Origin of the sequence: Nocardioides sp. NPDC127503, from assembly GCF_040302165.1 — a bacterium.
Taxonomy (GTDB): Bacteria; Actinomycetota; Actinomycetes; order Propionibacteriales; family Nocardioidaceae; genus Nocardioides.
On the sequence record NZ_JBEORH010000015.1, the window covers coordinates 56938 to 113793 of the forward strand.

Here is a 56856-nt window from a genome sequence, read left to right on the forward strand (position 1 = left end):
TGGTCTGCGGCAAGCCGTTCTCCGACGCCGGGGTCGCCGACGCGCTCGAGGACTGCGCGGCGCACTACCCCGACGGCTCGGGCGCGCTGCTGGAGAACCTCACCGGCGCGGAGCCGGACGGCAAGCACGACCCGGTGGGCTGGCCGACCTTCAAGGACTGGCCGTCGTACCGCACGATGTCCCACCAGCAGAACTACTACGCCTGGCTGGAGCGGTCCTGGCGAGCCGGGCAGCGCGTCCTGGTCACCGACCTGACCAGCAACGGCGTGATCTGCTCGATCAACCCGAACCGCGATCGCGGCTGCGACGAGATGGAGTCGATCCGGCTGCAGGCGGAGAAGACCTACGACCTGCAGGACTTCGTCGACAGGATGTACGGCGGCGAGGGCAAGGGCTGGTTCCGGATCGTCACCGATCCCGCACAGGCCAAGCAGGTCATCGAGGACGGCAAGCTCGCCGTGATCCTCGGCGTCGAGACCTCCGAGCCGTTCGGCTGCAAGCAGGTCCTCGACGTCCCGCAGTGCAGCAAGGCCGGCATCGACCAGGGCCTCGACGAGCTGAAAGCCCTCGGCGTACGCAGCATGTTCCTGTGCCACAAGTTCGACAACGCGCTCTGCGGGGTGCGCTTCGACTCGGGCACGACCGGGACGATCATCAACGTCGGCCAGTTCCTGTCGACGGGCACCTTCTGGCAGACCGAGAAGTGCCGCGGCCCGCAGCACGACAACCCGATCGGCGACGCACCGGTGCCCGAGATCGAGGAGAAGCTGCCCGCGGGCACCGAGGTGCCGACGTACGCCGACGACGCGCAGTGCAACACCCGCGGCCTCACCCGGCTCGGCGAGTACGCCATGCGCGGGATGATGCAGCGCGGCATGCTCGTCGAGCTCGACCACATGAGCGTGAAGGCCACCGGCCGCGCGCTCGATATCCTCGAGTCGGCCGACTACCCCGGCGTCATCTCCAGCCACAGCTGGGCCGACCTCGGCTGGGCCGAACGCGTCTACGGGCTCGGCGGCTTCATCGGTGAGTACATGTTCGGGCCCGAGGAGTTCATCGGCGCCGCCGGGCGGACCGAGGCGCTGCGCACCGAGTACGACAAGGGCCTCGGTATCGGCACCGACTTCAACGGCCTCGGCTCCCACCCCGCTCCCCTGGGCGCCGACGGACCCAGCCCCGTGACGTACCCGTTCCGGAGCGCCGACGGCGGGTCGGTGATCGACCGGCAGGTCACCGGCGAACGGGTCTGGGACGTCAACACCGACGGCGGAGCCCACGTCGGCCTGGTCCCGGACTGGATCGAGCAGATCCGCCGCCTCGGCGGCACGGAGGCCGTGCAGGACCTGATGGGCGGAGCCCAGTCCTACCTCGACACGTGGGGCGCCGCATCCGACTACACGCCGCCGAGCAACCTCGCGGCCGGGTCGCGCGCCACGGCGAGCTCGTCGGAGTGGAGCGCCTTCACCAGCTTCGCACCGGGCCGCGCCATCGACGGCGACACCAGCACCCGCTGGGCCAGCGACTGGAGCGACGACCAGTGGCTCGCCCTCGACCTGCGCAGCGAGCGGACCGTGGGCCGCGTGGTCGCCGACTGGGAAGGCGCCCATGCGGCGGCGTGGAAGGTCGAGGTCTCCTCGGACGGTGCGACGTGGCGCACGGTGTGGTCGACCGACGCAGGGAAGGGCGGAGTCGAGACCGCGACCTTCGAGCCGACCACCGCTCGCTACGTACGCATCCACGGCGTCAGCCGCGCCACCCGCTACGGCTACTCCCTGTGGGAGCTCGGCGTCTACGACCGCTGACCTGCCGGGCTGATCGCCGCCCGCTGGTCACCGGCGGGCGGCGATGAGCTCCTGGAACCAGCGGAACGAGTCCTTGGGAGTACGCCGCAGCGTGTCGTAGTCGACGTGCACGAGCCCGAAGCGCTCGGCGTACCCCTCCGCCCACTCGAAGTTGTCGAGCAGCGACCACGCGAAGTAGCCGCGTACGTCCACCCCGGCGGCGATCGCGTCGGCCACCGCCCGCAGGTGCGCGTCGTGGTAGTCGATCCGGCCTTGGTCGTGGACTCCCCCGTCGGCGGCGACGGTGTCGTGGAACGAGCAGCCGCTCTCGGTGACGTAGACCGGCGGCAGCGCGTCGGCGTACCGCTCGTGGAACTGGGTCAGGATCTCGGTGAGCCCGTCGGGGACGATCGCCCACCCGAAGTCGGTGGTGGGTACGCCGACGAGCTGGCGTGGCTCGAACGGAAGCCCCTCCGGCATGATCGCGCCCTCGAGCGCCGGGTTCTGGCTGCCGCCGGATCCGGGGGCGCCGACCAGCACCGGCTGGTAGTAGTTGACGCCGTACCAGTCGAGCGGGGCCGAGATCACCTTCAGGTCCTCGGCGACCGGCCCGGGCATCATCGAGGTGATCAGCCCGTCGGGATACTCCCCGCGCAGGATCGGGTCGGAGAACAGCCAGTTGGTCAGCGTGGCGAACATCTCGGCCGCCTCGCGATCCTCGGCCGAGTCCGACGCAGGTCGCGCCGGCTGGTGGTTGGAGGCGATGCCGATGTTGCTCGCTCCGGCCGCGCGCAGCGCCTCGACCGACAGGCCGTGGCCGAGCAGCAGGTGGTGGGCCACCGGCAGCGCGTCGAAGCCGAGCGCCTGGCCGGGGGCGTGGGTGCCGAGCGCATGCCCGAACATGGTGACCACGACCGGCTCGTTCAGCGGCATCCACATCGAGACCCGGTCACCGAGGTGCTCGCCGACGATCGCGGCGTACTCGGCGAGGCGGAGCGAGGTGTCGCGGTTGAGCCAGCCGCCGGCGTCCTGCAGCGCCTGCGGCAGGTCCCAGTGGTAGAGCGTCGCGGCCGGCTTGATGCCCGCCTCCAGCAGCCCGTCGACGAGCCGGTCGTAGAAGGCCAGCCCCTCGGCGTTCGCCGGCCCGGAGCCGGTCGGCTGGATCCGCGGCCAGGCGATCGAGAACCGGTAGGCGTCCACGCCGAGCTCCTTCATCAGCGCGATGTCCTCGGGATACCGGTGGTAGTGGTCGCACGCGACCGCCCCGGTGTCGCCGTTCTTGATCCGGCCCGGCTCTGCGCAGAAGGTGTCCCAGATCGACGGCCCACGGCCGCCCTCCTCGACGGCACCTTCGATCTGGTACGACGCGGTGGAAACGCCGTACACGAAGTCGGTGGGGAGCTGCAGGCTGGGCAGATCAGGGTGGGTGGTCACGAGTTGTCTCCTATCGAACGGACTTGATCCGGTAGACCAGGACGGCGCCGGTCAGCGTCACACCGGCGGCGACGGCGTACAGGGTGGAGTAGCCGCCGAGCACGCTCACGATCGGCGCGGCGACGACGGGGGCGAGGACCTGCGGCAGCGAGTTGGCGATGTTGACGACGCCGAGGTCCTTGCCGCGGTCGATCGCCTCGGGGAGTACGTCGATCATCAGCGCGAGGTCGACCGAGGTGAACACGCCCATGCCGAGGCCGAGGACGGCCACACCGATGATCGCGGCCGTCCAGGAGTGGAAGCCGGCCAGCGAGAGGGTGCCGGCAGCCATCACGACGCCGGCGACGGTCACGAAGATCCGGCGGCGGTCGAACCGGTCCGACAGCCATCCGCCGGCCACGACCGTGACCAGCAGGGCAAGGGAGTTGACCGCCGAGAGCAGGAAGACGCCGGCTTCGGGGTTCTCGTGGTGAACCGCGTCGTCGAGGTAGAAGAGCAGGTAGACCAGCCCGATCGAGAACCCGAGGTTCATCAGGAAGCGGGTGAGCCACGCCCAGGCGAAGTCGGGGTGCAGACGAGGGCTGATCCAGAAGCCACGGAGGAACGTGCCCCACGAGAACGATGGCCGGTCAGCGGGGTCGAGGACCAGGTCGCGGCGCATCGCCACGTACGGCACGCTCGCGATCACCAGGAAGACCGCGCACGCGAGGTAGCCACCGACGATCCCGCCCGCAGCCGCCGCGAGCCCCGCGCCGACGACGGCGCCGACGGTCTGGGCGAGGCCGAGGAAGCCGCCGATGGTGCCGCGCTGCTGATGCGGCGCATGGTCGGGCACGGCGGCGGTGATGGCCGCGAAGTTCGCGTTGAGGGCGATCTGGGCCAGGCACCAGCCGACGGTCACCACGACGAGGTTCGGCGCGAAGGCCAGCAGCACCAGGCTGGCCACGCCTCCACAGATGCCGAGGACCGTCCACGGCAGGCGGCGGCCGTAGCGCGACGTGGTCCGGTCCGAGAGCGCGCCGAAGACCGGGTTGGCCACCGTCGAGCAGAGCGCGCCGATGCCGACGACCCAGGCGAGCGCCGCCTCCTTGTCGTCGCCGGCGAACCGCTCCGCCTGCATCCCGAGCAGGGTCAGGATCGGGCCGAACCATGCGGTGAACAGACCGACGTTGGCCAGCGAGATCGCGGCCACCCATGACTTGGGGGCGGGCGTGGCCGGCTCGTCCAGCGCCGACCGAATGAGCTCAGAGCTGGTCACGTTGGGCACCGATCAGCTGCTGGTACCAGGAGTAGGAGTCCTTCGGCGTGCGCACCAGGGTGTCGTAGTCGACGTGCACGAGGCCGAACCGCTGGGTGAAGCCGTGGGTCCACTCGAAGTTGTCGGTCGGCGACCAGACCCAGTAGCCACGGACGTCCGCGCCCTCCTCGATCGCCTGGTGTACGGCGCGCACGTGCGCGTCGAGGTAGTCGATCCGGCCGTCGTCGTGGATCCTGCCGTCCGGACCGGGTTCCTCGGTGCCGGGCTGCTGCGAGGTGCCGTTCTCGGTGACGATCAGTGGCGGCAGGCTCTCGCCGTACCGCTCGGTCAGCGTCAGCAGGACCTCGCGCAGGCCGTCGGGGCTGATCTCGCCGCCGAGCCCGGTCTTGGGCCCGTCGACCTCGACCGCCCGGAACGGCATCTCAGCCGGGATCTCGTGCTCCTGGATCAACGACGGCTCACCGGTCGGGGCGGCAACGCGCTGCGGGCTGTAGTAGTTGACGCCGTAGAAGTCGAGCGGCGTCGAGATGACCTCGAGGTCATCGGCGACCGGACCGGGCATCCCCTCGGCATACCCCGCAGGGTAGCGGCCGAGGAGGATCGGGTCGCCCCAGATCCAGTCGGTGAGGTCGGCGCTGAACGCAGCGGCGGCGAGGTCCTCCGGGCGGTCGGAGGCAGGCCAGGTCGGCGCGTGCGGGTTGGCGGTCCCGACGCTGCGGCCGCCGGCTGCACGGATCGCCTGGACGCTGAGCCCATGGGCGAGCAGCTGGTGGTGGACGGTCGGCAGCGACTCGAAGAGCAGCCCCTGCCCGGGGGCGTAGCCGCCGATCGCGTAGCCGAGCAACGAGAGCACCACCGGCTCGTTGAGCGGGATCCAGTACGCCGCGCGGTCGGCCAGCCGCTCGGCCACGACGGCGGCGTACTCACCGAAGCGGAGCGCGGTGTCTCGGTTCATCCAGCCGCCGGCCTCCTCGATCGGCAGCGGGGTGTCCCAGTGGTAGAGCGTCGGCGCCGGCTTCAGACCGGCCGCCAGCATCTCGTCGACGACCCGGTCGTAGAAGTCCAGGCCCTTCGCGTTGACCTCGCCCGACCCGGTCGGCAGGATCCGCGGCCACGCGATCGAGAACCGGTAGACGTCGGCACCGAGGTCGCGTACCAGCGCGATGTCCTCGGGATAGCGGTCGTAGAAGCCGGCGCTGGTCGCCGGCGTCGATCCGTCGGCGATCCTCCCGGGCTGCTCGCAGAACACGTCCCAGGTGGACCGTCCCCGCCCGTCAGCCGCGAGCGCGCCTTCGGTCTGGTACGCCGAGGCGCCGACGCCCCACTCGAAGCCAGCGGGGAAACTGGGCAGCGGCCGGGTCATGGCAAGGACTCTAACTCGAATCCCGAATGGTCGCTAGGTTTTCGTTCGGGCCACCTAGACTGCGAGCATGTCCAGCCGAGCCCGTGGTCCGTACGCAAAGTCCGCCGAGCAGCGGCGCCGGATCCTCGACGTGGCTCAGGACGTGTTCGGGCGCCGAGGCAGCCACGGCGCCTCGCTGCGGGAGATCGCGGACCTGGCCGGCATGAGCCAGGCCGGGGTGCTGCATCACTTCGGCTCCAAGACGGGCCTGCTGATGGCCGTGCTGGAGGAGCGTGACCAGGCCTCGCGCCAGGAGGCGGACACCGGCGCGACCTGGGACGAGCAGGCTCAGGTGGCGCGGAGCATGTTCGAGCGGGCCATCGCCGACCGCGGGCTGACCCAGCTGTTCACCACGGTCACCGCCGAGTCGATCGTCCCCGGCCACCCGGCCCATGACTTCACCGTCGCGCGCTACCGGCGTACCGCCGCCGAGTTCACCGCATCGCTGACCGAGGCCGCACCGGACGAGCTCGAGCCGGACGCGGCACCAGCTGCAGACCTGGCGGGCGTCGCGCGCCTGGTGATGGCGGCCATGGACGGCCTGCAGATGCAGGCCCTGCTCGACCCGGACGCGGACGTGCTCGGAGCCTTCGACATTCTGCTCGAAGCGCTACCTCTCCTCGCCTCGCGCTCACCTGCCTCGACGGACTGACCGACGTCCATCGGAGAGCTCAGCCCTACGTGTTGCGGGGGTGGCCGTAGAGCGTCTTGATCAGCCGGGTGAGCGCCTGGAAGTTCTTGGCCTTGAACGGCATGCCGTGGATCTCGTTCTTCATGCCGAAGCGGGTCACCAGGATCGACTGCCGCTTGGTGAACTTCCGGAGGCCGTCGCGCCCGTGCCGGGCACCGAGACCGGAGTCCTTCCATCCGCCCATCGGCAGCTCGAGCGCGAAGTAGTTGGCCAGCGCGTCGTTGACGGTGACGGTGCCGGCCTGGAGCTCACGCGCGATGCGCTGTCCCTTGGCGAGGTCCTTGGTGTAGACCGCCGCCTGCAGGCCGTACGCCGAGTCGTTGGCCAGCCGCACGGCCTCGGCCGCGTCGGCGACCTTCATGATCGGCAGCGTCGGGCCGAACGTCTCCTCGCGCATGCACGCCATGTCCTGGTCGACATCGACCAGCAGCGTCGGCTCGAAGAACCGCCCCTCCCCCTCGCGTACGCCTCCTCCGGTGAGGGCCTTCGCGCCGCCGGCCACCGCGTCCTCGACATGCCGGGTGACGGTGTCGAGCTGCGGCGGGAAGGTCAGCGACCCTGACTCCGAGGTGCCGAAGCCGGTCGACTCACCGACGCGCAGCGACTCGAAGCGCTCGGTCATCAGCGCCACGAACTCGTCGTAGACCGGCGCCTCGACGTACACGCGCTCCGAGGAGGTGCAGGTCTGGCCGGAGTTGTGCATCGCGCTGAAGAGCGTCACGTTCGCTGCGCGCTCGAGGTCGGCGTCGGCCAGCACGATCACCGGGTCTTTGCCGCCGAGTTCGAGGCTGCACGGGATCAGCCGCTCGCCGCAGCGCCCGGCGACCTTCTTTCCGGTTCGGGTGGAACCGGTGAACATCACCGCATCCACCAACTCCACGAGCGCCGCGCCCGCGGCCCCCGACCCGGTCGCCACGCTGAAGACGCCGTCGGGCAGCCCGATCTCGCGCGCCATCTCGGCCATCAGCAGCGACGTCAGCGGAGTGATCTCCGACGGCTTGAGTACGGCGGTGTTTCCGGCCGCGAGCGCGGGGATCACGTCGCCGAAGTTGTTGAGGAGCGGGTTGTTCCACGGCCCGATCACGCCGACGACGCCCACCGGCTGGTAGCGGACGACCAGTTTGCGCCCGAGCACGAAGGGCGACCGGCTGGTGATCTTCTCGTCGGCGAGGTACTCCGGGGCGTGCTTGGCCCAGAACGCGCTCGCGACCGCGCCGTACATCACCTCGATGTTGGCCTCGTCGAGGGACTTGCCGTTCTCGGCGTGGATCGTCTCGGCGATCTGGCCGGCGTTGTCGAGGATCCACTTCTGCATACGGCGCAGGTAGCGCCCGCGGCCGGCGTACCCGAGGGCGGCCCAGGCGGGCTGCGCGGTCCGTGCGGTGGCGACGAGCGCCTCGACCTCGGCTGCACCGAGGTCGGGAACGCTCTGGATCGTCTTGCCCGTCGACGGGTTCTCGACCTCGATGACAGCACTCATGCCTTGCTCCTCACATAGGGGGCGAATCGGGATGCCATCAGGAACAGGACCGGGCTCAGCAGCAGCGGCAGCACGAACATCGCGCGGTGGCTGACCTGCTCGGCGACGGTGGCGATGGCGACGGCGGCCACGAGGTAGCCGACGTAGTTGGAGACGTTGACCCTGGCGACGGCCTGACCGCCACCGTCGGCGTCGAGGTGACCGGCCGCGACGAACGACAACGGCGGGATCATCGCCAGGCCGGCGCCGAGCAGACCGAAGCCCGCGACCGCCACCCACACCGACGGCGCGGCGACCACGAGCGCTACCGAGACGATGGCGACGAGCCCGCTGATCCGCACGGTCCGCACCGGCCCGATGCGGCGTACGACCTTGTCACCGACCAGCCGGGTGACCAGCAGCACCGCCTGGTACGCCGTGAACGCCATGGCCGCCGCGCTCTGCGACGACGACAGCCCGTCGACGAGGTAGATGCCACCCCAGGCCGAGATCGCCGAGTCGAGGAACCACATCACGAAGGTGGGTACGGCGAGCAGCAGGACCGGCAGCCACGGCACGCTCGGCGCGTGCTGCCCGGCATCTACGTGACCGTCGATCGGGTCAACCTGGAGCAGATCGCCCAGCAGCGCGAGGTTGAGCGCGAGCCCGACCGCGCAGACGATCGCGAACGACGGCAGGAGCGACCAGCCCAGCTCCAGAGTCAGCGCCGCATAGCCGCCCCCGACGACCGCGCCGAGGCTCCACATGCCGTGGAAGCCGACCATGATGCTGCGGCCGTAGAGATCCTCGATGCCGACGCCCTGCATGTTCATGGCCGCATCGATCTGACCGACGAAGAGTCCGTACGCACACACCGCGACGATCAGGCCCGCGACGCTGTCGGGGAGGGAGACGAGCAGTGTTGCCACCGACGCGCCGACGAGCGCGACCCTGAGCACCCTGGCGCTGCCGAAACGCGCCGCGGCGTACCCGGCCAGGACGCTGCCGACGGCCGACGCGATCGCCACCGCGCCCAGCAGCATGAGCACCTGGTAGTCGCTCAGGTCGTGCTGGTCCTTGATCGTGGGCAGCCGGGTGATCAGGGACGCGAAGGTGAAGCCCTGGATGCCGAAGGCCGCCCAACAGGCCCGGCGAGCCGCGCGTGGGGGCGCAGCGGTGGCGGTCGTGGTCATAGGAACGTCTTTCCTTCTCCTCGATAGGTCGAGACGGCGTCGACGACGCTGCCGTCATCGACGAGCGCCAGCTCGTCGACGTGCTCGCAGAGCTCGCCGGCCTTGGTGTGGCGGAACCAGACCCGGTCGCCGATCTGGAGATCGGCAGCCGCCGCACCGGTCAGCGGCGTCTGCACCTCACCCGCCCCCTCGGTCGGGACCAGGCCGAGGCCGCGCGGCCACACCGGCATCGGGAGCCGGTCCTTGCCGGCCGCTCCGGATGCGATCCAGCCACCGCCGAGCACCGTCGCGTGGCGCGGTGAGGGGCGGCGTACGACCGACAGGACGAAGTACGCCGCCGGCTGGGGGTGGAACCGGGTGTAGTGGTCGAACAGGTGCGGGGCGAGCAGCCCTGAGCCCGCGGCCACCTCGGTCACGGCGTCCTCGGCGGCGGTGGTCTCGATGCTCCCGGTGCCGCCGCCGTTGACGAACTCCAGCGGCGCCACGCTTCGCACCGCGGCCACGGCGGCGGCCCGTCGTTCGGCCAGCTCGTCGATGGACCTCCGCTGCATCGCCCGGACGAGGTGCTTGGACAGGCCCGGCTGGTTGTCGCCCATCCCGGCGATCTGGCCCTCGTACGCCATCACGCCGACCAGCTCGCAGCGCGGGTGCGCCACGACGGCCCGGGCGAGCGCGCCCGCCTGCTCGGGCGCGTGCACGGGCGAGCGCCGGGCGCCGAGGTGCACCCGGCCGGAGGCCAGGCGGAGCGAGGCGTCGAGCTCGATGCAGATCCGGATCCGCGGACCGCTGGCGCCGGCCGCGGCGGCGATCAGCTCCAGATGCTCGACGCTGTCGATCATCAGCGTCACCCGAGAGGCCAGCAGGTCGTCGTCGGCGAGCCGCCGGATGGCGGCGGTGTCCGCGGTCGGGTAGCCGACCACCACGTCGTCGATCTCGCGCGCGAGCCAGAGCGCCTCGGGCAGGGTGTAGGCGAGCACGCCCTGGAAGCCCGGCATCGCCAGCGTGCTCCGGATCAGGGCACGGCAGCGCACCGACTTGCTCGCGAGGCGGATCGGCTTGCCGCCGGCGCGGCGCACCAGGTCGGCTGCGTTGGTACGCAGCGCGGCCACGTCCACCACGGCGTACGGCGTGGGGAGGTCGGCGGTGGCGGCTTCGAGGTCTTCGAAGGAGGCGCGCGCCCGCGTCGGGACAGTGAGATCCAGCATTCATCGAGAATGGACCGCTCGACGGACTAGGTCAAGTGTCCAAGACTATTGACCTTTGGTGTGACCTGGGCCATTCTGAGGGCCGACCGTCCGCAGAAGGGACCCACCCAATGAGCACTCGGTGGCGCAACTGGTCCGGGACAGAAGAGGCGACCCCCGCCCGCGTAGCCACGCCCGCGACGACCGACGAGGTCGCGGCCGCCGTGAAGACCGCCGTCGCCGACGGCCTGACGGTGCGCGCGATCGGATCCGGGCACTCCTTCACCGGCGCGGCCGTCGCCCCCGGCCTGCAGATCCGGCCGGACCGGCTGGACGGCGTGCTCTCCGTCGACGCGGAATCAGGCCTGGTCACCGTCGAGGCCGGGATCCCGCTCCACCGGCTCAACCCGATGCTCGCCAGGCACGGGCTGGCGATGGAGATCCTCGGCGACATCGACCGGCAGACGATCGCCGGCGCGGTCTCGACCGGCACGCACGGCAGCGGCGAGAGGTTCCAGAGCATCTCCAACCAGATCCGCGCGCTCGAGCTGGTGCTGGCCGACGGGTCGGTCGTGACGTGCTCGCGCGAGGAGAGGCCGGAGCTCTTCGAGGCCGCGCGGGTCTCGATCGGAGCGCTCGGCGTGATCACCAAGGTGACGCTGCAGTGCGTGCCGCTCTACGCGCTGCACGCGGTCGACGCACCGATGCCGCTCGACGAGACGCTCGACGGGCTCGACGAGCTGGTGGCGAGCAACGACCACTTCGAGTTCTTCTGGTTCCCGCACACCACGACCGCGCTGACGCGCCGGTTCCAGCGGCTGCCGGGCGACGCCGAGCTCAACCCGATGAGCACGCTCGCCAGGACCCTCGACGACAAGATCGTCACCAACATCGGCTTCGAGGCGCTGCTGCGCGTCGGCACCCGCTTCCCTGGCCTGGTGCCGGGGATCACCCGGTTCGTGACCCGGGCGGTGTCGTCCCGGGACTTCACCGATCTCGCCCCGAACGTGTTCGCCTCCGACCGCGACGTACGTTTCCGCGAGGGTGAGTACGCCGTCCCGCGCGCCGCGATCGGCGACGTCCTCCGCGAGCTCCGGCAGTGGGTCGACACCCATGACGAGAAGGTGTCGTTCCCCTTCGAGGTCCGCTTCGTGAAGAGCGACGACATCTGGCTCTCGCCGGCATACGACCGCGACGTCGCCTATGTCGCCTTCCACCAGTACCACCGGATGCCACACGAGCGCTGGTTCTCCGTCTGCGAGGACATCCTCGGCGCAGCCGGCGGGCGTCCCCACTGGGGCAAGATGCACCGGCTCGAGGCGGCTGACCTCGCCGAGCGTTACCCGCGGTTCGGTGACTTCACCGCGCTGCGTGACGAGCTGGACCCGACCGGCGTCTTCGCCAACCCGTACGTCGATCGGGTCCTCGGCCACACCCTGCACCAGAGCTCGCCGACTCGTCACTGACCTTCGGCGACGATCAGGTCCTCCAGGTTGCGCATCGACTGCTGGAACGACTTCCGCAGCCCGGGCTGGGTGACCTTGTCGATCACCGCCCCGATCGGGCCGAGGCCGACGCGGTAGCGGACGGTGTACGTCATCTCCGTGCCGGCGTCCTCGACGCCGTCGACGGCCACCGGCCGGAACCGGAAGACGTTGGTCATCTCGTGCATCGGGGCGAAGCCCTCACCGGTGTCGATGCGGGTCGTCAGCGGCTCGATCTCCCTGACCGTCCACGTCGACCGCGTGGTCAGCGGACCGAGGGTGCGGTTGTGCTCGGCATAGGTGCGGCCGACCTCGGCCTGGCCGTGGTGGTCGGTCACCTCCAGGACGCCGTCCACCCACTCGGCGTAGCGGTTCGTCGCCGACACCACCTGCCAGACCCGTTCCACGGGGACGGCCAGCACAGCGGTCTCGCTCAGCTCGGTCATGCTCATCTCTCAGTTCCTTCCAGTACGTCGATCACGGCTGCCGCGGCGTCGCGGCCGGAGCGGACGGCGCCGTCCATGTAGCCGTTCCAGTGGTCGGCGTGCTCCGCGCCGGCCCAGTGCACGAGACCGAAGGGCCGGTCCCGCCACTCGCCGAGGGTGGTGAGCACGCCGGGAGCCAGGACCGAGGTCGGACCGCCCCGGGTCCACTCCTCGCCCGACCAGTCCTGCTCGAAGTAGTCGTGCGGCCGCAGCGCCTCCCGACCGACCGCCCGCGCGAAGGTGCGCAGCACGGCGGCCCGGCGCTCGCGGGGTGGCCGGTGGGCCAGCGCCCGCCAGGCACGGCCACCGAGGAACCCCATCAGCACACCGGGCCCACCGCTCGGTGGGGTGTTGTCGAACATCGAGCAGATCGCCGAGTCGGACGATCGGAACGTGGCCTGCCCGGAGAGCCCGTCCGCGCGCCAGAACGGCTCGTCGTACACCGCCTCGCACTTCATCAGGGTGCCCATCGGCATCCGGTCGAAGAGCGCGGCCTGCGGCGCGGGCAGCAACGGCGACCACGAGATCTTGCCGGCGAGCGGGGGCGGGACGGCCACGATCGCATGCCCGGCCTGCCACACGCCCGCGTCGGTACGCAGCTTCACGGTGCGGCCGTTCTGCTCGATCGCACGCACCGGCGCGTTCAGCACTACGCGGTCGCCGAGCTGCTCGGCCATCGCCAGCGAGACCCGCTGCGACCCGCCGACGAAGCGATCCTGCTGAGCACCGCCCTCCACCCCGATCCCACGAGTGATCGAGCCGGGGTGGTCCTCGTCGCCCATGCCGGCGACGTAGTGGAGGCTGAACAGCGCGGAGGCGTCCGCCGCGGTGCCGCCGTACGCCGAGCCGAGGAAGATGTTGACCAGGTCGACCCCGGCGGCACTGACGGTGGTCTCGCGGATCCACGAGTCGAAGGTGACCGCGTCCAACCGCGAGGCGTTGCGTGCCCGCCATGGTGCGCCCAGCGGGATCCGCCGAGCGACCCGGTCGATACGAGCCATGCTCACCGCGACATCGGCCAGGGCCGTCGGGTCCGGAGGTACGTCGCCGGCGTAGCGCTTGGCGCTGTTGCCGCGGACGTAGACCGCCTCGCCCTCGGTGTACGCCGGGAAGGTCTTGACGTCCAGCTCGGCGGCCAACCCGAGAATGTGGTTCTGGGTCGGCCCGACGAACTGCCCTCCGGCCTCCACGACCTGACCGCCGCCGAGGTCGTGGTTGAGGGTGCGGCCGCCCACCCGGTCGCGCGCCTCGAGCACGACGACGCTCCGGCCCGCCGCCACCAGGGCACGGGCGGCGGTCAGCCCGGCCAGGCCGGCGCCGACGATCGCCACGTCGACCCGCGCTGCGCGCGGCACCGCTCAGAGCTCCTTGAGCGCGGCACCGGCGGCGAAGCTCTCGACCGAGGCGAGGTCGAAGCTGCCGAAGTCGGAGCCGAGCCCGCCGGCGACCTGGGCGGCGGTGGCGCAGCCCAGCTCGGCCGCTTCGACGGGCGTGCGGCCGAGCGCGAGACCCCGGATGTAACCCGCCGAGAACGCGTCGCCGCAGCCGGTGGTGTCCACCACCTCGATGTCATACGCCGACACCCGGGTCACGCCTTCCGCGGTCGCCACGACAGCGCCGCGGGCGCCGGCGGTCACCGCCACGCAGCCGGCACCGGCCTCGACCAGCGCACGGCAGGCCGCCTCCAGATCGGCGGCCCCGGTCCAGCCGATCGCCTGCTCGTCGTTGACCAGCAGATGGTCGACGTAGGGGAACGCGGCCACTATCCACTCGAACATGCCCGGGTCGTTGGGCGCGAGAGAGTCCAGCGAGGTGGTCACGCCGTTGTCGCGCGCGTGGGCGAGGATCTTCGCCGCCGCCTCGCCGCCCATGAACTCCGGACCGCCGAGGTGCAGGTGGTCCGCCGCGGCGATCACGTCCAGCGGCGCGTCGTCGGGACCGTACGCGCCGTTGGCCCCGATCACGTGGAACGCCGGCCGCGACCCGTCGGGGCGGATCGGGAGCACGCTCGCGGAGGTCTGGTGGTCCTCGCGGCGTACCAGGTGCTCGGTGTCCACGCCATCGCGCTGCAGCAGCGAGAGCAGCTGGTCGCCGACCGCGTCGGTCCCGATGGCACCGGCGCTGCGGACAGTCGCGCCGAGCTTGGCGAGCACCAGCGCGGTGCCGCCGGCGGGGCCGGCCGCGGTGACCCGGATCTCGTCGACCAGCTGGCCGTCCTGTCCTTCGGGGATCGACTCGACGTGGCGTACGAGCGTGTCGAGCACGTGTGCGCCGAGGGTGACGACGGTGGGGGAAGTGGTCACGAGTTCTCCTGTGATGAGGGGCGGGTGGTGCCGTAGCTGCGGGTCAGGGCGGCGTGGATCACGGCGGCCTGTTGTTCTTCGTCGAGGACGCGCGGGGTGCCGATGGAGGCGGCTCGCCAGTAGACGGTGCAGCCCCACTCCAGGAGCAGGGCCAGCTCGACCGCCTTGGCCAGGTCGGCCGCATGCGTGATCGCGCCGTGGTTGGCCATGAGCGCGCCGGCGCGGCCCTCGAGTGCCTCGATGACCAGCTCGGCGAGCTCCGGCGTACCGAAGGTCGCGTACGGCGCCACCCGGACCGCGCCGCCGAGCGCCAGCAGGCCGTAGTGGACGCACGGCAGCTCGGTCAGGACGCACGACAGCGCGGTGGCCATCGGCGCGTGCGTGTGAACGATCGCGCCCGTCTCCCGGCGGCGGTAGAGCCCGAGGTGCAGGTCGACCTCGGAGGTCGGCGCGAGCTCACCCTCGACGATCTTCCCGTCGAGGTCGAGCACGGTCACCTGCTCCGCGGTCATCGCGGCGAACGACGCCCCGGTCGCGGTGATCGCGACCAGGTCACCGGAGCGCACGCTGACGTTGCCCGCCGTACCGATGACGAGCCCCTCGGCCGCCAACGCCCGACAGGCATCGGCGACCGCCTCCCGCTCCGGCGTCATCGTGCCCCTGCCGGAGCGTCGTCGGTCGGGAGCACGGCGTCCGGGTGCTCGCGGAGCCAGCGCTGCTGTTCGCGGTTGCTCCGTGCGCCGTCCGGGCGCGTCTTCGGTGCGGTCGCGCCGACCACCGGCTGCTCGCCGAGCGCGTTGAGCACGATCTTGCTGGTGGCCCGCATCCCGGCTGCGTTCGGGTGGTACGAGACCCCGGCGAAGAGGTCGGTCGACTGGCCGCGCACCCACGCGGCGTCGCCGGCGCAGGCGTCGTGGCCGAGAGCGGGACCGTAGACATCGACGTACGTCGCGTCGTTTCGGGTCGCGGCACGCTTCATGACCGCGTTGAGCTTGCGGTTGAGGGAGTCGGCCCAGGCGTAGTCACCATCGGCGAACGGGACCACGTCGGGGCAGTAGCCGGTCGGCGGCAGCAGCCGCGGGTAGCCGACGAGGACGACCTTCGCACCCGGCGCACGCTCCTTGATCAGGGTCACCGAGCGCTCCAGGTTGCGGCCGGTGTTGTCGAGCGCGGCCGAGAGCGTGTCGACCCCGTTGACCGTGTAGTGGTCGCGGCACGGCGCACCCGTGGGGTCCTGGGCGCGGTAGTCACCACAGGTGATGATCGAGCCGAAGACGCCGTAGTCGTTGCCGCCCATCCCGAGCGTGACCAGATCGGTGTCGAGGGTGACGGCGTCGAGCTGAGGCGACTGGCTCGCCAGGTTGAGCTCCGGAGTGGGCGTCGGCTGCGGCAGACTGAGGTTGCTCGTGTCCGCCGACGAGCAGCTGACGTCGTGGAAAGCACCCGCCTCGTAGTAGATCCCGAGATCGGTGGCCAGCCATGCCGGGTAGTTGTTGTTGGAGCGGAAGCACCAGGTGCTGTTCCAGGGGATCAGCGGCCCGGCGGTGTAGGAGTCACCCAGGGCGACGTACTTCTGGTACGCCGGGGCGGCGGTTGCCGGGTCGGCGGCGGCGGGTGCCACGGTGGCACCGAGCACGGCGCCCACGGTCAGAGTCGCTGCGATGACTCTCCGCAGTCGGGGTGTGACGGTCATCGGGGCTCCTCAGCTGCCTGCGACGGGATAGTGGTCGGAGTAGTCGGTGTAGGTCGTCCCGGCGTGGTCCCAGGGCGGCGACGTCGGCGTCAGGACCGTGTTGGTCCACACCCGCGGGCGTACGTGGCCGCGGCGATGCAGCACGTAGTCGAGGTGCTCCTGCCCGCCCGTGGCGAGCGGATTCGTCGTCGAGTCCCAGCTGAACGGATGCCCGGCGTACGCCGTCGGGGCGACGGTGTCGGTGGCCGCGAGCATGTCGGCGTACTCCGGCGAGGCCTTGTCGACGTTGAGGTCGCCGGTCACGATGACCTGTTCGCCCGACGGGATCGCCAGGCCGTCCAGGAACTCGTCGATCGCCGCGAACTGCTCGGCACGTACGGCCGCACCGTCGCCGAAGCAGAGCGGGTCCTCCGCCTGGACGTGGGTGCCGACGACATGGACAGGAGTGCCATCGACATCGAGTTGCGCGTAGACGAAGCCCTTGTTGGACAGCGCGTCGGCGCCGCAGCCGCTGCTGTAGACGTACTGGATCTTGTGGGTGATCGGCCACTTGCTCAGGATCGTCACACCGCCGTCCTCGGGGGTCAGCCAGGAGTAGGCGCCGTGGGTCTCGTCCCAGCCCGACGTCGAGCGCCCGAGCACCGGCGTCTGGTGGGGATACTGCGCCGCGAGCCGGCTCTTGAGGGTCTCCGAGGGCCCGTTGTCGAAGGCCTCGTCGAACACCACCACGTCGTAGCCCTTGACGTAGTCGGCCTTCGCGATCAGCTCCGCCCGAGTGCCGTTGGCCTTGCCCCCGATGATCGGCGGCAACATCTGCACGTTGTGCGTGAGCACTCGTACGCGTGGCGTGGCACCCGCCCCGTCGGGCGCCGCCGTGGCGGCCCCCGGGAGCGCGAGCCCCGCCGCCAGCAGGGCGACACCCACGACCCGAGCCGCGACCCGACTCACGAGCTGACCCCGAAGACGGGCGAGGTGCCGGTGAAGGACGAGACCGTCCCGAGCAGGTTGCGCGCATCACCGAAGTAGCGGATCCGGTAGCTGCCCGACGGCGTCCCTGGCGGGACGTCCCACGTGATCGTCACCTTGGAGGCCGCGATGCCCTCACGCGCCCAGCGGAACTTCGTCGACCAGTCGCCGTCGTCGGCGACCCGCTGCCACGTCGTACCGACCTTGCGCTCGACGGCGAGGTAGCTGCCGCCGTGGTGCAGGCCGTTGTTGGGATGCGCCCCGGCGAAGACCACGCTGGCCTGCTGGCCCGGGCGGTACGTCGGGGCGGGACCGGTCAGGACGTCGCCGAAGCGGTGGCCGATCTGCGGTGCATCCATCAGCACGGCGCCACTCGGCGACGGCAGCTGCCACACGCTGCGGTCGCCCTCCTTCTCCCCCAGCGGTACGTCGACCCCGTCGTCCATCGCCGAGCCCAGGTTTGAGGCGACCTGCGCGAAGGCCGGCTGCTCGTAACGGCCGAAGAGGGTGCTGGCGCCTTCGTACTCCTTGGAGTCGTACTCCTCGGGCGTGGTCAGGTAGTGCGCGTAGGCGTTGGCGTAGCCCTGCACCAGGACGTTGTCCAGGTCCGTTCCGGCCGCCTCGGCCACCGCCTGCCGGATCCGCAGACCCGCCACCACGGTCACCTCGGCCGGGATCCCGACCAGGTAGAAGTCGCCGATCCGCATCAGCTGCACAGGGAGCTTCTGCTGCACCAGATCGAGGTCGCCCACGGGCAGCAGCACCTCCTTCGGCGACTGGCAGGCCTTGAGCTCGGGCGACCCGGTGTAGAGCGCTCCGGAGATCAGCCCGACCAGGGGGTTGCCGCCGTCCTTGCCCTCCTTGAAGATCGGCAGCCCGCCGCCGCCGTCCTCGGTGCTGCCGGCCGCGAAGGACGCCCCGAGCGCCGCCGAGCACGTGCGGTGCGGCTTGCCGTCGGGGGTGAACTCCGGCCGTACGTCGACCTTGCTGAGGTCCACGTAGACGATGCGCGAGTCGACGCCGCCGCCGAGCGACCGCTTGTCGGAGTCGAGTCCGTCGCGGGCCGCGTCGAACATCCGGGTGCCGATGATGCGGGTGTTCTCGAACTCGTCCTTGGTCGGGCCGTCGGTCGGCTGCAGGTTGAGGTTGGGCGACATGTCGCCGGCGTTGGTCTGCGCGAACGACGCCACGAAGTCGGGTTCGGTGTCGTCGATGTAGTCGACGCCGCGCACCTGCCGCTCCCAGACGTACTCCGCATAGCCCTTGTTGTCCGGGCTGATCAGGGTGTTGCCGGTCGACATGCTCGTGGCGTGCACGGGGAACCAGTTGATGATCCCGTCGAGCCCGCCATCCCGCTGCACCTGAAGCGTGGTGCTCCGGGTGTCGGTGCCGTTGGGGAAGTACGCCTTGTCGGCCTCCGGGTTGCGGTCGAAGGCCTGCTTGGAGCGGTTGACGTTGGCGTTGGTCAGCTGGCTGGTCGACAGGCTGAGGTCCGCCGGCGCGAGGTCGGCGTCGGCGCGCGCGATCGAGGCGACGATGCCGTCGACGACCGCCCGGAAGGTCTTCTCGTGGTAGCCGAGCGTCGTGATGTTGTAGAGGTTGTGGTGCGAGTACCCGCCCGGCCCGGCGTGGGTGTGGGTCGCGGTGAGCATGACGTTGCGCTCGCTGTAGCGGTCGCCGTACCGCTGCTCGAGCTTGGTGAGCACGGCGTCGCGCACGCCCTGGAAGATCATCCCGACGTCGGCCACGACGTGGACCACGCGCTCACCGCTCGCCGCGTCGGCGACCACGAAGGCCCGGGCGCGCTGACGCATGTGGATGCCCGTGGTTGTCTGCGCGAGGTCGGCGTAGCCCATCATCCCGTTCTCGCCCGGCTCGCCGGTGACGTCCGCGATGCCACGGCCGACGAGGTACGCCGACTCGGAGGCAGCGCTCGCGCTGCTCAGCCCCGGCCCGGGCGATGGCCCGAGCACCAGCACAGCAGCGACAAGGGTGGCGACAAGCAGGCTGGCGCACGTCGTACTCGAACGGTGGTGGCGCATCGGTCGGATCCTCTCGCCGGGTTGCGGTGTGATGAGGATTACCCGTTTCGCTCGTTCGGTCAATCGTCCTGGTCACTTGACCCACATACTGGGACCAAAATATTTCGGAGCCGGGTTCGGCGTCACGAGCTGCAACTTCGTGCGTCTCATTGGCGTCTCGTTTAGTGGAACGCAATGTTCCGGTAAAACGTGACGCGCGTAACTTTGACGTGAGAATGTTCGTTTGAACGATGTATGAGGGAGCACGACCTCCGTACGATCTCAGTGCGGTGATCACCAGGGGAGATTCGATGTCCGCTTCGCGCTACAGCCGCCTTCAGAAGGCGACCGCGCTCGTTCCGCTCGCGCTGCTGAGCGCGGCCTGGACGGTCAACGTCACCGGTCTGACGCAGTCGAGTGCCACCGCATCAGGGACCAGATACGACGACGCCTTCAGCCTGCCCGACGGGACATCGGTCCCGGCCGAGGCGATCGAGGCGCCGGCCAGCGTGTCGGCCTCGACCAACGAGGGCGACAAGTCGCTGCCCGGGACGGCCAGCGCCGCCGGGATCCCGTCCGCCGCGCTCGCCGCCTATCAGCGTGCGGCCACGGTCATCAACGCCGCAGACGCCGCCTGCAAGATCGACTGGCCGCTGATCGCCGCGATCGGGCGGGTCGAGTCCAACCACGGACGCGCCAACGACAACCGCCTCAGCGCCGAAGGCGTCTCCACGCCCGGCATCTACGGGGTGCCGCTCAACGGCAAGGGCAACGTCTCCCAGATCACCGACACCGACGGTGGGCAGTACGACGGCGACACCAGCTACGACCGCGCGGTCGGCCCGATGCAGTTCATCCCCTCCACCTGGGCGATGGTCGGCGTGGACGCCGACGGCGACGGCAAGCGCAACCCCCAGGACATCAACGACGCCGCCCTCGCCAGCGCCGTCTACCTCTGCTCCGGCAACGACGACCTCTCCACCGACCAGGGCGCGCGGGCAGCGGTCTTCCGCTACAACCACAGCCAGTCGTACGTCACGACGGTGCTCGGTGTCGCCGAGGCCTACCGCTCCGGCGACTTCACCTCGATCCCGAACAGCACCGTCCCGGTCGACTACGCGATCCCGCGGATGGACGCTCCCAAGTCTTCGAAGCAGAAGGACCGCGAGTTCCGCGCAGGCGGCCAGCAGGCCGGCCCACGCGGCGGCTCCTCGCAGTCTCCCTCCGGCCCCTCCAGCGAGGCCCCTTCCGGTGAGACTCCCGGTGGGAGCACCGGTGGTGGCACCGGCGGCGGTGACGACGGCGGAAGCACCGGCGGGCCTACGGAGACGGTGACCGAGCCGCTCAAAGACACCGTCGAGACGGTCGTCGCCACGCCCGCTCAGATTCTTGGCGCGTGCCAGCGTGAGTTGGCGAAGTACCCGCTCCTGAGCGCGAACCAGTCGGGCCAGGCCTTGACCCAGTGCGTCAATGCGATGGCCGGCAAGACGCTCGAGCAGGTCAACGCGACCGTCAGCAACCTGCTCACGCTGATCCTCAAGGGCATCCTCGGCGGCCTGTTCGGCGCCCTCACCGGCAACTGATCCGACATAGGAAAGGGCCCCGCCATCCGGCGGGGCCCTTTCCTATGTCTGGAGCGCCGATCGGCGGCGGCCACGCATGTAACACGTCGTTCGTAGGACTATCCGGTCGTTCTGATAGGGCGAATAGTCCTACGAACGACGTGCTACAGCTACGCTGCGCCGGCGACTCGACCGACGGGGAGTCAGGCGGCGGGCTCGTCGTCCTCGTACTCGGTGACGAAGGCGCGCCCGAGCTCGCGGACGGCGGCCAGGGAGGACGCGTCGGCGAGCAGGGAGCTGAGGTGGTAGTCGGCGACGGACTCGGCCAGGGCGTCGGAGCTCGCCGAAGCCTTCTCGTCGTCGCGCCTGCCGTGCCACAGCCGGTGCTGGGCGCCTTCGTTGAGCGAGAGCAGCATCAGCGCGGTGGCGGCGGGGTCGGTCTGACGCAGCTCACCGCTGGCGACGCCCAGCTCGAGGAGCTGGGCGGCCGCGTCACGCAGCTTGTCGCCGTCCTCCTCGAAACCCGCGAAGACCTTCGGCTGCGCCAGCGCGGCGACCTCCAGCTCGTAGAAGTCGAGCGGGGCGGTGCACAGCTGACGTACGTCGGTGTAGAGGAAGGCGTAGAGCCGCGGAGCGGCGGGGCCGTCCTCTTCGAGAAGCTTCTCCGCGAGCGTGAGCGACTCGCGGTTCTTCTCCATCAAGGCGGAGAGGATCTCCTCCTTGGACTTGTAGTAGTAGTACATCGAGGACTGGCGCAGTCCGACGCACTCGGCGATCTGGCTGATCGTCGTCGCTGCGACCCCTTGAGCGGTGAAGAGCCTGGATGCTTCTTTGAGGATCTCTTCTCGCGGGTTCGCCGAATCCCGTCCACTGTTGCGCGGCCGACCGGTGCGCTTTGTGCTGCCCAACTCTCGATTGGTCACAGGCTCGAGTCTACTCTCAGGATATGTTCCACGTCACAGAGCTACCCGGCTGATCGAGCGAGACCGTCAGCCTCGCAGCCAGCCAGCTGCTTCGGTTGCCCAGTAGGTCAGAATGACGTCCGCGCCCGCCCTCTTGAAGGCGGTGAGTGTCTCCAGGATCGCCGGTTCGCGGTCGATCCAGCCGTTCGCGGCGGCGGCTTCCAACATCGAGTACTCCCCAGAGATGTTGTAGGCAGCCACCGGAACATCGACAGACTCACGCACTCGCTGAAGGACGTCGAGATACGGGAGCCCGGGCTTGACCATCACGATATCGGCACCCTCGGCGACGTCAAGGAGCGCCTCGCGGACGCCCTCCAGCGCATTGGCCGGATCCTGCTGGTAGGTGCGCCGGTCGCCCTGGAGCGAGGAGTCGACAGCCTCGCGGAAGGGGCCGTAGAAGGCCGAGGCGTACTTCGCGGAGTAGGCGAGGATCGAGACGTCGGTGTAGCCGGCGCTGTCGAGAGCATCGCGGGTCACCGCGACCTGGCCGTCCATCATCCCGGACGGGCCGACCATGTGGACGCCGGCCTCGGCGTGCGCGATCGCCATCTGGGCGTAGATCTCGAGGGTGGCGTCGTTGTCGACCGAGCCGTCCTCGGCGAGGACGCCGCAGTGACCGTGGTCGGTGAACTCGTCCAGGCACAGGTCGCTCATCACGGTGAGCGCGTCGCCGACCTCGGAGACGACGTCCGCGATGGCCACGTTGAGGATGCCCTCGGGGTCCAGCGCGCCCGAGCCCACGGCGTCCTTCGTCTCCGGGACACCGAAGAGCATGATGCCGCCGATGCCGGCGGTCGCGGCCTCGGCCGCGGCCTTCCGCAGCGTCTCCCGGCTGTGCTGGACCACGCCCGGCATGGTCGAGACCGGAACGGGCTCATCGATGCCCTCGCGCACGAACGCGGGCAGGACCAGGTTGGCGGGACGTACGGCCGTCTCCGCGACCATCCGGCGCATGATCGGCGTGCGGCGCAGCCGGCGGGGACGGATCACGGGCTTCTCGATGCTCATCGGCACTCCATCGCAAAAGGGTACGTTCCACGGTAATGCAACAGCCGCGTGCACCCACACTCGGGAGCACGCGGCTGTTGCGGTCGAACGGTCGGTTCAGGAGGTGCGCGAACGGCGGCGCGACGCGGGGCGCCGGTCGGACGGCTTGGTGACCGGCAGGCCCTGCTCGACCAGCGAGGCACGACGCGCGGCACCGAAGGCGGCGAGCGCCTCGGTGAGCGCCTCGATCGACGGCTCGGGCGACATCACGTCGACCCGCAGGCCGTGCTCCTCGGCGGTCTTGGCGGTGGCCGGACCGATCGCCGCGATCACCGTGGAGGTGTGCGGCTTGCCCGCGATGCCGACCAGGTTGCGGACCGTGGACGAGGAGGTGAAGACCACCGCGTCGAACTTGCCCGTCTTGATCGCGTCGCGGGTCGGCGCGGGCGGCGGGGCCGCCCGGACGGTGCGGTAGGCCGTGACGTCGTCGCACTCCCAGCCGAGGTCGACCAGGCCGGCGATGAGGTTCTCGGTGGCGATGTCGGCACGCGGGAGGAAGACCCGGTTGATCGGGTCGAGGTCCGCGTCGTACTCCGGCCACACCTCGAGCAGGCCGGCGGCCGACTGGTTGTCGGTGTTCGGCACCAGGTCGGGGCGCAGGCCCCAGGCCTCGAGCGCCTGCCCGGTCTTCTCGCCGACAGCGGCGATCTTCAGACCGGAGAAGGCGCGGCAGTCCAGGCCGTACTCGTCGAACTTCTCGCGTACGGCACGCACCGCGTTGATCGAGGTGAAGGCGATCCAGTTGTAGCGGCCCTCGACCAGGCCGCGTACGGCCTTGTCCATCTGCTGCGGGTTGCGCGGGGGCTCGACGGAGATCGTCGGCACCTCCTCGGGCACGGCACCGAAGCCCTTCAGCTTCAGCGACAGCGCGGGCGCCTGCTCCTTGGTGCGGGGCACCAGCACGCGCCAGCCGAAGAGCGGCTTCGTCTCGAACCACGAAAGCGTCTCACGCAAGTTGACCACCTTGCCGATCACCACGATCGCCGGCGGCGCCATCCGTGCGGCACGAGCGTCGACGGCGATGTTCTCCAGCGTCGACTCTACCGTCGACTGCTCGGTCGTGGTGCCGACGCGGGTGATCGCGACCGGCGTCTTGGCCGAGCGGCCCGCCGCGACGAGCTCCTTGGCGATGTCGCCGATCATGCCGACACCGGAGAGGAGAACCAGGGTGCGGTTGTCGGCGTACTGGCTCCAGTCGATCTTCTCGTTGCAGGTGACGACCGCGACCTCTTGGTGGTCCTTGGTCGTCAGCGGGATGCCGGCGTAGGCGGGAACGGCCGACACCGACGAGACGCCGGGGACGATCTCGAAGCCGATGCCCGCCTTGGCGCAGGACTGCGCCTCCTCGGGGCCGGAGGCGTAGAGGAAGGGGTCGCCGGTCATCAGGCGCACAACGCGCTTGCCCAGCTTCGCCTGCTTGACGACGGCCTTGGCACGGGCGGCGTTGGCCAGGGGCTGGCCGTCCACGCCGAACCCGCCGTCGATGAACTCGGGTCCGACCGGTTCCGGGGTCTCTTCACCCTCGGCCGGCTCGACCGGCTCGGGGATGCCGAGTACGCCGCGCACCATCGAAGCGTGCTCGGGGGCCTCGGTCACGACAACATCGGCCTGCTTCAACAGGTCGATCGCCCGTACCGTCAGCAGCTCAGGGTCACCAGGACCGCTGCCGACGAAGGACACCCAGCCCAGTGGGGTGGCCGAGCTGTGCTCGGCCGTCTGCTCGGTGGTCTTTGCTCGGGTCATGCGTTGTGCACCTTGTCCTGCTCGGGAGCGGTCTGGGGGGAACCGCCCGTGTCCATGACAGCCTGTCCGGGGTCAGTGGTGGGGTCGTCGGTCAGGTCTGCTGCACCCTCGGCGAGCATCTCCTCGGCGAGCCGACGCCCGACGCCTGCGGCGTCGTCGAGGGGCCCTGATGCGGAGAGTCGAATCGAGAGCGAGCCATCGAGTGAGAGCGCCACTGCCCGCACCCACAGCTCTGGTCCTTCCTCACCCTCAACCACGTCGGCGAGGGTCCCGATGGGCGCGGCGCAGCCACCTTCGAGGGTGGCGAGCACCGCGCGTTCCGCCTCGACAGCCGCTCGGGTGGGCGAGTCGTCGAGGGAGGTCAGAATCTTGCGTACGTCGGCATCGGCGTCGCCTGCGCGACACTCGACCGCCAGGGCCCCCTGGCCAGGAGCGGGCAGCACCTGGATCGGGTCGAGGACCTCGGTGACCTCGTCGAGCCGGTCGATGCGGGCCAGGCCGGCGCGCGCCAGCACGACGGCGTCGAACTCGCCCGAGCGAACCTTGCCGATGCGGGTGTCCACGTTGCCGCGGATGCCGGCCAGCTCCAGACCGAGGCCGAGGGCCTTGATCTGGGCGACGCGTCGCGGCGAGCCGGTGCCGACCCGCGAGCCCGGCGGGAGCTCACCGAGGGTCAGGCCGTCGCGGGCGACGATCACGTCGCGCGGGTCCTCGCGCGGCAGGATCGCGACCAGCTCGATGCCGTCCTCGGGGTAGGTCGGCAGGTCCTTGAGCGAGTGGACCGCGAGGTCGATCTCCTTGGCGTGGAGCGCGTCGCGCAGCGCACTGACGAAGACGCCCGTCGAGTTCGCGCTGGTCAGCGGCGTGTTCGCCGCCTGGGTGCGATCGCCGTCGGAGACGATCTCGACCAGCTCGACGATGTGGCCCTGGGCGCGAAGCATCTCCGCCACGAGGGTCGACTGGGTGACGGCGAGCTGGGATCGGCGGGTGCCGAGACGAAGGGTTCTCATGAGTGGTCTCCTGGGACGTCGGCCCGGGTCACCGCAGAGACGGCTTCGGGGTCGAGCGCGAAGAGCTCGGCGAGAGCAGCGGCGTAGGACACCGCACCGGTCTCGTTGGCGAGCTCCTTGACCCGGACGGTCGGCTCGTGGAGCAGCTTGTCGGCCACACGGCGTACGGTCCGGAGGACCTCGGCACGAGTCATCTCGTCGAGGCCCGGCAGCTTGTTGTCGAGGCGTTCCATCTCGGCGTCGACGACGCCGGTGGCCATGCTGCGCAGCGCGACGACCGTCGGGGTCACCGCGGACTGGCGACGAGCGCTGAGGAACGCCGCGACCTCCTGGGTGACGATGTCGCGGACCGCGAGCACCTCCTTGCCGGCGGGCGAGGCGTGCAGCTCGTCGGCGAGGGCGGCCAGGTCGATCAGGGTGGCGCCCGGGAGCGACCCCGCGGCGGGGTCGATGTCGTGGGGCAGCGCCAGGTCGATCAGTGCGATCGGGCGGCTGCTGCGGTCACCGACCATCTCCGCCGGGACGAGCAGCCCGCTCGCGCCCGCGCAGGTGATGACGATGTCGGCGGCCGCGATCTCCTCGGCCAGCGTGTCGAGCGAGGCAGAACGCGCCGAGTATTCCTTAGCGAGGCGCTCGGCGTTGGCCGTGGTGCGGTTGACCACGACGACGTCGGCGGCCCCCAGCCGGGAGACGGTCGCGGTGGCCAGCCCGGCCATCGCACCGGCACCGACGACGGCGACCCGCTTGCCGCGTACGTCACCCACGGCCCGCGCGGCGCGGTCCAGCGACGCGGTCACCAGCGACGGGGCGGCCTGGTCGATGTCGGTCTCCGCGCGCGAGCGCTTGCCGACCCGCAGCGCCTGCTGGAACAGACTGTTGAGCGCCGGTCCGACCGTGCCCATCTCCTGGCCGAGCTGCAGGGCCGCGCGGGCCTGCCCGAGGATCTGGCCCTCGCCGACGGCCATCGAGTCGAGCCCGGCAGCCACCTTGAACAGGTGGGAGACGGCACCGTCGTCGTAGTGGACGTAGAGGTGCGGCAGCATCGTCTCGAGCGTCTGGCCGGCGCCCTCGATGATGCGGCGCGAGAGCTCCTCGACGGAGCCGTGGAAGCGCTCGACCTCGGTGTAGATCTCGAGACGGTTGCAGGTCGCGATGACCGCTGCCTCACTGACATGCTCACAACCAGCTACGTCGGTGAGGAGCTTCTGCAGGCCGTCCGCGTCCACCGACGCCGCCTCGAGCAGCGAGACCGGCGCAGAGTTATGTGAGATGCCGACAACAAGGACACTCATGCGGTGATCCCTTCCTCGGAACCATTGTCCACCGTCTCCACAGCTTCTGCAGCCTTGCGCGACTCGTGATACGCGAGGATCTGCAGCTCGATGGAGAGATCGACCTTGCGTACGTCGACGCCGGGCGGCACGTTCAGGACGGCGGGCGCGAAGTTGAGGATGCTGCTGATGCCGGCCGCGACCATCGCGTCGGCGACGTCCTGGGCCGCGGTCGCCGGCACCGAGATGACCCCGATGGAGACCTGCTCGGCCGCGACGATCTCGGCCAGGTCGGCGAACGGCCGGACCTCGAGCCCGGCGACCGTCTGGCCCTGCATCGGCGCGGCCGCGTCCAGGAGCGCGACGGTGCGGAAGCCGCGGCTGCTGAAGCCGGAGAAGTTGGCGAGCGCCTGGCCCAGGTTTCCGATACCGACGATGATGACCGGCCAGTCGTGGGTCACGCCGATCTCGCGGGCGATCTGGTAGCTCAGGTAGTCGACGTCGTAGCCGACCCCGCGGGTGCCGTAGGAGCCCAGGTAGGAGAGGTCCTTGCGCAGCTTGGCCGAGTTGACCCCGGCGGCCGTCGCGAGCTCCTCGGAGGAGCAGGAGGCGATGTTGCGCTCGGCGAGCGAGGTCAGCGCCCGGAGGTAGACCGGAAGCCGGGCGACTGTCGCCTCGGGGATGTCCCGGTGGGGGTCCTGGGCACCGCTGCCCTCGCCCGTATTCGTACTCCGTGCCGTCACGCTCTGCTCTTTCAATGCCGGCGCCACAGACGGGGGCTTTTTAGCCCGGGATCGCCCTGCGGCTCAGCCACCATACGGAGTTTGTGACCGTGAGAACAAACTCGGAGACCGTCGGCTAGCACACGTGTTTGCGGAGTTGGCAGAGGGGGGTTGTTCAGGGTATTGGGCCAATCGACAGTTATTCTGGGGAGCGCGCCAGCGCTGTCCTCAGCCGCTCCTCGGAGACACGCCAGAAGTCGTGCTGCTTCCCGTCGACGTACGTGACGGGCACCTCGTTCGTGAATCGCTCGCGCAGTTCCTCGTCGGCGTCGATGTCGACCTCGGTGTAGTCGTCCCCGACCACCTTCTCGAGGACCAGCCGAGCCTCGTCGCACAGATGGCAGCCCTGACGGGAGTAAAAGGTCACACGCGGTTCCATCCGACCATCTTGACACCTAGGTCCCCTCACGGCGTCCGGACCACTACTGTTGGCGAAATGAGCAGCGCCAGCGACCGCCGCCGTGCCGAGTTGCGGCGAAAAGACCTCAAACGCCGCTCGGCTCTCGCCGGCGAGGCATCAGCCGCGGCCGCGGAGATCGAGGCCTGGCTCTATCCGACGGCTGGAGACCCGACGGCGGCGGCCTTCTTCGACGTGGACAACACGATCATGCAGGGCGCGACGATCTTCCATCTGGCCCGCGGCCTGCATCGGCGCAAGTTCTTCCGTACGCGGGACATCGCCTCGGCCGCGTACAAGCAGGCCTACTTCCGGGTGGCCGGGGTCGAGGACCCGGCCCACATGGAGTCGGCGCGCTCGTCGGCGCTCTCGTTCATCCGCGGCCATCGCGCCGAGGAGGTCGAGAGCCTGATGGAGGAGATCTTCGACGAGGGCATGGCCCACCGGATCTGGCCCGGCACCCGGGCCCTCGCGCAGACCCATATCGACCAGGGGCAGCGCGTGTGGCTGGTCACCGCGGCGCCCGTCGAGGCCGCGCGGGTCATCGCCCGGCGGCTCGGGCTCACCGGCGCGCTCGGGACGGTGGCGGCCACCGAGGACGGCGTCTACACCGGCGAGCTGGTCGGCGAGATGCTCCACGGACAGGCCAAAGCGGAGGCGGTCAAGGCGATCGCCGCCCGGGAGGATCTCGATCTTTCACGCTGCGCGGCGTACTCGGACTCCTACAACGATCTGCCGATGCTGTCGCTGGTCGGGCATCCGTGCGCGATCAATCCGGACGCGCGCCTACGCGCCCACGCGCGCGAGAAGGGCTGGCCGATCCGTGACTACCGCACCGGGCGCAAGGCCGCCCGGGCCGGCGTGGTCACCGCGGCGCTGGGCGGTGCGGCCACAGGGGCGATCGCGGTGGCGATCGCACTCCGCGGACGGCGGGACTGATCACGCCGTTGGCGACCTGTATGCAGTGCCGGGTATTCGTCGCTCTGTCAGGAAATTGCCAACACACGCCGAGGCAACTTCGGCTCGGGACCTGACATCGGGATGCCCTAACCCGTAAGGTTGGGCTCGCTCAGGGGGAGTCTTCGGGAGGGACCCACATGTCGCGCCGCGCCAATGACGTCCATCGTCGCTTGGATGCGCTGCGCGCTGCGGTAGAGCTCTTGATGAACGAGGGCTACGAACCCGCCTACGCCGGCGTTGCCGGTGCATCCGGTCCGCTCGCCGAGCCAGAGCGTCGCGGCTCGGGGGGCACTCACGAGTCCAAGCCCCGCTCCGACAACGAGCCGGACGACGACGCCGAGCTCGCCACCTCCTCGGAGGAGAGCGAGGCCGACCGCACCCGGCTGATCGCGCTCGTCGAGCTCGCCCGCAAGGGCGACAAGGAGGCGTTCGGCCTCCTCTACGACCACTACCACGGCGCGGTCTACCGGTTCCTCTTCTACCGGACCCGCTCCACCCAGGTCGCCGAGGACCTGACCTCGGAGACGTTCTTCCGGGCGCTCCGCTCGATGACCGGCTTCCGCTGGCAGGGCAAGGACTTCGGCGCCTGGCTGATGACCATCGCGCGCAACCTGGCCACGGACCACTTCAAGGCGGGACGTACGCGCCTGGAGATGACCACCGAGGACATGGGCCAGCACGACTCCTCCTCGGACGGGCCCGAGAAGATCGTGATGGCCGGGATCACCAACGAGATGCTGCTCGGCGCTCTCTCCAAACTGCCGGACGAGCAGCGCGACTGCATCATCATGCGTTTCCTCCAAGGGCTGTCAATCGCGGAGACAGCCGCTATCCTCGGGCGCAGCGACGGAGCCGTGAAACAGCTCCAGCTGCGCGGGATTCGCAATCTCGCCAAGCAGATGCCTGACGGGATCCGCTGATGACTGTGTTCCGCACCACCTTGAATGCTCGACCGGTTGCCGTAACCCGCGGCCGGGGCGACTCGTTGTCCGACATGGCAGCACCTTGTGTGCAGCTGTTTCGACGAATCCCTGACAGCCGATACCGAGTAGGAACCCCCCGATGAGCCCGGCATTCCCGGCGCGAAAGCGCGCCGACGAGTTCGACCGAATGGTCGCGGCTGCTGCCGCGACGGATCGGCGTGCCTCGCAGTCTGCCGACGAGCTTCGTGATCTGGCCGTCTTCGCTTCGTCGCTCTCCACTCTCAGCGACTCCGCTGTCCCCAGTCGCGACTTCTCCGTCTCCCTCCGCGAGCGCCTCATGGAGGCCGCCGACACCGAGCTGGTGCCCGCGCCTCGCATCGAGAAGACCGTCGAGCGCAAGCTCACCGTCGGTCCCGTGCGCAGGCCGCGCCGGCAGCGCAAGCTGGCCGTCGCCTTCGCCGCGATGGCGATCGTCGGCGGCACCGCGGGTGCTGCGGCTGCGTCCCAGACCGCTCTGCCCGGCGACTCGCTCTACCCGGTCAAGCGTGCCGTGGAGAACGTCTCCGCCGGCTTCACCGTCAGCACCCAGGCCCGTGGCATCCGGATCCTCGAGGACGCCGGCACCCGCCTGCGCGAGGCCGAGTCGCTGGTCGCCGACGCGCCGATGACCGACGCCGAGCGGGTCACCTCGACGCTCGAGACCTTCTCGCGTCAGGCCGCGCACGGCTCCGACCTGCTGATCAGCGACTTCGAGCAGTCCCAGGACAACGACTCGCTCGCCCAGCTGCGTACGTTCGCGGCCGATGGTGTCGAGGAGCTGGCCGAGCTGAGCCCGAACGTGCCCGAGCGGGCCGAGCCGGCCGTCTCCGACGCTGCCCAGACCCTCGTGCTGATCGACCAGGCCGCCGCCCAGCTCTGCCCCACCTGCGAGGGTGGCATCACCGAGCTTCCCGCGACGCTGGTCTCCAGCCTCACCTCCGACATCGACGGGCTGCTTCCGGCCGACACCGTCGTCGAGGCCGAGGCGCTGCCGCCGCTCACCCAGGACGACAACGCCCTCGACCTGCCCTCCATCGACCCCGACAAGATCGGTCCCGGCTCGGTGACCGACCCCAAGGGCGAGAAGGACGAGGCGGAGAAGCCCTCCGAGGAACCGGAAGAGGACGGCAGCATCCTGCCGACCCCCTCCACCCCCTCCGACGGCGATCCCTCCGAGGACCCGGACACCGGCACCGGCACCGTGACGGACCCCGTCACCGGTCTGGTCACCGGCGTCACCGGCCTGGTCGGCGACGTGCTCGCCGGAGCCACCGGCCTCCTCACCCCGTAACCCGGGCCGAAGCGTCACTGGCGTCGGTCGAGTTGGCACAGGCGTGCCATCTCGACCGGCGCGGCTGACTTCTCGGCCGGCGGGGGTGACGTCTCGGAGGGTCAGCCGAAGACGGAGGCGCGCTCGCCGAGCAGGCGGTAGAGCGTCTGCTGGATCGTCTCGCGCACCTGGTCGGTGACGTTGAAGACCAGCATCGGGTCGTCGGCCTCCGAGGCGTCGTACGCATCGGTGCGGATCGGCTCGCCGAACTCGATCAGCCACTTCGACGGGAGCGGGATGAGACCCAGCGGCCCGAGGAGCGGGAAGAACGGCGTGATCGGCAGATAGGGCACGCCGATGACCTTGGCGAGGGCCGGGACGTTGCCGACCAGCGGGTAGATCTCCTCGGCGCCGACGACGGAGAGCGGCACGATCGGGACGCCGGTGCGCAGGGCAGAGGAGACGAAGCCGCCGCGGCCGAAGCGCTGGAGCTTGTATCGCTCGCTGTAGGGCTTCCCGATGCCCTTGAAGCCCTCGGGCCATACGCCGACCAGCTCGCCGTTGCGCAGCATCCGCTCGGCGTCCTCGCTGCACGCCAGCGTCGCGCCCGCCTTACGGGCGATGTTGCCGACGATCGGCAACCGGAAGACCAGGTCCGCGCCGAGCGGGCGCAGGTTGCGACCGAGCTCGTCGTGGATCGAGACCATCGTCATCAGGCCGTCCATCGGGATGGTGCCGGAGTGGTTGGAGACGATCAGGGCGCCGCCGTCGGTCGGGATGTTCTCGATGCCGCGCACCTCGACCCGGAACCACTTCTCCTTGATCGGCCGCAGCACGGCCAGCATGAAGCGTTGGGTGAGCTCGCGGTCGAAGCCGTATTCGTCGACGGAGTATTCGCCGGAGATCCGGCGGCGCAGGAACACGATGAACCGAGCGAGCTGTTCCTCCCACTCGGCACCGAAGACCTCTTTGGCGGCACTCTCGAGAGCCGCGGCCCAGTCGGCCGCGGGGATCGCCCGCAGCGGGTGGCGCTCACGCGCCGTGGTGCCGGTGAAACCCTGGGCGGGGGACTCAGTCACCGGGCGCTCCTGTCAGTCGGCTCTCCAAGGCGGCCAGCGCACGGTCGGCACGGTTCGCGGACGGCATCACGCTGTCCGCGAAGTCTACGACCGTCTCCTCGGTGGTGTATCGCGGTTCGAAGCCCAGCAGGGAGCGCATCCGCGTGGTGTCGACGCCGCGACCGTAGGTCAGCAGCGCCCGCAGCTCAGCGGGATACTCGCCGCCGCCGAACCTCGCCAGGCCGAACAGGGGCTCGGGGATCGGTACGGTCATCCGCTGCAGCCGCCGTGCGACCTGGGAATGGGTCAGTACGCCGTCGCCGGCAACGTTGAACGTGCCGGGGACCCCGGTGCGTACGGCATGCTCCAAGACGCCGTAGAGGTCTTGCTCGTGGAGGAACTGCAGGCGCGGGTCGAAGCCGAGCACATTGGGCACGACGGCGCGCCGGAAGTGGGACGCGATCGGGCTGACCACGCTCGGTCCGAGGACGTTGGCACAGCGCAGCACCGTGACGGCGATGTCCGGGCGACGACGGGCGAAGCCGCGTACGTAGGACTCGATGTCGGCCGCGTCTCGGGCATAGCCGGAGGACGGGGTACGCCGCGGCTCCATCGATTCGGTGAACATCGCCGGGTCGCGGCTGCTCGCCCCGTAGACCTGAGTCGTGGACTTCACCACGACCTGGCGCAGGGACGGCGCGGTCTGGCAGGCCGCGAGGAGCTGCATCGTCCCGATGACGTTGAGCTCCTTCATCGTCGAACGACCCCCGGTGGTGCCGGGGGTCGCGATGACGCTGAGGTGGACGACGGTGTCGACCTCCTCCTTGGCGATCACCTTGGCGATCACCGGGTTGCGGATGTCGGCTCGGACGAATCCGACCTTGCCGATGTCCCCGCGAGGCGGTGCGACATCGACGCCGATCACTCGCTCGACGTTCGGGTGGCGGGCGGCAGCGCGCGCGAAACGGCGCCCGAGGTCACGCGAGACCCCGGTGACCAGGAGGACCCGACCGGGTCCGGTGCGTTCCGCCACCTACGCCACGAACGTCACTTGCCGAGCTTGCGGCGCTGGACGCGAGTCTTCTTGAGCAGCTTGCGGTGCTTCTTCTTCGCCATGCGCTTGCGACGCTTCTTGATGACAGAACCCACGGGGAACCCTTCACGATCGTTGCAGAGAATGCCGGCCCTGTGCCGACGCGGCCACTTACCGCAGCGCGCGGCAAACAGACCTAGGGGGTAAGACTAACGAAGCCAGGGCACCCACAGAGAATCGGTGACCCGATGTGACCGGTGTTGCCCCCGCGCCCTACGTGCAGGGCGCGGGGTCCGACAACTAGCCCGCGTTGTAGAACGAGCTCTTGAGGTATTCGTTCGCGTCGTCCTCCCGAACCCGGAAGGAACGACCGACACGTACCGCAGGCAGCTCGCCCGAGTGAACCAACCGGTAGACCGTCATCTTGGATACGCGCATCATCGACGCAACCTCGGCAACGGTCAGGAACTTGCTGTCAGAGATGTCTCCAGAAGGAGTAACCATCTGCTTCCACCGTTCTCTCTCGAGTGATCGCGACGCCGGCGGCTTCCCCACCGCCGGTCCAAAACGCGATCCCAAAGTGAGAATAGGGCCTGATGTGACTGATGGGGAAGGGGACACCCCTGAGAATCTCACATACCACCGGCGTGTCGAGTTGCATTTGGGCGCGACGAACTGCGGTTTCTAGACCGTCCCGAAACTATGTGACCGGGCTACGGCATCGGGTCGAGCCCGTGCAGCGGGAACACCGCTGTGCGAGTCGCGTGGACCTGCCGGTCCAACCACGTGCCGGGGTCATATCCGCTCCCCCAGTCGCGGTAGGCCGGTTCACGTCCGTCCGTCATGCGCAACGGTGCGACCCTCCCGAGGCGCGTCTGCACGTGCTCACGCCAGCCACCTGGCACGTCGAGCGTCGGCTCCAAGGGATTCCCCGACACTAGCGCAAGAAGGTGCGTCCATGCGCGTGGCACGACGTCTACGACCGCATAACCACCGCCGCCGAACGCCACCCACTTGCCCGCGCACACCTCGTGGGCGAGCTCGTGGAGCGCAACGTACGCCGCCCGCTGGCCGTCCACGCTGAGCGCGAGGTCGGCGAGGGGGTCGTCGGTGTGCGAGTCGCAGCCCTGCTGGGTCACCAGGATCTCCGGCTGGAACTCCCGGATCAGGTCGGGCACGACGGCGTGGAAGGCGCGCAGCCAGCCGTGGTCGGCGGTGCCGGGCGGCAGCGCGACGTTGACCGCGCTCCCCTCGGCTTCCGGCCCGCCGACCTCCTCGGCGAAGCCGGTGCCGGGGAAGAGCAGCTGGCCGGTCTCGTGGAGCGAGATCGTCAGGACGCGCGGGTCGTTCCAGAAGGCCCGCTCGACGCCGTCGCCGTGGTGCACGTCCACGTCGACGTACGCGACCTTCTTCACGCCCTGGTCGAGGAGCCACTGGATGCCGGCGGCGACGTCGTTGTAGATGCAGAACCCAGCGGCGCGCCCGCGCATCGCGTGATGGAGGCCGCCCATGATGTTGGCGCTGTGCAGGCTCTCGCCGGAGTAGACCTGGCGGCAGGCCTCGATGCTCGCGCCGACGATGTGGGCGCTGGCGTCGTGGATGTGCGCGAAGACCGGGTCGTCCTCGGTGCCGAGGCCGTGGGCGAGGTCCGACTCCCCGCTCCGGCCGGCCTTCATGACCGCCTCGATGTAGCTCTCGTCGTGGATGGTGAGCAGCTGCTCCGGGGTGCCCATCGGCGCCTCCACGACCTTCAGATGCTCGAGTACGCCGAGCTCGCCGGCCAGGCGCATCGTCAGGTCCACCCGGATCGGCGCCATCGGGTGAGTCGGGCCGAAGTCGTAGTCGGCCAGGCTCTCGTCGAAGACGACCGTCGAGTGCCCCTGGCACGAGGTCGGCCACGTGGTCGGCGGAGTCGTCATGGGCCACACGGTATCCGTGACGTGTGCGACACTGGAGAGGTGTTCAGCATTCGTTCCACCCAGTGGTGGTCCGCCTCTTAGGCGGTCCACCCGATTGTTGAGCACTCACATCAGGCCGCCCACGGGCGGCCTTTCTCGTTGATCGTCGCTGACCCGTGGGCCTCACCACGAAAGGTCCACCATGACCAGGCGACTCTCCCTCATCACACCCTCCGGCCGACTCACCCTCGGCAACCTGCTCGGCGCGCTGCGGCCGATGCGATGTATCGAGCCTGTCGAGATGGCCGCCACGGCCGACTCGGACGCCTTCTACGGGCTCTCCGACCTGCACGCGCTGACGCTGCCGCACGAACCATCGGTGCTGCGTACGCGGACGGAGGAGATGGCTCTCCTCCTGATGGCGTCCGGGCTCGAACCGGCCACGTTGTTCATCCAGTCCCACGTCCCCGCGCATCGATCGCTCAGCTATCTGCTCGAGTGCGTGGCACACACCGGCGAGCTCGGCCGGATGATCCAGTTCAAGGAGAAGTCGCGCCGTGTGGGGGCATCGGTGCGCGCCTCGCTGTTCACCTATCCGGTGCTGATGGCGGCCGACATCCTGCTCTACGGAGCGACCGAGGTGCCCGTCGGTGACGACCAGCGCCAGCACGTCGAGCTCGCCCGGGACATCGCGATCCGGTTCAACACGACGTACGGCCGGGTCTTCTCCGTCCCTCAGGCGGTGCACCCCGAAGCCGGGGCTCGGATCATGGATCTGGCCGAGCCGACGCGCAAGATGTCGAAGTCGGCCGGCGACACGCATCCGGGGTCGATCTTCCTGCTGGACGATGCCGATGTCGTACGTCGCAAGGTGGCTCGTGCGGTCACCGACTCCGCCGGGGACGTCTCCCGCGACGAGGAGCGGCCGGGGGTCACCAACCTGATCGACATCCTCGAGGCCTGCGGCGGATCGGCCGCTGGGCTATCGAACTACGGAGGCCTGAAGGCCGCGGTCGCCGACGCGGTCATCGCCGAGCTCGAGCCGATCCAGAAGCGCTACCGCGAGCTCGCCGCCGACCGGGCGCACGTGACGGAGGTGTACGCCGCCGGCGCCGAGAGGTGCCGCCAGGCGACCGCTCCGGTCCTGGCCGCGGCAGAGGCGGCGATCGGTCTGGCTTGAGCCTCCGACGGGGTGTAACACGTCGTTCGTCGGACTCTTCGCCCTTCCTGACAGGGCGATGAGTCCGACGAACAGCGTGTTACCCGGGGCTGGCCCGCTCAGATCCGTACGTCGGCCAGCTCACCTACCCGCGCACCTTGCGGCCGCAGGTAGACCACGAAGGTCACCAGGGCGCAGATGGCGTAGAAGATGGTGAAGGCGATGAACGCCGACTTCGTGGCGTCGAGGGGGTTGTCGACCCAGGGGCTGTTGAAGGCGATCGGGATGAGGAAGCCGCCGATCGCGCCGACGGCGCCGATGATGCCGACCGCGGCGGAGGACTTCTTGGTCGCGCCGACGAGTGCGGCGTCCCGCTCGGTGGTGCCCGGCGTGGTGGCCATCTCGGCCTCACGACGGAAGATCGACGGGATCATCTTGTAGGTCGAACCGTTGCCGATGCCGGTCGAGGCGAAGACGAGCATGAAGAAGCCCAGGAAGACCGGGAACCAGGACTGGTTCTCGAACGCGATCGCGGGGGTCGCGTCCGGGTTCGGGGTGAGCTGCATCAGGGTCCACAGCACCCCGAGGGTGAAGACGACCAACCCGATGAACGCGCCGAGGGTGACCTTCGCGCCGCCCCAGCGGTCGGCCAGCCAGCCGCCCAGCGGCCGGGTCGCGGAACCGATCAGGGCGCCGAGGAAGGCGAAGTAGGCGAAGTAGATGCCGGTGCCGAGGGGCGCCGGCTCGGGCACCCAGAAGTTGAGCTTGATCAGCAGCGGCATCGCGGCGGAGTAGCCGATGAAGGAACCGAAGGTGCCGATGTAGAGGAACGACATGATCCAGGTCTGCTTCGACTTCACCACCGAGAGCTGTTCCTTCGGGGAGGACTTGGCGTCAGTGATGTTGTCCATGAAGAAGAAGGCCGCGAGGATCGCGATGACGGCCAGCGCCGCGTAGACGAACGCGGCCCGCTCGAGGTGGATGCCGCCGTCGGAGGCCTTGATCAGCCCGAAGATGCCGGCACCACCGACGATGACCGGCAGCAGGAACTGGATGAGCGCGACGCCGAGGTTGCCGCCGGCGGCGTTGAGGCCGAGCGCGGCGCCCTTCTTGGCGGAGGGGTAGAAGAAGTTGATGTTCGCCATCGAGGAGGCGAAGTTTCCGCCGCCGAGACCGGCGGTGGCGGCGATGACGCAGAAGACCCAGTAGGGGGTCGCCGGCTGGGTGACGGCGTACGCGAAGCCGAGGGTCGGTACGAGCAGCAGCGCGGCCGACATCATCGTCCAGTTGCGACCGCCGAACTTCGGCACCGCGAGGGTGTAGGGCACCCGGAGCAGCGAGCCGACCAGGTTCGGGATGGCGATCAGGAAGAACAGCTGGCTCGGGGTGAAGTCGAAGCCCTGGGCGACCAGGAAGGCCGAGGAGACCGACCAGATCAGCCAGACCGAGAAGCCGAGGTGCTCGGCGAAGATCGACCAGATCAAGTTGCGGCGAGCGGTCTTGGCTCCGGTCTCCTCCCAGAAGGTGGCGTCCTCCGGACGCCAGTCGTCGATCCAATAGCGGCGGCTCATGGTGGGCTCCTCAGTGCGGGGCAGTCGGCGAGATATCACCCACCATCGCCAGCCCACGTTTCAGCAGCCGCCAACCCTCGCGTGCATGCCCGTCAACTTCCGCTCACGGTCTCACAGACCTCACAACCTCACCTCCGGCGTCTCGGGAGACGGCTGCAGCAGACGTACGTGGCGGGCGGCCCGAGCCGCCCGCCGCGTACGTCTGGTCTCTGATCCGCAGGCCTCAGCCGAGGTAGCGCTCCCACGGGCCGGTGATGGCCAGGGTGTAGCCGGGGTCCTGCAGGTTGACGAAGAGGACCTTGCCGTCGGGCGAGAAGCACGGCCCGCAGAACTCGGAGTCGTTGAGGTCGTTGCGGGCGATGGCGTACGCCGGCCCACCAGGGAACGCGCCGAGCACGTGCGAGGCGCCGGAGCCGTCCTCGGCGAGCACCAGCGAACCCCAGGGGGTGACGGTGACGTTGTCGGGGCCGTCGAAGGTGAGGTCGCCGTACTTCGGCGCCGGGGCATCGTCCTCGGACTGCGTCTGGTGCGGGAAGTACGTCACCAGCTGGATGGTCTCGGCCGCGTAGTCGTAGAACCAGACCATGCCGTCGTGCGGGCTCGCGTCGGCGGGCATGTCGCCCTCCTCCCACGCGTAGGAGTTGACCACGTAGACACCCGCGTCGGTGCCCCACACGCCCTCGAACTTGCGGCCGCGGGTGATCTCGCCGTCGGCGAACTGCTCGCGGCACGGCGTCTCCTGGGCGTCGCGCTCGGGGACGGTCTTCCAGGTGACCTTGAACGGCTGACCCATCTGCGCGGAGGTCAGGTAGGCCACGTCGGGCAGCACCGAGCCGTCGGGGAGGATGATCTGCATCGCGGCGAGCGTGCCGGCGTCGTCGGCGAGCTCGGTGAGCACGCCCGGGCCGAGCCGCACCCCGGCCGGGGCGGTCCAGCGGTAGAAGAGCCCGTTGGGCTCGTCGGCGTCCTCGGAGAGGAAGACCTTGGTCCGGGTCTTGTCGATCGCGAGGGCCTCGTGGTCGTAGCGACCGAATGCCTTGATCGGGCGCGGGTCGGCCGAGCCGTCGGCCCAGACCTCGAAGACGTAGCCGTGGTCCTTCTCGTAGACGCCCTTGGCGCCGTCCTCGCCCTCCCACTCCTCGCCGGCGTCGTTGACGGTCTCCTCGCAGGTCAGCCAGGTCCCCCACGGCGTCGGGCCGCCGGCGCAGTTGGTGGAGGTGCCGGAGATCGCGACGAACTCACCGAAGTTGGCGCCGCCCGCGTCGGTGGTGATCACGGTGCAGCCGCCCGACGGCGCGCCCGGGTCGTAGACGGTGCCCTCGACGAGCGGCACCGGGATGCCCTCGCCGGGCTCGATCTCGTGGTTCTGGATGAGCGTGTAGCGCCCACGCCGGCCCCCGAGCACCATCATCCCGTCGTGGTTCGACGGCGTCTTCTCCCCCGTCTTCAGGGTGGTCTCCCCCGCGGACGTGACGATGGCGTACGCGAACCCCTCGGCCAGCGCGAGGATCCCCTTGGGGTCGTCCACGAGCGGCGGGAACGGCTCGCGGGCGCGCTTGCGTCCCGGGGTGCCGGGCCGCGCCGGCTTCGCCTCGGCAAGAGCGGGAACGGCACCGGCGACGGCCAGGCCGACCCCGGCCGCGGCTCCTCCGGTGAGCAGGGAGCGTCGAGTTGCGGACATGGGTTGGTACTCCTCGGAGCTTGGTAGGGGATCCCGAGACAGGTCTCAGCCCTTTACCCAAGCCAATCCGCAACACCTGCGCGCCCGTCCGAGGTGAACCTCAGGCAACGGCGGCGTGAAACGTACCCGCGTACCGAAGATTGATGGCGTCCTACCGCTTCATCTGGGCGTCCGCGACTCGAACCCGCAGCATCTGACGCGATGGGACGGAGTTGCCCACGAGGCGTATCCGGGAGCGATCGCTCCGGCCCACTCCCGATGTGCGGCCGCGGCGCGAACCGATCGGCTGCACCTCGGACGCATGTGCCGGCGGCTCCGGCACATGTCTTTCGGCGTCTTCGGCCGATTTGTCTCTGGAAAGGACCTGAGTGAAAGACACTCGTACGGACGTCGCAACCAGACTCCGAGAGTTTGCCGAGAACCCGCTCTACGCTCCGCGTTCAGATGACCTGCGTTCGCTGGCGGACTCGCTCACCGATGATGAGGAAGACAGCTGGGTCGGCATCGATCTGGTCAGATCGTTCTCCGGCGGATCGATCCTGATGCCACGGCACCAGGCCTGGCTGGGAACGATTCTGGGGCTGCTTGCCGGAGCATCGGTGTTCTTTCCCGTCGCCTGGACATGGTGGAGCCTGTCTGCAGCGACGAACGCTTACGACTCGCTGCTTACGAGCGGCACCGAGCGTGGGCGTACGTTCCTGGCACTGTGGACGGTCGGGTTCGACGGAGAGCTGAGTGGTGCTCACCGGCTCTTCCCCATGGCGATCGTGTCGGTGTCCCTGGTCATCCTCGCGATCCTGCTCGTGGCGGCGCACCGGATGGTCGCTGAGCGTGACGATGCCCGGCACGACGACGAGCTCGCTCGACTCGAGGCTGCGCTCCAGTCCGCGCTGACCGCCGCCCAGCGTCTTCTCAACGAGCGGCGGGTCGACAGTGCCGACCACATCGAGTCGTTGGTGAAAAGGTCCGTTCGCCAGTTGCGAGAGGCACACGAGAACACGCGGATCGGCACCGCAGAGCTGAAGAAGGCTGCGGACCAGCTCGGGCGGACGATCCCGCCGCTGCTCACCTCCGCCACGACTGCCGCATCCGATCTTTCAGCAGCGGTGCTCGCAACGCAGACGATGCAAACTGACCTGAAGGACATGCTCACGGAGCTGCGAGCTGCCGTCGTGACCCACTCCGAGGATCTTCAGAGCGGCACGGCGAAGTCTCTGGCGGACCTCGGCGCCACTGTCGGTGGCCACGTCGGCAGCCTCGGGCACGTCACGCAAAAGGCGCTCGACGGCCTGTCCACGGAAGTCAGCAAGGTCGCGGACAGGACCGACACTCTGGGCCAGGAGCTCCACGACCTCTCCTCCGGACACGCCACTGCAAGCGCCGGTATCTCTGCTGCTCTGGACGATGTTCAGAAGGCCATCCGAAGCCTCGACGGCATGCTGGCCGGTCACGACAGTGCCATGCAGGCTCAGGTCAGCGAGCTCTCAGCTGCTCGTGACGCCGCTGAGCGGATGCTGCATCAGCTCGAGCTGAATCTGGTGGCACGATGACTGCCCCGGCATGGGCGGTCTGACCAGCATGCGTCGACGCCAGGTCTCTCGGCGGAGCAGGATCCTCTCCGGCGAGTCAATCGCAGGATGGGTCTTCGCGGACCTGCTCCTCGTGCTGTTCGTCGTAGGACTGGCGAGCGCAGTCCCGGAGGAACCGCCAGAGCCCACCTTGGAGCCGACCCGATCACCGGAGCCGAAGATCGTCGGGATGGAGACCGTGCCGGCGAAGATCACGATCCGGTTCAACGCCGCCGACCTGGGCTCCGGCGGTGAGTCCGCCAGAGCAGAAGCGCGACACGTGTGCGCAGCAGTACGCAAAGCAGCCGTCAAGATGCGCGGTCAACGTGCCGCGCTAGTGCTGATCTTCGGCGGAGCGCCTGAGGCCACACCCGCCCAACGCGCCGCTCGTGCCGTCGGCAAGCAGCTGACGTGCGCTGATCCGAACCTCTTCCCTGCAGGTACGCCACGACGCCCGTTCTGGGACGGCGGCCTGGCCTACGGCCAGGCACGCCTCGAGGTTTTCCAATACACCACTGAGGACTTCGCGCCGGAGGGCGCGGGTTAGGAGAAACAATGGGACAGCAGATCCTGCCCTTCTACCTCGTCTGTGACGAATCCGGTTCCATGGCCGGCGAGCCGCTCGACGCGATCAACAAGGCCCTTCCTGAGTTACATCAGGAGATCGGCCTCAACCCGGTCGTGGCCGACAAGACCCAGTTCGCCATCATCGGTTTCAGCGACAGCGCCGAGGTTCTGTTGCCGCTCTCTGACCTGAGCCAGGTGACTCAGCTGCCACTATTGGAGACCAAGGTCTCGACGAACTTCGCCGCCGCCTTCCGGTGTGTGAAGGAGCAGATCGAACTCGATGTCGCCCGGCTGAAGGCAGCCGGCCACATGGTCTACCGCCCGGTGGTCTTCTTCCTCACCGACGGGCACTCGACGAGCAACTTCCGAGACGAGTGGGAGGCGCTGACCGAGTCGGCCTTCGCGTACCGCCCGAACATCGTCTCCTTCGGACTCGGCAAGGGTGTCGATGAGGACACCATCACCTCGATCGCGAACTTCCGGGCCTTCCTCGACGACGGCACGATGTCGCCGGCGCAGGCGCTTCGCGAGTTCGCCGTGGCCCTGACGAAGTCGATCGTACGCAGCGGCAGCACGACATCTCCAAGCGGCGGAATGACGCTACAGACCCCTGACGAGGTGCCCGGGTTCAAGAACCTCCCGCTGGACGCGCTGTGACCCACGGCCACGCCGACACGGCGCCAGAACCTGTCATCGACTCGGAGGCGGACTCGCGCGCCGACCCGGTCGCCGATCCCCTCAACGATCCGATCACCCAGCCGATCCCGGTGACCATGGCGGACGACAGGCCCACCTTCGAGGATCCGGAACAGGACGAGGACGGATCATTCAGGTTCGGTCCGCGAGCAGCGCTCCGTCCCGTTCCAGTGTCGCTTCCACAGCGGGCCGCACGACCGGGAGATCACGTACCCGATACCGAGGCCGACTGGCTCGACACGCATGGCCTCTGTGTCCGGGCCGTCTCTGTGCGGGGACACTCCCATCGATTCCTCGGCGAGATCCGCCAGGACTCCTTCGCTATCGGGCTCACGGATGAGTACCTGGTCGTCGCGGTCTCCGACGGAGTCGGAAGCGCCGTGAATTCGCACCGAGGGTCGGCGTTCCTGGCTCATCACGCCGTCGGCCCCCGAGGAATCGCCGACGCGGTACTTGGATCTGTCGAGAACGGTGCCGAAGCGGATCTCTCCGGCCTCGCCTCGTTTCTGATCCACGAAGCGGCCCGCGACGGCGTCGCTCCAGATACAGTCGCGGCCACCCTCATCGTCGCGCTGATCGGACTCGAGGAGACCGACGGCGACGGCCGCGAGGTCGTCGTGGCGCAGATCGGAGACTCCACGGCCTGGGTCACCACCGCCGACGGCTGGGAATGCCTCGAAGACGACCCCCAATCCGGTAGCGGTCCCCTGAGCACCGACGTCTTGCCGATGCCACATCACACCCGGGCCACGATCAGGCGGCATAGCCTTCGGCGCACCGAGACGCTGGCACTCGTCTCCGACGGCGTAGGCAACATCCTCAGTGCGAACCAGAGCTTCGGTCATGAGCTCGGCGTGATCTGGGAGAAGTGCGCGCCCACACCTTCTACGCTCCTCTCGCTGGTGGACGCAACCGTGAAGTCGTACGACGACGACAGAACCTTTGTCGGGGTGCGGTTCGGGTGACGGCACCTGTGCAGCTCTCCTCGCTGAACCTGGGTGACCAGCTGGCCGAAGGTGGCCAAGGGGCTGTCCACGAGCTCTTGGACCAACCGGAACTGGTGTTCAAGCGCTATCTGTATCCGGACTCCCCGGCCTTCCGGCCTGACGCTTTGCAGCGGCTCGTCGACTGTCGACCCTCGATCGCGTTCTCCGGCCGGTCCGTCGACGAGTTCGCCGCCTGGCCGACCGCCGTGGTCAACGACGGAACCCGCACCGTCGGGTTCCTGATGCGCCGCGTACCTACTGGCTTCACGCTCGCGATCGGGGGCAAGGTACTCCTCGCCGACCTCAGCTACCTCGCCACTGAGCCGAAACCGATCTGGGGCGACGTCGACCTTCCCGGTATGTCCGAGAAGGTCCAAGTGCTCCAGCATCTTGCGGGCGCAGTCGATGCCTTCCACGCCCGGCAGATCGTCGTCGGCGACATCTCCTACGCGAACGTCCTGTGGAGCCGCGACCCGCAGCCGCGGGTGATGCTCATCGACTGCGACGGGATGCGCCACGCGGGCATGGAGTCAGTGCTGCCGCAGGCAGACACGCCCGACTGGGAAGATCCCATGCCCCCTGCGGGATATGCACCTGGTCCCGACCAAGATCGCTACAAGCTGGCGCTGGCGGTGCGGCGGGTCCTGACGAGCAGTCTCGACGCACGGCTGACGTCCAGTTCGCCGGACCTGAGTGAGGTTGGAGGAGCCGGCCCGAAGCTCGAGGCGCTGCTCGCGCGGGCGGCGGGTCCCGCCGGCACCCGGCCGAGCGCGCGCGAATGGTTCGACGCCCTGTCAGGTCGAGCCACCCAGCCCGTACGACAGGGAGAACGGCGTGAGATCGATGCGCCTGCCGCACGACCCGACCTGCTCACTTCCAGCACCAGTGAACGGAAGTTCCGTCCGGTCACCCCGCCGGGGAGCTGACCGTGACCTGGATCCGTCGCCTGATCCGGGCAATGCTCGGACGCCCACCCACACCCGGCCGCCAACCCACGCCGGCGCGGAGGGCTAGGCCTACGCCAGCAAGCCGCACGCTGAAGCCCCAGAAACCGACAGTCGCACCCGGATCGCTGATCGGTTCCGGCGGCCAAGGCACTGTGCTGGATGTGCCTGGGCACCCCGATCTCGCCATGAAGATCTTCACCCAACCGATAGACCGGGCGGCGACCGCATTCGACCTGGTGCGGCGCCGTGGGCAGGAAGTGATCAGGGCACTGGGCACCGATGACTTCGTGCTCTGCTTCCCCAGCGCAGCCCGCGGCAAGGGCGACCAGCTGACTGGATACGTGATGCCGAAGGTCCCGCCCGAGTTCTACTTCGATGTTGTGACGCATGGTGGCACGACGCGACGCAAGGAGCGCGCCCTCTCCTGGGCCGTGGCGCAGGTCCAGGCCTTCACGGTCCCGTTCACGGTCACGGACTCCGAACGACTGGAGTTGGTCAAGCTGATCGCGCGGTGGCTGAGAACCATGCACGACCACGACCTGGTCTACGGCGATCTCTCGTGGGCGAACCTGGCATTCAGCATCAACCAGAAGCCTCGCCTCGCGGTGTTCGACTTCGATCAAACGAGGGTTGTGGGACAACGATCATTCACGGGAATGCGACCTGCCCATACGGTCGACTGGGACGATCCCCTTGCCCCGGACATCCCCGTGAACCCTGACACCGATCGTTACAAGTTCGCGCTGTTGGCGTACCGGATGCTGGTCTCGAAGGATCTGCACAGTCTCATCGACACAGACGCGGTCGGAGATACCGTCGCCGCCTTGGACGCCGGCCAAGTCGCTCGCGTGCGGTCGCTCTGGCTGCGCGCTTCCGGCCCATGGGGTACACGCCCGAGCCTTTCCGAGTGGGTCGATGCGCTGGGCGCATAACCGCGTCAGACAGCTCGGACGTACGTGTGGAGACAATCCGCGGTGCCGCTGGCGCCGAGGGGATCGGCAATCGCTATCCCGACCCCGTCGCACATGGTGATACTTCTCGGAACTTGGTAGGGGATCCCGAGACAGGTCTCTGCCCCCTACCCAAGCCACTCCGCAACACCTGCGCGCCCGCGCGAGATGAACCTCAGGCGACGGTGGCGTGAAACGTACGCCGACGGCGCGTCAGGCCGCTCCGAACAGGCCGGTCAGGCCGGTCCTCCGGGCGGGGCCGGAGCGCCCGCTCTCCCACGCGTATCCACACCTGCAGCACATCAGCCGCCGGCGGCCCCCCGCCGAACGCGAGAGAACCCGGATCTCCTCGTCTTCGGTGCACTTGGCACACATAGCCGAAGTCATCGAGTGAACTCCTCGCACTTCTCAAGTGAACAGAATCTGTACAACTCCGCCCAGGGTGACATATGCCAGGGTCCATCCACCAGATGACAACCTCCTGTGGACGAACTGTAAAGCGCTATTGACCAGCGGGAACGTCGTCGGCGTTAGCCACGCCATAGGGGATGTGGACCCCGGCGATCGACCCGACCGCCTCGTCCAGGTGGGTCGTCTGGTCGTCGAAGAAGATCAGCGGGCGGAGCACCTCGAGCACTCGCACCTTCTCCACGCCACCGAGGAAGAAGGCCTCGTTGACGTAGACGTCCCAGGACTGAAGCGACCGGATCGCCCGCTCGTGGGCCGGGGCGCCGCGGGCGGTGACGAGCGCGATCCGCAGCCGTGGCTCGTAGCCGGGATCCTCCAGGCGGCGCTGCTCCTCGATCTGCTGGATCCGGTTGAGGTCGCGCAGCAGCGGCTGCAGCGGCCCGGGCTCGAGCGGCTCGGTCTTCCGGCTCGCCTCATAGGCCCGGTACTTCTCGATCCCCTCCTCGCGGAAGACCCGCTCGGAGCCGTCGTCGGCGAGCACACCGTCGAAGTCGAAGGCGACGACGACGGAGCGGTCGGTCTCGTCGTACGTCGCCGCCGACGGCAGCACGTGACCGGCCGGGAATCCCTCGCGGCTGGCCGCGATGACGTCCTCGCGGTTGCCACTGAGGAACAGCGACATCCCGAGAGCACCGATGTAGGGGTGGGGCGAGCGGCCCTGGGTGAAGACCGCACGCGTCATCGGCAGGCCGTGGTGCTCGATCGAGCGCATCACCCGCAGTCCGGTGTTGGGGTCGTTGCGCGAGACCACGATGACCTCGACGAGACCGTCGTCGGCGTCGGGCGCCAGGTCGTTGAGGCTCAGCAGCCGCTTGATGAACGGGTACGCGACGCCAGGCCTGAGCGGGTCGTCGATGCGCTCGTCCTGGTAGCGGCGATAGGCCTTCTCACCGTGTTCACGGAAGTAGGCATCCGACTCGGTGAGGTCGAAGAGCGCGCTCGACGCGATCCCGACGACCAACCGGTCCCTCAGCTCGTATCCCACGCTGTGCAACCTACCGCTCACCCGTTCGGGTATGAGGCGAGCTGAATCGGGTACCGGGGCCGTCGGTAGAGGAGGTAGCCATGCAGACGAGAGATCGCGAGCACCACTCCGGCCGCTCGGGAAGCTCGAACAACTCGGACGACCAGAAGACCATGCCGTCGCAGGTCGGGAACCACATCGGGGTGTTCGACCGTTTCGCCACCCATGCCAGCAACTTCGTGTCGCGGGCGTGGTTCTTCGTGATGTGCGTGCTGCTGGTGGTGATCTGGGCGCCGTCGTTCCTCGTGCTGCCCGACATCGACACCTGGCAACTGATCATCAACACGGCCACCACGATCGTCACGTTCCTGCTGGTTGCACTCCTGCAGAACACCCAGAAGCGAGCCGACGACGCCGTTCAGCACAAGCTCAACGCCATCGCCGAAGGGCTCTCCGCGATGATGGAACGGATGGCCCGCGACCATCCTGACCTGCGCGACGACCGCGACGAACTGCGCCAGGCCGTCGGCCTGGAGGAACGGGAAAGCGCGGAATAGAGCCGAAAATGGTGTGCGCCGCGGATGCCGGGCTGGCTACCGTGGGCGACATGCAGCAGCGACCGCGCCCGTGAAGACACTGCACGGGTTGTGGGGAAGCGGCCATCCCTCCTGGTTTGGGACCAGGCGATCGCGGGTTCGAGTCCCGCCAACCCGACGACTAGATCAGTCCGCGTTGGTGACGCGGAGGAACTCCTGGACGTCGAAGACGGCGCGTACGACGCCGGCGGCCTTCGGGAGCAGCGGCGCGACCTCGGCGTACGGGACGACGCGCGGGTCGGTGACCCGGTGGTCGACGCCGTCGTAGACGATCGTGGCCGAGTGGGCGGCCAGGACGTTCTGGGCCCAGTCGACCTTCGAGGTGTAGGGCAGGTTGATGACGAAGCCGTCTGGGGTCGGGATCGGCGTGATCGGGGTGGCGTACTCCCGGCCGCTCGCGCGGCCGACGTGGAGGACGACGCCGTTGGCGGCGCCCTTCATCCCGGCGGTCTTCAGAGCCTCGGAGGCGAACCGCTTCGAGAAGGCGCGGATGCGGTCCTGCAGCCAGGGCGACTTGTTGCGCATGCCGATCACGAAGGCGGCGCCCGCGCCCGCTACGCCGACGGCCAGCAGACCCGGGATCACTCGACTCAATCGCATGCCGCAAACCTACCTCGCGGCCCTGCGGCGGCCCGGGTGACAGATAGCGTGGGCGCCGTCACAATTGTTTGATCGGAAGAGAGGAGTGCGGATGCGGCGCTGGCTGCGCTCTCCCTTGGGCACCCACCTGGGTACAGAAGCCGATCGGGCGACCTTCCGCACCCTCCACAACGCATCGCTGGCGAGCCCTGCGCTGCGCGGCGGTCTGACCGTCGACAGCGCCGAGCGCGCCGCCCCGCACCTGCAGGCGCTGCTGGCCGCCCCCGCGCTCGCGATCACCGACACCGACGGCCTGCTCGCCTGGGAAGGCATCGGCACCCACCACCAGGAGCACGTGACCAAGCTGGCCGAGGGGACGCTGGAGCGCGGCGCGACCCGGTTCTACGACCGGGTCGACCTCGAGTGCGGCCAGGCGGGCTGCCCGCTGCACTCCGCCGTGGTCAGCCCGCTGGTCGTCGACGACCACCTGGTCGGCACGCTGCAGGCGTACGCCCCGGACACCTCGGCGATGATGGTCCGCGCCACCGACGAGGTCGCGACCTGGGTCTCCGGTCAGCTCGAGCTGGCCGAGCTCGATGCGTCGCGGCGGCGCCTGATGGAGGCCGAGGTGCGCGCACTACGCGCTCAGATCAGCCCCCACTTCATCTACAACTCGCTGGGCGCGATCGCCAGCTTCGTACGCACCGATCCCGAGCGTGCCCGCGAGCTGTTGCTGGAGTTCGCGGACTTCACGCGCTACTCCTTCCGCACTCACGGCGAATACACGACGCTGTCCGAGGAGCTCCGCTCCGTGGAGCGCTATCTCCTGCTGGAGCAGGCCCGGTTCGGTGAGCGGCTCAGCGTGCGGCTCTCGGTCGCGCCCGAGGTGCTGCCGATCGCGGTGCCGTTCCTGTGCCTGCAGCCGCTGGTCGAGAATGCCGTACGCCACGGCCTGGCCGACGCGCAGACCGGCCACATCTCCATCCGGGCCGCCGACAGCGGCACCGAGTGCGTGATCGAGGTCGAGGACGATGGCGCCGGCGAAGACCCAGAGAAGGTGCGCAACGCGCTGGCCGGCGGCAACGACTCCGTCGGGCTCGGCAACGTCGACGCCCGCCTCCGCAACGCCTACGGCGACGACTACGGCCTGGTGGTCGAGACCGCGCCGGGCGCCGGCACGAAGGTCATCCTCAGAATCCCGAAGTTCGCCCCAGGAGTGCACACATGAGCGGCCGTACGACGCAGGCGTTCGCCGCCCGCCAGGGAGCGCCCGGTGGCCGGCTGAGGATCCTGGTCGTCGACGACGAGCCGCCGGCGGCCGACGAGCTCTCCTACCTGCTCACCCAGGACGCGCGGGTGGCGGAAGTGCGCACCTGCCTGAACGCGACCGACGGGCTGCAGCAGCTGCAGGGGTCGGGAGTGGACGCGGTCTTCCTCGACATCCAGATGCCCGGCCTGAACGGGCTCGAGCTGGCCCGGCTGTTGGCGCGGTTCAAGACGCCGCCGGCGGTCGTGTTCGTGACCGCTCACGAGGAGCATGCGCTGGAGGCGTTCGACCTGCGCGCGGTCGACTACGTGCTCAAGCCGGTGCGCGCCGAGCGGCTGGCGGAGACCGTCACCCGGCTGATGGGCAGCATGCCGGAGGAGGAGCCGAGCGGCGACGTACAGATCCCGGTCGAGCTCGGTGGCGTCACGCGCTTCGTGTGGCGCTCCCAGATCACCCACGTGGAGGCGCAGGGCGACTACGCCCGGCTGCACACCGCCGACGCCTCCCACCTGGTGCGGGTCCCGCTGACCCAGCTGGAGCAGGAGTGGGCCTCGGCCCGGTTCGTACGCATCCACCGCTCCCTCCTCGTCAACCTCGCCCACGTGACCGAGGTGCGTTCGGAGGCCGGGCGCTGCTCGGTCGTCGTCGGCGGCCCCTCCCGCGGCACCGAGCTGCAGGTCAGCCGCCGGCACACGCGCCAGCTCAAGGACCTGCTCGCCCGACGCTCATGATCCCCTCCTGACAGCAGAGCCCAATGACAGAACCACAGCGCGTACGCGTCACCGGACCGCCCCGACGACGCCCGGCGGTCCGTCGGGTCGACGTCGACGAGGACACCCGTCTCGGCGAGATCTATCTCGGCTCGCTGATGCGCGCCCAGTTCTCGATCGCCCTCCGCACCCTGGCGGTGCTCTTCCTCGGCGTCGGCTCGCTCCCGCTGCTGTTCTGGCTGGCTCCGGGCCTGGTGCGCACCGCGCCGTTCGGCGTACCGCTCCCCTGGCTGCTCCTCGGGGTGCTGGTCTATCCGTTCCTGTTCCTCCTCGGCCGCTGGTATCTGCGCGGCGCGGAGCGCAACGAGGCCAGCTATGCCGACCTGCTCCGCTCGGACGACGAGACACCATGACCCTCGAGTCCGCCCCGGCGATCGTCGCGGTCACCCTGGTCACCCTGGCGACGCTGACCATCGGCACCTGGGGACTGCGGTTCAGCCGGACCACGAGCGACTTCTACGTCGCCTCTCGGTCGGTGCGTCCCGGCCTCAACGCCAGCGCGATCGGCGGCGAGTATCTCTCCGCCGCCTCCTTCCTCGGCGTCGCCGGTCTGGTGTTCACCTCCGGTGCGGAGATGCTCTGGTATCCGATCGGCTGGACCGCCGGCTATCTCGTGCTGCTGACCCTGGTCGCGGCCCCTTTGCGCAGGTCAGGGGCGTACACGCTGCCCGACTTCGCCGAGGAACGACTCGCCTCCACCGGGGTGCGGCGGCTCTGCTCGCTGCTGGTCGTGAGCATCGGCTGGCTCTATCTGCTGCCCCAGTTGCAGGGCGCCGGGCTGACCCTGGAGCTGGTCGCGGGCGCGCCACGCTGGGTGGGACCGGTGCTGGTCGGCATGGTGGTGCTGGTCAGCGTCTTCTCGGGCGGGATGCGCTCGATCACGTTCGTGCAGGCCTTCCAGTACTGGCTCAAGCTGACCGCGCTGCTGGTGCCGGTCGGTGTGCTGGTCGCGGTCTGGGGCGCCGACGGCGCGCCCCGCGCGACCGACCTCAGCCAGGCCTGGTCGCTGCCGATGGGCACCGACACCTCCACCGGCCTCTACGCCACCTACTCGCTGATCGCGGCGACGTTCCTCGGCACGATGGGCCTGCCGCACGTGGGCGTCCGCTTCTACACCAACCCCGACGGCCGCGCGGCCCGCCGCACGACTCTCGTCGTGCTCGCCCTTCTTGGCGTCTTCTACCTGCTGCCGCCGATCCTCGGCCTCCTCGGACGCGTGTACGCAGCCACGCCCGCCTCCGCCGACACCCTGGTGCTCGAGCTGCCCCGGCTGATGGTCCCCGGTTGGGCGGGTGACGCCCTGACCGGGCTGGTCTGCGCGGGCGCGTTCGCGGCGTTCCTGTCGACCTCGTCGGGCCTGGCGATCGCCGTCTCCGGCGTGCTCTCCCAGGACGTGGTCGTGCCGCTGCTGCGCCGTCGAGGCAGCCGGTTCGGCGGTGTCGCCGCCTTCCGGATCGCCTCTCTGGTCGCCGTCATCGTCCCGGTCGCCGGCGCCCTGCTGACCCCCAGCGTCGGTGTCGCCCGCGGGGTCGCGCTGGCCTTCGCGCTCGCCGCCGCCACCTTCTGCCCGCTCCTCCTGCTCGGCATCTGGTGGCGACGGCTGACCGCCTACGGCGCCGCAACCGGGCTGGTCACCGGCCTGGTCACCACGGGGTCGGCAGTGGTGTTCACGATCAGTGGGTCGCGTACGGGCACCTGGGCGGATGTCGCGCTCACCCAGCCGGCGCTGTGGGCGGTGCCGCTCTCCTTCGCCGTCATGATCGTCGTCAGCCTCGCCTCCGCCTCTCACGTCCCGGCCCACACCACCCGGCTGCTGGTCCGCCTGCACTCCCCTGAGCCGGTGACCGAGCCGGCGGTGTCGTCCATGAAGAAGGCCTTGCAGGAGCGCTGACCGGCCCGCGGCAGACGCCATTCAGCGTACGAAATCGACCGCTCGTCGCGCGACGACGCCGTCTACCGAGGGACCGGGCGTTACCCCGCGACGGGCGGTCCGACCGGCCCCTAATGTGACTGCGATCACACGCTGTCCGTCCTCCACCCCCACGGAAGGCGGCCTCGTCAACGAAAGGGTTCGACCGTGAGCGAAGAAGCGCACGACCAAGCCCACCGACACGACCCGGTCTACGACAGATTGCACGCCACGGCAGAGTTTCGCGCTCTGCGGTCGGCGTACCGGAAGTTCGTATTCCCGGCCACGGTGGCCTTCCTGGTTTGGTACCTCCTCTACGTCTTCTGCTCCAACTGGGCGGAGGACTTCATGAACACCAAGCTCATCGGCAACATCAACGTCGCGCTGGTCTTCGGGCTCCTGCAGTTCGCGACCACGTTCGGCATCGCCTACCTCTACGCCAACTACTCCAACAAGCACCTCGACCCGCTGGCTCGGAAGCTGGATGAGGAATACGAGATCGAGAAGAGGCAGCTCTGATGGACGGCAGCCAGATCCTCACCACGGTCCTCTTCCTCGCGGTCGTCGCGGTCACGATCGGCATCACCTTCTGGGCGAGCCGGCAGACGAAGACCGCGGCCGACTACTACGCCGGCGGCCGCGGCTTCTCCGGTTTCCAGAACGGTCTCGCCATCGGCGGCGACTACATGTCGGCGGCGTCGTTCCTCGGCATCTCAGGCGCCATCGCCCTGTCCGGCTACGACGGGTTCCTCTACTCGATCGGCTTCCTCGTCGCCTGGCTGGTGGCGCTGCTGCTGGTCGCGGAGGTGCTGCGTAACTCCGGTCGCTACACGATGGCCGACCAGCTGGCGTACCGGATGAAGCAGCGCCCGGTCCGCCTGGCGGCCGCGACCTCCACAGTGGTCGTGAGCATCTTCTACCTGCTGGCCCAGATGGTCGGTGCGGGCGCCCTGGTGGCCCTGCTGCTCGGCGTCGAGGACCAGCTCGTCAAGAACATCGTGATCCTGTTCGTCGGTGCGCTGATGATCTTCTACGTCACCGTCGGCGGGATGAAGGGCACCACCTGGGTCCAGATCGTCAAGGCCGTCCTGCTGATGACCGGCTCGGCGCTGATCGTGATCCTGGTGCTCGCCCAGTTCGGCTTCAACCTCTCCGAGCTGCTCGGCTCCGCGGCCGACGCCTCGGGCAAGGGCGACGCCTTCCTCCAGCCCGGACTGAAGTACGGCCTGAGCTTCACCAGCGAGCTGGACTTCGTCTCGCTCGGGCTCGCCCTGGTGCTCGGCACCGCCGGCCTGCCGCACATCCTGATCCGCTTCTACACCGTCCCGACCTCGGCGGATGCCCGCAAGTCGGTGCTGTGGGCGATCGCCCTGATCGGCGTCTTCTACCTGTTCACCCTGGTCCTGGGCTTCGGTGCGGCCGCTCTGGTCGACCCGACCACCCTGGACAAGGCCGGCAACCTGGCGGCACCACTGCTCGCCCAGGAGGTCGGTGGCGGTGAAGGCTCCATCGGTGGCGCCGTACTGCTGGCACTCATCGCCGCGGTCGCCTTCGCCACGATCCTCGCCGTGGTCGCGGGTCTGACGTTGACCTCCTCGGTCTCCGTCGCCCACGACATCTACAACTCGGTGATCAAGCGTGGCAAGGCCACCGAGAAGGAGGAGATGAAGGTCTCTCGCTGGGCCGCGGCGGGCATCGGCCTGGTCGCGATCCTGCTGGCCATCCCAGCGCAGTCGTTGAACATCGCGTTCCTGGTGGCACTGGCCTTCGCGGTCGCCGCCTCGGCGAACCTGCCGGCAATCATCTACAACATGTTCTGGGCGCGGTTCAACACCCGTGGTGCGGTGTGGTCGATCTACGGCGGCCTGATCTCCTGTGTCGGTCTGGTCTTCTTCTCGCCGGTCGTCTCCGGCAAGGTCGACCCGGCCACCGGCGACAGCCTCTCGCTGTTCCCGGCCGGCATCGACTTCTCCTGGTTCCCCCTGGAGAACCCCGGCATCATCTCCATCCCGCTCGGATTCTTCCTGGGCTGGCTGGGCACGGTGACGTCGAAGGAGCCGGAGACCGCTGAGCGTTACGTCGAGCTCGAGGTGCGCGCCCTCACCGGCGCCGGCTCGGAGAAGGCGATCACGCACTGATCCCTCACGGCGGGCCGTCGTACACGTGGTGTTGTACGACGGCCCGCCATCATTCTTTCCCCCGCACTACCCTGTGGCTTGAGCCACACATTTTTCGTACGTAGGAGTCACTGTGAGCGACGAGACCCTGTCCAACCTGCTGCACGAGAAGCGCCGGTTCGAGCCGCCTGCCGAGCTCGCCGCCGCTGCCAACGTCAAGGCCGATGCGTACGACGCCGCTGCTGCGGATCGCGACGCGTTCTGGGCGGCCGCCGCGGAACGGCTCACCTGGTCCAAGCCGTTCGATCGCGTCCTGAACTGGGACAACCCGCCGTTCGCGAAGTGGTACGAGGGTGGCGAGATCAACGTCGCCTACAACGCCGTCGACCGCCACGTCGAGGCCGGGCTCGGCGACCGGGTCGCGATCCACTGGGTCGGCGAGCCTGCCGACGACAAGCGCACCATCACCTATGCCGAGCTCAAGGACGAGGTCTCCCGGGCCGCGAACGCCTTCGAGGCCCTCGGGGTCGGCAAGGGCGACCGGGTGGCGATCTACATGCCGATGATCCCCGAGGCCGTCATCGCGATGCTGGCCTGCGCGCGGATCGGCGCGATCCACACCGTCATCTTCGGTGGCTTCTCCGCCGACGCTCTCGCGACCCGCGTCGTCGACTGCGGCGCGAAGCTGATCGTCACCTCGGACGGCGGCTATCGCCGTGGCGCGCCCTCGGCGCTCAAGCCCGCCGTGGACGAGGCGGTCACGAAGGTCGAGGCGACTCAGCCCGGCCTGGTCGAGAACGTACTCGTGGTCAAGCGCACCGGGCAGGACGTCGACTGGAACGACTCGGTCGACAAGTGGTGGTCGGATGCCGTCTCGTCGGCGTCGACCGAGCACACTCCAGTGGCGCACGACGCCGAGCACCCGCTCTTCGTCATGTACACGAGCGGGACCACCGGGAAGCCGAAGGGCATCCTGCACACCACCGGCGGCTACCTCACCCAGGCGGCGTTCACGCACTGGGAGGTCTTCGACCTCAAGCCCGAGACCGACGTCTACTGGTGCACCGCCGACATCGGCTGGATCACCGGCCACTCCTACATCGTCTACGGGCCGCTGGCCAACGGCGCCACCCAGGTGCTCTACGAAGGCACCCCGGACTACCCGGAGAAGGGTCGCTGGTGGCAGATCATCGAGGAGTACGGCGTCACGATCTTCTACACCGCGCCGACCGCGATCCGGACGTTCATGAAGCAGGGGCGCGCGATCCCGGACGGCCGCGACCTCTCCTCGGTCCGCCTGCTCGGGTCCGTCGGTGAGCCGATCAACCCCGAGGCCTACATCTGGTACCGCGACGTCATCGGTGGCTCCTCGGTGCCCGTGGTCGACACCTGGTGGCAGACCGAGACCGGCGCGATCATGATCTCGCCGCTCCCCGGGGTCACCCACGGGAAGCCGGGCTCGGCGATGAAGGCCCTGCCGGGCGTGGGCGCCGACGTGGTCGACGACAACGGCGTCTCCGTCCCGAACGGTGCCGGTGGCTACCTCGTGCTGACCCAGCCGTGGCCGTCGATGCTGCGTACGATCTGGGGCGACGACCAGCGCTACATCGACACCTACTGGGCGCGATTCAAGGACCAAGGGTTCTACTTCGCCGGCGACGGCGCGAAGAAGGACGAGGACGGTGACGTCTGGGTCCTGGGCCGCGTCGACGACGTGATGAACGTGTCCGGACACCGGCTCTCCACGACCGAGATCGAGTCGGCGCTGGTCTCGCACCCCTACGTCGCCGAGGCTGCGGTCGTCGGCGCGACCGACCCCGACACGGGGCAGGCCGTGGTGGCGTACGTCATCCTGCGCGACGGGTCGCCTGAGGACTGCCACAAGGAGCTCTCCGACCACGTCCGCAAGGAGATCGGCCCGATCGCCAAGCCGCGGCAGATCATGATCGTGCCCGAGCTGCCCAAGACGCGCTCGGGGAAGATCATGCGGCGGCTGCTCCGCGACCTCGCCGAGGGTCGCGGCGTCGGCGACACCACGACGCTGGCCGACCAGACGATCATGGACCTCATCGCTGCCGGGAAGACGACCGCCACGGACGAGTGATCACGCTCGGCACGCGCAGCGGCCCGGTCGCCCTTCGCGGGGCGGCCGGGCCGCTGCGTACGTTCTAGTGCTTCACCCGGCGGATGAAGTGGCTGTCGGTCCAGATCGGGTCCTTCTTGACGGTCTCACCGGACCTGGGCGCGTGCCAGACCCAGCGGCGGCCGTCGTGCTTCCCGGCGTAGATGCCGACGTGGTAGACACCGCCGCTGCCGTAGAAGAAGACCAGGTCGCCCTTGCGCGGCTTCTTGACCTTGAAGGTGTGGCTGACCTGGGCCGATGAGCTGTGCGGCAGCTTGCGGCCGAGCTTCTTGTAGACCCATTGGGTCAAGCCCGAGCAGTCGTAGGCGTGGGGGCCGTTGCCGCCGTAGGAGTAGGGGTCGCCGGCCTGGCTCTTGACGCGGCGCAGCGCTCGCAGCCCGCGCGACTTCTTCTTCTTTTTCTTGGTGGTGTGGGTGCTCGTCTGAGCGCTCGTGTTGGCGCTGGTCTGGGCACTTGCGCCCGGCGGGGAAGCTGCCGTGGCGGACTGGTTGGGAGCAGCGACGAGCGCGAGACCGACCACAAGGGCGGTCGCGAGGCCGACGGTCGTCGTTCTGTAGGCGCGCGAAAGCGCACGGACACACGATCCGGTCATTCGAGGTTCCCCTG

General features: G+C 69.2%; 52 protein-coding genes and 1 tRNA gene (1 of these 53 only partly in view). 23 read left to right on the forward strand and 30 right to left on the reverse strand.

What is annotated here, in order from left to right:
• Positions 1–1802 carry the 3' portion of a discoidin domain-containing protein gene (locus ABTW65_RS26730; protein WP_350665843.1) on the forward strand. Its footprint begins 235 nt before the window's first position, so only the last 1802 of its 2037 coding nucleotides appear in the window; the start codon falls outside the window, past its left edge; its stop codon occupies positions 1800–1802.
• A 27-nt stretch (positions 1803–1829) separates the two neighbouring features.
• On the opposite strand, the gene ABTW65_RS26735 is transcribed toward ABTW65_RS26730, so the two are convergent.
• Genes ABTW65_RS26735 through ABTW65_RS26745 form a run of 3 tightly spaced genes read right to left on the reverse strand, consistent with a single transcriptional unit; the run spans position 1830 to position 5836 of the window.
• A complete protein-coding gene (locus ABTW65_RS26735) occupies positions 1830–3215 on the reverse strand; it encodes a GH1 family beta-glucosidase (protein WP_350665845.1) in 1386 nt (461 codons plus the stop codon).
• A gap of 10 nt (positions 3216–3225) precedes the next feature.
• Complete coding sequence (locus ABTW65_RS26740) at positions 3226–4473, reverse strand: MFS transporter (RefSeq protein ID WP_350665847.1); 1248 nt, start codon at positions 4471–4473, stop codon at positions 3226–3228.
• Complete coding sequence (locus tag ABTW65_RS26745; protein ID WP_350665849.1) at positions 4460–5836, reverse strand: GH1 family beta-glucosidase; 1377 nt, start codon at positions 5834–5836, stop codon at positions 4460–4462. Before ABTW65_RS26745 ends, ABTW65_RS26740 begins: the two co-directional genes overlap by 14 nt.
• A gap of 67 nt (positions 5837–5903) precedes the next feature.
• Here ABTW65_RS26745 and ABTW65_RS26750 point away from each other — a divergent pair, with 67 nt between their 5' ends.
• Positions 5904–6527: a TetR/AcrR family transcriptional regulator gene (locus ABTW65_RS26750; protein ID WP_350665851.1), complete on the forward strand. Its 624-nt coding sequence runs from the start codon at positions 5904–5906 to the stop codon at positions 6525–6527.
• Positions 6528–6552: 25 nt separating this feature from the next.
• Here the strand turns inward: ABTW65_RS26750 and ABTW65_RS26755 are convergent, their stop codons facing one another.
• Genes ABTW65_RS26755 through ABTW65_RS26765 form a run of 3 tightly spaced genes read right to left on the reverse strand, consistent with a single transcriptional unit; the run spans position 6553 to position 10423 of the window.
• Entirely contained in the window at positions 6553–8046 is a 1494-nt protein-coding gene (locus ABTW65_RS26755; RefSeq protein WP_350665853.1) for an aldehyde dehydrogenase family protein, read from the reverse strand.
• On the reverse strand, positions 8043–9218 hold the full coding sequence (locus tag ABTW65_RS26760) for an MFS transporter (protein ID WP_350665855.1): 1176 nt from the start codon (positions 9216–9218) through the stop codon (positions 8043–8045). The genes ABTW65_RS26755 and ABTW65_RS26760 overlap by 4 nt, the downstream gene beginning before the upstream one ends.
• A complete protein-coding gene (locus ABTW65_RS26765) occupies positions 9215–10423 on the reverse strand; it encodes an amino acid deaminase/aldolase (RefSeq protein ID WP_350665857.1) in 1209 nt (402 codons plus the stop codon). Before ABTW65_RS26765 ends, ABTW65_RS26760 begins: the two co-directional genes overlap by 4 nt.
• Before the next feature lie 110 nt (positions 10424–10533).
• On the opposite strand from ABTW65_RS26765, the gene ABTW65_RS26770 reads away from it, so the two are divergent.
• Positions 10534–11868, forward strand: a complete 1335-nt coding sequence (locus ABTW65_RS26770; RefSeq protein ID WP_350665858.1) for a D-arabinono-1,4-lactone oxidase — start codon at positions 10534–10536, stop codon at positions 11866–11868.
• Here the strand turns inward: ABTW65_RS26770 and ABTW65_RS26775 are convergent.
• From ABTW65_RS26775 to ABTW65_RS26805, 7 genes are read right to left on the reverse strand one after another with little or no spacing between them, the layout of a single operon-like run.
• The gene (locus ABTW65_RS26775; RefSeq protein ID WP_350665860.1) at positions 11862–12338 is read right to left on the reverse strand and encodes an SRPBCC family protein; all 477 of its coding nucleotides are present in this window, start codon (positions 12336–12338) and stop codon (positions 11862–11864) included. The genes ABTW65_RS26770 and ABTW65_RS26775 overlap by 7 nt on opposite strands.
• Complete coding sequence (locus tag ABTW65_RS26780) at positions 12335–13726, reverse strand: flavin monoamine oxidase family protein (RefSeq protein ID WP_350665862.1); 1392 nt, start codon at positions 13724–13726, stop codon at positions 12335–12337. The genes ABTW65_RS26775 and ABTW65_RS26780 overlap by 4 nt, the downstream gene beginning before the upstream one ends.
• 3 nt (positions 13727–13729) lie before the next feature.
• Positions 13730–14674 carry a carbohydrate kinase family protein gene (locus ABTW65_RS26785; protein ID WP_350665864.1) on the reverse strand — a complete coding sequence of 315 codons (945 nt, stop codon included), beginning with the start codon at positions 14672–14674 and terminating at the stop codon, positions 13730–13732.
• Positions 14671–15327 carry a class II aldolase/adducin family protein gene (locus ABTW65_RS26790; RefSeq protein ID WP_350665866.1) on the reverse strand — a complete coding sequence of 219 codons (657 nt, stop codon included), beginning with the start codon at positions 15325–15327 and terminating at the stop codon, positions 14671–14673. The genes ABTW65_RS26785 and ABTW65_RS26790 overlap by 4 nt, the downstream gene beginning before the upstream one ends.
• Positions 15324–16367: an SGNH/GDSL hydrolase family protein gene (locus ABTW65_RS26795; protein ID WP_350665868.1), complete on the reverse strand. Its 1044-nt coding sequence runs from the start codon at positions 16365–16367 to the stop codon at positions 15324–15326. The genes ABTW65_RS26790 and ABTW65_RS26795 overlap by 4 nt, the downstream gene beginning before the upstream one ends.
• 9 nt (positions 16368–16376) lie before the next feature.
• Positions 16377–17315 (reverse strand): sphingomyelin phosphodiesterase, encoded by a 939-nt coding sequence (sph, locus tag ABTW65_RS26800; RefSeq protein WP_350665870.1) that lies wholly within the window; start codon positions 17313–17315, stop codon positions 16377–16379.
• Entirely contained in the window at positions 17312–19375 is a 2064-nt protein-coding gene (locus ABTW65_RS26805) for a neutral/alkaline ceramidase (RefSeq protein ID WP_350665872.1), read from the reverse strand. The genes sph and ABTW65_RS26805 overlap by 4 nt, the downstream gene beginning before the upstream one ends.
• Before the next feature lie 290 nt (positions 19376–19665).
• On the opposite strand from ABTW65_RS26805, the gene ABTW65_RS26810 reads away from it, so the two are divergent.
• On the forward strand, positions 19666–20937 hold the full coding sequence (locus ABTW65_RS26810) for a lytic transglycosylase domain-containing protein (RefSeq protein WP_350665873.1): 1272 nt from the start codon (positions 19666–19668) through the stop codon (positions 20935–20937).
• A 182-nt stretch (positions 20938–21119) separates the two neighbouring features.
• On the opposite strand, the gene ABTW65_RS26815 is transcribed toward ABTW65_RS26810, so the two are convergent.
• The 7 genes from ABTW65_RS26815 to ABTW65_RS26845 all read right to left on the reverse strand — a co-directional run bounded on the left by ABTW65_RS26815 (position 21120) and on the right by ABTW65_RS26845 (position 28113).
• Positions 21120–21839, reverse strand: coding sequence for a TetR/AcrR family transcriptional regulator (locus tag ABTW65_RS26815; protein WP_350665875.1), 720 nt, complete (start codon positions 21837–21839; stop codon positions 21120–21122).
• A gap of 66 nt (positions 21840–21905) precedes the next feature.
• Positions 21906–22889, reverse strand: coding sequence for a porphobilinogen synthase (gene hemB, locus ABTW65_RS26820; RefSeq protein ID WP_350665877.1), 984 nt, complete (start codon positions 22887–22889; stop codon positions 21906–21908).
• Between the two features lie 96 nt (positions 22890–22985).
• Positions 22986–24671, reverse strand: a complete 1686-nt coding sequence (locus tag ABTW65_RS26825) for a bifunctional uroporphyrinogen-III C-methyltransferase/uroporphyrinogen-III synthase (protein ID WP_350665879.1) — start codon at positions 24669–24671, stop codon at positions 22986–22988.
• On the reverse strand, positions 24668–25681 hold the full coding sequence (gene hemC / locus ABTW65_RS26830) for a hydroxymethylbilane synthase (RefSeq protein WP_350665881.1): 1014 nt from the start codon (positions 25679–25681) through the stop codon (positions 24668–24670). The genes ABTW65_RS26825 and hemC overlap by 4 nt, the downstream gene beginning before the upstream one ends.
• Complete coding sequence (locus tag ABTW65_RS26835) at positions 25678–26973, reverse strand: glutamyl-tRNA reductase (protein WP_350665883.1); 1296 nt, start codon at positions 26971–26973, stop codon at positions 25678–25680. The genes hemC and ABTW65_RS26835 overlap by 4 nt, the downstream gene beginning before the upstream one ends.
• Complete coding sequence (locus ABTW65_RS26840) at positions 26970–27695, reverse strand: redox-sensing transcriptional repressor Rex (RefSeq protein ID WP_350665885.1); 726 nt, start codon at positions 27693–27695, stop codon at positions 26970–26972. The genes ABTW65_RS26835 and ABTW65_RS26840 overlap by 4 nt, the downstream gene beginning before the upstream one ends.
• Positions 27696–27873: 178 nt before the next feature.
• On the reverse strand, positions 27874–28113 hold the full coding sequence (locus tag ABTW65_RS26845) for a glutaredoxin family protein (RefSeq protein WP_350665887.1): 240 nt from the start codon (positions 28111–28113) through the stop codon (positions 27874–27876).
• A gap of 57 nt (positions 28114–28170) precedes the next feature.
• On the opposite strand from ABTW65_RS26845, the gene ABTW65_RS26850 reads away from it, so the two are divergent.
• From ABTW65_RS26850 to ABTW65_RS26860, 3 genes are all read left to right on the forward strand, one after another.
• A complete protein-coding gene (locus ABTW65_RS26850) occupies positions 28171–29070 on the forward strand; it encodes an HAD family hydrolase (protein ID WP_350665888.1) in 900 nt (299 codons plus the stop codon).
• A 158-nt stretch (positions 29071–29228) separates the two neighbouring features.
• Positions 29229–30011, forward strand: a complete 783-nt coding sequence (locus ABTW65_RS26855) for a sigma-70 family RNA polymerase sigma factor (RefSeq protein WP_350665890.1) — start codon at positions 29229–29231, stop codon at positions 30009–30011.
• A gap of 142 nt (positions 30012–30153) precedes the next feature.
• Entirely contained in the window at positions 30154–31344 is a 1191-nt protein-coding gene (locus ABTW65_RS26860; protein WP_350665892.1) for a DUF5667 domain-containing protein, read from the forward strand.
• A 101-nt stretch (positions 31345–31445) separates the two neighbouring features.
• Here ABTW65_RS26860 and ABTW65_RS26865 read toward each other — a convergent pair whose 3' ends face one another.
• The 5 genes from ABTW65_RS26865 to ABTW65_RS26885 all read right to left on the reverse strand — a co-directional run bounded on the left by ABTW65_RS26865 (position 31446) and on the right by ABTW65_RS26885 (position 35333).
• Positions 31446–32402, reverse strand: coding sequence for a lysophospholipid acyltransferase family protein (locus tag ABTW65_RS26865; protein WP_350665894.1), 957 nt, complete (start codon positions 32400–32402; stop codon positions 31446–31448).
• On the reverse strand, positions 32395–33414 hold the full coding sequence (locus ABTW65_RS26870; RefSeq protein ID WP_350665896.1) for an NAD-dependent epimerase/dehydratase family protein: 1020 nt from the start codon (positions 33412–33414) through the stop codon (positions 32395–32397). Before ABTW65_RS26870 ends, ABTW65_RS26865 begins: the two co-directional genes overlap by 8 nt.
• Before the next feature lie 14 nt (positions 33415–33428).
• Positions 33429–33530 (reverse strand): 30S ribosomal protein bS22, encoded by a 102-nt coding sequence (locus ABTW65_RS26875; protein WP_008356322.1) that lies wholly within the window; start codon positions 33528–33530, stop codon positions 33429–33431.
• 184 nt (positions 33531–33714) lie between these two features.
• Entirely contained in the window at positions 33715–33918 is a 204-nt protein-coding gene (locus ABTW65_RS26880) for a helix-turn-helix domain-containing protein (protein WP_008356311.1), read from the reverse strand.
• A 209-nt stretch (positions 33919–34127) separates the two neighbouring features.
• The gene (locus ABTW65_RS26885; protein ID WP_350665900.1) at positions 34128–35333 is read right to left on the reverse strand and encodes an acetoin utilization protein AcuC; all 1206 of its coding nucleotides are present in this window, start codon (positions 35331–35333) and stop codon (positions 34128–34130) included.
• A gap of 181 nt (positions 35334–35514) precedes the next feature.
• On the opposite strand from ABTW65_RS26885, the gene trpS reads away from it, so the two are divergent.
• Positions 35515–36492, forward strand: coding sequence for a tryptophan--tRNA ligase (trpS, locus tag ABTW65_RS26890; RefSeq protein ID WP_350665902.1), 978 nt, complete (start codon positions 35515–35517; stop codon positions 36490–36492).
• Positions 36493–36590: 98 nt separating this feature from the next.
• Here the strand turns inward: trpS and ABTW65_RS26895 are convergent, their stop codons facing one another.
• Together ABTW65_RS26895 and ABTW65_RS26900 are read right to left on the reverse strand one after the other, a co-directional pair.
• Positions 36591–38042 (reverse strand): MFS transporter, encoded by a 1452-nt coding sequence (locus ABTW65_RS26895; protein WP_350665904.1) that lies wholly within the window; start codon positions 38040–38042, stop codon positions 36591–36593.
• A 223-nt stretch (positions 38043–38265) separates the two neighbouring features.
• Positions 38266–39723 carry an alkaline phosphatase PhoX gene (locus ABTW65_RS26900; RefSeq protein WP_350665906.1) on the reverse strand — a complete coding sequence of 486 codons (1458 nt, stop codon included), beginning with the start codon at positions 39721–39723 and terminating at the stop codon, positions 38266–38268.
• 368 nt (positions 39724–40091) lie between these two features.
• Here ABTW65_RS26900 and ABTW65_RS26905 point away from each other — a divergent pair, with 368 nt between their 5' ends.
• The 6 genes from ABTW65_RS26905 to ABTW65_RS26930 all read left to right on the forward strand — a co-directional run bounded on the left by ABTW65_RS26905 (position 40092) and on the right by ABTW65_RS26930 (position 45419).
• On the forward strand, positions 40092–41273 hold the full coding sequence (locus tag ABTW65_RS26905; protein WP_350665908.1) for a hypothetical protein: 1182 nt from the start codon (positions 40092–40094) through the stop codon (positions 41271–41273).
• 28 nt (positions 41274–41301) lie between these two features.
• Positions 41302–41838: a hypothetical protein gene (locus tag ABTW65_RS26910; RefSeq protein WP_350665910.1), complete on the forward strand. Its 537-nt coding sequence runs from the start codon at positions 41302–41304 to the stop codon at positions 41836–41838.
• Between the two features lie 8 nt (positions 41839–41846).
• Positions 41847–42515: a vWA domain-containing protein gene (locus tag ABTW65_RS26915; RefSeq protein ID WP_350665911.1), complete on the forward strand. Its 669-nt coding sequence runs from the start codon at positions 41847–41849 to the stop codon at positions 42513–42515.
• Entirely contained in the window at positions 42512–43519 is a 1008-nt protein-coding gene (locus ABTW65_RS26920; RefSeq protein ID WP_350665913.1) for a protein phosphatase 2C domain-containing protein, read from the forward strand. The genes ABTW65_RS26915 and ABTW65_RS26920 overlap by 4 nt, the downstream gene beginning before the upstream one ends.
• Positions 43516–44466 (forward strand): hypothetical protein, encoded by a 951-nt coding sequence (locus tag ABTW65_RS26925; RefSeq protein WP_350665915.1) that lies wholly within the window; start codon positions 43516–43518, stop codon positions 44464–44466. The genes ABTW65_RS26920 and ABTW65_RS26925 overlap by 4 nt, the downstream gene beginning before the upstream one ends.
• Before the next feature lie 206 nt (positions 44467–44672).
• The gene (locus tag ABTW65_RS26930) at positions 44673–45419 is read left to right on the forward strand and encodes a hypothetical protein (protein WP_350665916.1); all 747 of its coding nucleotides are present in this window, start codon (positions 44673–44675) and stop codon (positions 45417–45419) included.
• A gap of 520 nt (positions 45420–45939) precedes the next feature.
• Here the strand turns inward: ABTW65_RS26930 and ABTW65_RS26935 are convergent.
• Positions 45940–46890: a 5'-nucleotidase gene (locus ABTW65_RS26935; RefSeq protein WP_350665917.1), complete on the reverse strand. Its 951-nt coding sequence runs from the start codon at positions 46888–46890 to the stop codon at positions 45940–45942.
• 80 nt (positions 46891–46970) lie between these two features.
• Here ABTW65_RS26935 and ABTW65_RS26940 point away from each other — a divergent pair, with 80 nt between their 5' ends.
• Together ABTW65_RS26940 and ABTW65_RS26945 are read left to right on the forward strand one after the other, a co-directional pair.
• Positions 46971–47426 carry a low affinity iron permease family protein gene (locus tag ABTW65_RS26940; protein ID WP_350665919.1) on the forward strand — a complete coding sequence of 152 codons (456 nt, stop codon included), beginning with the start codon at positions 46971–46973 and terminating at the stop codon, positions 47424–47426.
• An 84-nt stretch (positions 47427–47510) separates the two neighbouring features.
• Positions 47511–47583 (forward strand) — tRNA-Pro (locus ABTW65_RS26945).
• Positions 47584–47591: 8 nt separating this feature from the next.
• Here ABTW65_RS26945 and ABTW65_RS26950 read toward each other — a convergent pair.
• Entirely contained in the window at positions 47592–48065 is a 474-nt protein-coding gene (locus ABTW65_RS26950) for a PNPOx family protein (protein ID WP_350665921.1), read from the reverse strand.
• Positions 48066–48156: 91 nt separating this feature from the next.
• On the opposite strand from ABTW65_RS26950, the gene ABTW65_RS26955 reads away from it, so the two are divergent.
• The 7 genes from ABTW65_RS26955 to acs all read left to right on the forward strand — a co-directional run bounded on the left by ABTW65_RS26955 (position 48157) and on the right by acs (position 56211).
• A complete protein-coding gene (locus ABTW65_RS26955; protein WP_350665923.1) occupies positions 48157–49272 on the forward strand; it encodes a sensor histidine kinase in 1116 nt (371 codons plus the stop codon).
• Positions 49269–50042, forward strand: coding sequence for a LytR/AlgR family response regulator transcription factor (locus ABTW65_RS26960; protein WP_350665925.1), 774 nt, complete (start codon positions 49269–49271; stop codon positions 50040–50042). The genes ABTW65_RS26955 and ABTW65_RS26960 overlap by 4 nt, the downstream gene beginning before the upstream one ends.
• 23 nt (positions 50043–50065) lie before the next feature.
• The gene (locus ABTW65_RS26965; RefSeq protein ID WP_350665926.1) at positions 50066–50434 is read left to right on the forward strand and encodes a DUF485 domain-containing protein; all 369 of its coding nucleotides are present in this window, start codon (positions 50066–50068) and stop codon (positions 50432–50434) included.
• Entirely contained in the window at positions 50431–51972 is a 1542-nt protein-coding gene (locus tag ABTW65_RS26970) for a sodium/solute symporter (RefSeq protein WP_350665928.1), read from the forward strand. The genes ABTW65_RS26965 and ABTW65_RS26970 overlap by 4 nt, the downstream gene beginning before the upstream one ends.
• A 186-nt stretch (positions 51973–52158) precedes the next feature.
• Positions 52159–52509, forward strand: a complete 351-nt coding sequence (locus tag ABTW65_RS26975) for a DUF485 domain-containing protein (RefSeq protein ID WP_350665930.1) — start codon at positions 52159–52161, stop codon at positions 52507–52509.
• Positions 52509–54128, forward strand: coding sequence for a monocarboxylic acid transporter (locus ABTW65_RS26980; protein WP_350665932.1), 1620 nt, complete (start codon positions 52509–52511; stop codon positions 54126–54128). Before ABTW65_RS26975 ends, ABTW65_RS26980 begins: the two co-directional genes overlap by 1 nt.
• A gap of 112 nt (positions 54129–54240) precedes the next feature.
• On the forward strand, positions 54241–56211 hold the full coding sequence (acs, locus tag ABTW65_RS26985; protein ID WP_350665934.1) for an acetate--CoA ligase: 1971 nt from the start codon (positions 54241–54243) through the stop codon (positions 56209–56211).
• A gap of 64 nt (positions 56212–56275) precedes the next feature.
• Here acs and ABTW65_RS26990 read toward each other — a convergent pair whose 3' ends face one another.
• Positions 56276–56842 carry a C40 family peptidase gene (locus ABTW65_RS26990; protein WP_350665936.1) on the reverse strand — a complete coding sequence of 189 codons (567 nt, stop codon included), beginning with the start codon at positions 56840–56842 and terminating at the stop codon, positions 56276–56278.
• Positions 56843–56856 lie beyond the last annotated feature (14 nt).

Excerpts from the sequence above, each read along its gene's own strand:
- ABTW65_RS26910 (WP_350665910.1), top strand. The coding sequence starts at position 41,302 with ATGCGTCGACGCCAGGTCTCTCGGCGGAGCAGGATCCTCTCCGGCGAG.
- ABTW65_RS26965 (WP_350665926.1), top strand. The coding sequence starts at position 50,066 with ATGACAGAACCACAGCGCGTACGCGTCACCGGACCGCCCCGACGACGC.
- trpS (WP_350665902.1), top strand. The coding sequence starts at position 35,515 with ATGACCAGGCGACTCTCCCTCATCACACCCTCCGGCCGACTCACCCTC.
- ABTW65_RS26940 (WP_350665919.1), top strand. The coding sequence starts at position 46,971 with ATGCAGACGAGAGATCGCGAGCACCACTCCGGCCGCTCGGGAAGCTCG.
- ABTW65_RS26955 (WP_350665923.1), top strand. The coding sequence starts at position 48,157 with ATGCGGCGCTGGCTGCGCTCTCCCTTGGGCACCCACCTGGGTACAGAA.
- ABTW65_RS26885 (WP_350665900.1), bottom strand. The coding sequence starts at position 35,333 with ATGACGACTCCGCCGACCACGTGGCCGACCTCGTGCCAGGGGCACTCG.
- ABTW65_RS26770 (WP_350665858.1), top strand. The coding sequence starts at position 10,534 with ATGAGCACTCGGTGGCGCAACTGGTCCGGGACAGAAGAGGCGACCCCC.
- ABTW65_RS26795 (WP_350665868.1), bottom strand. The coding sequence starts at position 16,367 with ATGACCGTCACACCCCGACTGCGGAGAGTCATCGCAGCGACTCTGACC.
- ABTW65_RS26775 (WP_350665860.1), bottom strand. The coding sequence starts at position 12,338 with ATGAGCATGACCGAGCTGAGCGAGACCGCTGTGCTGGCCGTCCCCGTG.
- ABTW65_RS26855 (WP_350665890.1), top strand. The coding sequence starts at position 29,229 with ATGTCGCGCCGCGCCAATGACGTCCATCGTCGCTTGGATGCGCTGCGC.
- ABTW65_RS26970 (WP_350665928.1), top strand. The coding sequence starts at position 50,431 with ATGACCCTCGAGTCCGCCCCGGCGATCGTCGCGGTCACCCTGGTCACC.
- ABTW65_RS26845 (WP_350665887.1), bottom strand. The coding sequence starts at position 28,113 with ATGGAACCGCGTGTGACCTTTTACTCCCGTCAGGGCTGCCATCTGTGC.
- ABTW65_RS26990 (WP_350665936.1), bottom strand. The coding sequence starts at position 56,842 with ATGACCGGATCGTGTGTCCGTGCGCTTTCGCGCGCCTACAGAACGACG.
- ABTW65_RS26960 (WP_350665925.1), top strand. The coding sequence starts at position 49,269 with ATGAGCGGCCGTACGACGCAGGCGTTCGCCGCCCGCCAGGGAGCGCCC.
- ABTW65_RS26850 (WP_350665888.1), top strand. The coding sequence starts at position 28,171 with ATGAGCAGCGCCAGCGACCGCCGCCGTGCCGAGTTGCGGCGAAAAGAC.
- hemC (WP_350665881.1), bottom strand. The coding sequence starts at position 25,681 with ATGAGAACCCTTCGTCTCGGCACCCGCCGATCCCAGCTCGCCGTCACC.
- ABTW65_RS26835 (WP_350665883.1), bottom strand. The coding sequence starts at position 26,973 with ATGAGTGTCCTTGTTGTCGGCATCTCACATAACTCTGCGCCGGTCTCG.
- ABTW65_RS26860 (WP_350665892.1), top strand. The coding sequence starts at position 30,154 with ATGAGCCCGGCATTCCCGGCGCGAAAGCGCGCCGACGAGTTCGACCGA.
- ABTW65_RS26790 (WP_350665866.1), bottom strand. The coding sequence starts at position 15,327 with ATGACGCCGGAGCGGGAGGCGGTCGCCGATGCCTGTCGGGCGTTGGCG.
- ABTW65_RS26895 (WP_350665904.1), bottom strand. The coding sequence starts at position 38,042 with ATGAGCCGCCGCTATTGGATCGACGACTGGCGTCCGGAGGACGCCACC.
- ABTW65_RS26760 (WP_350665855.1), bottom strand. The coding sequence starts at position 9,218 with ATGACCACGACCGCCACCGCTGCGCCCCCACGCGCGGCTCGCCGGGCC.
- ABTW65_RS26825 (WP_350665879.1), bottom strand. The coding sequence starts at position 24,671 with ATGACCCGAGCAAAGACCACCGAGCAGACGGCCGAGCACAGCTCGGCC.
- ABTW65_RS26980 (WP_350665932.1), top strand. The coding sequence starts at position 52,509 with ATGGACGGCAGCCAGATCCTCACCACGGTCCTCTTCCTCGCGGTCGTC.
- ABTW65_RS26755 (WP_350665853.1), bottom strand. The coding sequence starts at position 8,046 with ATGAGTGCTGTCATCGAGGTCGAGAACCCGTCGACGGGCAAGACGATC.
- ABTW65_RS26930 (WP_350665916.1), top strand. The coding sequence starts at position 44,673 with ATGAAGATCTTCACCCAACCGATAGACCGGGCGGCGACCGCATTCGAC.
- ABTW65_RS26915 (WP_350665911.1), top strand. The coding sequence starts at position 41,847 with ATGGGACAGCAGATCCTGCCCTTCTACCTCGTCTGTGACGAATCCGGT.
- ABTW65_RS26750 (WP_350665851.1), top strand. The coding sequence starts at position 5,904 with ATGTCCAGCCGAGCCCGTGGTCCGTACGCAAAGTCCGCCGAGCAGCGG.
- ABTW65_RS26765 (WP_350665857.1), bottom strand. The coding sequence starts at position 10,423 with ATGCTGGATCTCACTGTCCCGACGCGGGCGCGCGCCTCCTTCGAAGAC.
- ABTW65_RS26900 (WP_350665906.1), bottom strand. The coding sequence starts at position 39,723 with ATGTCCGCAACTCGACGCTCCCTGCTCACCGGAGGAGCCGCGGCCGGG.
- ABTW65_RS26950 (WP_350665921.1), bottom strand. The coding sequence starts at position 48,065 with ATGCGATTGAGTCGAGTGATCCCGGGTCTGCTGGCCGTCGGCGTAGCG.
- hemB (WP_350665877.1), bottom strand. The coding sequence starts at position 22,889 with ATGAGCATCGAGAAGCCCGTGATCCGTCCCCGCCGGCTGCGCCGCACG.
- ABTW65_RS26810 (WP_350665873.1), top strand. The coding sequence starts at position 19,666 with ATGTCCGCTTCGCGCTACAGCCGCCTTCAGAAGGCGACCGCGCTCGTT.
- ABTW65_RS26805 (WP_350665872.1), bottom strand. The coding sequence starts at position 19,375 with ATGCGCCACCACCGTTCGAGTACGACGTGCGCCAGCCTGCTTGTCGCC.
- ABTW65_RS26745 (WP_350665849.1), bottom strand. The coding sequence starts at position 5,836 with ATGACCCGGCCGCTGCCCAGTTTCCCCGCTGGCTTCGAGTGGGGCGTC.
- ABTW65_RS26880 (WP_008356311.1), bottom strand. The coding sequence starts at position 33,918 with ATGGTTACTCCTTCTGGAGACATCTCTGACAGCAAGTTCCTGACCGTT.